Source organism: Enterobacter cloacae complex sp. 677-3DZ2D5B (assembly GCF_004136695.1).
GTDB classification, from domain to species: Bacteria; Pseudomonadota; Gammaproteobacteria; order Enterobacterales; family Enterobacteriaceae; genus Enterobacter; species Enterobacter hormaechei_C.
The window spans coordinates 516,657-573,234 of sequence record NZ_QFLS01000001.1 but is presented as its reverse complement, the minus strand read 5'-3'; the positions used below and the strand labels follow the sequence as shown (position 1 = coordinate 573,234).

Below are 56,578 nucleotides of genomic sequence, written 5' to 3'. Positions count from 1 at the left end.
CGCTTTAGGACATTTCTTTTCTGAAACCTTATTTCAGTTCATCCCGAAACATCTGTTTACAGCGTTAATCACAATGCGTATATTTCGCATTTGCATTTTCATGCGCATTTTTAACATAGAAAACGACGTCAGCCCGTGCTAGCGGGACTGTCGCGAAATACCTTCACCATTCACTAAGGGTTTGATGATGTCTTTCATTAATCACACCAGGGATGGGCAACGTCAGCCTGCCGCAACACCTTCGTTGCTGGCCGCCTGCATTGCTATGGCATTGACGCCAACCGCCGCTTTCGCTGCTTCAACCACCGAAGATACCGTTGTCGTTGACGGGGGTTTTGACAACACACAGGATCTTTCTGCCAGCCAGGATCAGGATTACAGCGTAAAAACCACCACCACCGGCACCAAACTGTTGTTGGTTCCCCGCGACATCCCACAGTCCGTCAGCGTTATCAGCCAGCAACGTATGGCTGACCAGAATCTGCAATCCATCGGACAGGTGCTGACGAACACCACGGGCATTACGGCCCAGGTGCAGGACAGCGACCGTACCGTGTTTTACTCACGAGGCTTTTTCGTCAGCAACTACGCCTATGACGACTTGCCAACCTCCATCAGTGAAGTGTGGAACTTTGGTGATACCGCCGCCGATACCGCGATTTATGACCGCATTGAAGTGGTTCGCGGCGCCACCGGCCTGATGTCCGGCACGGGGAACCCGGCGGCGTACGTTAATATGGTGCGTAAGCACGCGGACAGCCCGGAATTTAAAGGTAACGTCTCCGCCAGCTACGGCAGCTGGGACAAGCAGCGCTACGTGCTGGATCTCCAGGCGCCGCTGGTAGAGTCAGGTAAGGTACGGGGTCGTCTGATCACCGGTTATCAGGACAACGACAGCTTCGTGGATAACTACCACTACCGGAAGAAATTCCTCTACGGCGTGATGGACGCGGATGTCACCGACAGCACGACTCTCTCGGTAGGGTATGAGTATCAGGAAAGCCATACCGCCGACCCAACCTGGGGCGGACTGCCGACCTGGTACAGCGACGGAAGTACGACCCACTACAATCGCAGCCAGACCGTTGCGCCTGACTGGGCTTATTCAGATAAAGACAGCACCCGCATCTTCGCTAATCTGACTCAGCGTTTCGATAATGGCTGGGAAGCGCACATCAACGGTATGCACGCTGAAACCAACTTTGACTCTAAGCTGATGTATATGTCCGGCTATCCGGATAAAGAGACTGGTGCGGGTCTGGTGGGTTATGGCGGCTGGAACCGTGGAGAACGTAAACAGGATGCGGTTGACGCCTTCCTGCGCGGCGGCTTCGATCTCTTTGGCCGTCAGCACGAAATGATGTTCGGCGGCAGCTTCAGCCGTCAGCGTAACCATTACGACAACTCCATGCCGGATGCGGTATACGGCATGGTGGATGTCGGCAACTTTAAGAACTGGAACGGGAACATCGCCGATCCGCAGTGGACGCCGTGGAAACTCTACAGCAAGGATGATATTCGCCAGTCTTCAGCCTATTCTTCGGCTCGTTTCTCGCTGGCCGATCCGCTGCACCTGATCCTGGGCGCGCGCTACACCCAATACAATATTCGTTATAACCCGGCAGGATCGCCGAATACCCGTCTGGAAAGCACCAAAGATGATGTCACGCCGTACGCTGGCCTGGTGTATGACATCAATGAGGACTGGTCGACCTACGTCAGCTATACCTCTATCTTCCAGCCGCAGGATAAGCGCGATGCCAACGGACGTTATCTCGACCCTACCACGGGCAAAAGCTACGAAGCCGGGGTGAAGGCAGACTGGTTTAATACCCGCCTCACCACCTCACTGGCGATTTTCCGCATTGAGCAGGATAACGTCGCCAGCAATACCTACACCTACATGCCGAGCGGTGAGTCGATCTATGAATCGCTGGACGGGGTGGTCAGCAAAGGGGTCGAGTTCGAGCTTAACGGTGCCCTGACCGATAACTGGCAGCTGACCTTCGGCGCGACGCGTTACATCGCAGAAGATAAGAATGGCAACGCCGTCAGCTCCGATCAGCCGCGCACAACCATGAAGCTCTTCACCCGCTATCAGTTGCCAATGCTGCCGGAACTGACCGTGGGCGGTGGCGTAAACTGGCAGAACAAAGTGTGGACGGACGTGGAAGGCGGCCCGGCAGGACGTTCCCGCGCGGAGCAAGGCAGCTATGGGCTGGTGAACCTGTTCAGCCGTTATCAGGTCACCAAAGATTTTGCGGTACAGGCTAACGTCAACAACCTGTTCGACAAAGAGTATTACGACTACGTCGGATCGTATGCGGTGTATGGCGCGCCGCTGAACGTCTCGGTGAGCGCGAGCTACGATTTCTGAGTGACAGAAGCCCGGTGGCGCTGCGCTTACCGGGCCTACCCATCACATAGGCCAGGTAAGGCGCAGCCGCCACCCGGCACCACAAGCCGCAATAATAAAAAAGGCAGCCATTCGGCTGCCTTAGTCTCCCCAGGTCACAGCTTAGTTGTTGCGGATGTACTCATCCATTTCAGTTTTCAGGTTATCGGATTTAGTACCGAAGATTGCCTGAACACCAGAACCTGCAACAACGACGCCCGCTGCGCCCAGTTTTTTCAGACCCGGCTGGTCTACTTTCGCAACGTCGGCAACGCTCACACGCAGACGAGTGATACACGCGTCCAGGTTAGTGATGTTCTCTTTACCGCCGAAAGCAGCTACCAGAGCAGGCGCCATTTCGCTGGTCGCACCGGCTTTGCTGTCTTCCGTTGCATCTTCACGACCCGGCGTTTTCAGGTCCAGTGCTTTGATCAGCACGCGGAAGACGGTGTAGTACACCACTGCGTAGCCTGCACCCACGATTGGGAACAGCCACAGCTTGCTGCTGTTACCGGACAGAACGATGAAGTCGATCAGACCGTGAGAGAAGGACGTACCGTCACGCATACCCAGCAGGATACAGATTGGGAATGCCAGACCTGCCAGTACCGCGTGGATGATGTACAGGATCGGCGCAACGAACATGAAGGAGAACTCGATCGGCTCGGTGATACCGGTCAGGAACGAGGTCAGCGCTGCGGAGATCATGATACCGCCCACTTTTGCACGGTTCTCTGGTTTAGCAGAGTGCCAAATCGCAATTGCGGCAGCTGGCAGACCGTACATTTTGAACAGGAAGCCACCAGACAGTTTACCTGCCGTTGGGTCACCCGCCATGTAGCGTGGGATGTCGCCGTGGAACACCTGGCCTGCTGCGTTGGTGTATTCACCAATCTGCATCTGGAATGGAACGTTCCAGATGTGATGCAGACCAAATGGTACCAGGCAGCGCTCAATGAAGCCGTAGATACCGAACGCCACAACCGGGTTCTGGTAAGCCGCCCACTGAGAGAAGGTCTGGATTGCCGTACCGATTGGTGGCCAGATGAAGGACAGGACAACACCGGTGAAAATCGCGGCCAGACCAGAAATGATCGGCACAAAACGTTTACCCGCGAAGAAGCCCAGATACTCAGGCAGCTTGATGCGATAGAAGCGGTTAAACATGTACGCTGCAATCGCACCGGAGATGATACCACCGAGAACACCGGTGTCTGCCAGGTGCTTAGCGGCAATCTCTTCAGCAGGTAAATGCAGGACCAGCGGCGCAACCACAGCCATGGTTTTCACCATGATGCCGTAAGCAACAACGGACGCCAGAGCGGATACACCGTCGTTATTGGTGAAGCCCAGAGCAACACCGATAGCGAAGATCAGCGGCATGTTAGCAAAAACAGAACCGCCTGCTTCGGCCATCACGTGGGAAACTACGGCTGGCAGCCAGCTGAAGTTTGCAGAACCGACACCCAGCAGGATACCTGCGATAGGCAGTACGGATACTGGCAGCATCAGCGATTTACCGACCTTTTGCAGGTTAGCAAATGCATTCTTAAACATAATTGAGAGTGCTCCTGAGTATTTGTGCTTTTTTTACGTTTTCACGCATTGGCCCGGGGGGAGTACCGCGCCGTGGACAGGACATCTAAGCGCCCTTTATTTATTACACAGAGTAAAATAATTCCCTCTGAGTTTGTTTGACGGCTATCACGTTTCAGTTCAAGACGGCCAAAAAACTTGCAGATATTTACATAAAGCATGTCTGGATGTGTCTAAAAACGCCATCACCGCCCCAAATGAGGCGGTGAACTTTACTCGTTTTACTTATTAATTACGAGCCTAAAAATAACAGGTGTATCAGACAGATTGCAGGCGGGCGGGGTCGATATGGAACAGGCTGGCGAAGTTTTTCGTTGTCACGCGAGCCAGTTCTTCGATACTGACACCTTTCAGAACGGCCATATACTCAGCGACATCCCGGGTCATCGCTGGCTGATTCTCTTTGCCGCGATGAGGCACCGGCGCCAGGTACGGGGAATCGGTTTCCACCAGAATACGCTCCAGCGGAACATAGCGCGCCGCATCACGCAGTTGCTCAGCATTGCGGAACGTGACAATCCCCGAGAATGAAATATAAAAGCCTAAATCAAGCAGCTTACCCGCCGTTTCTCTGTCTTCTGTGAAACAGTGTAGTACGCCACCGCAATCCGTCACCTTTTCTTCCCGCAGGATCGCCAGCGTGTCGGCGCGCGCATCGCGGGTATGAACGATAACCGGCTTATTCAGCTCACGGCCAATACGGATGTGGTTGCGGAAGGATTCCTGCTGGCGAGGTTTTGTTTCGGGGGTGTAGAAATAGTCCAGACCGGTCTCGCCCATCGCCACTACGCCCTCTTCTGCGGCAAGACGGCGTAAATCCTCAACGTCGTAAGCTTCATCCTGATTCAGCGGATGCACGCCGCAGGAGAAGACGACATTATCGCGCTCGCCTACCAGTTCACGCATGGAGCGGTAACCCGGCAGCGTGGTCGCCACGGCCAGGCAAAATTTCACATCGCGCGCGGCGGCTTTCGCCAGCACGTCGTCCACATTTTTATGCAGGGATTGATAATCCAGGCCATCGAGATGGCAGTGTGAGTCGACTAAAAACATAATGTCTCTCTCAGAGGTGGGAAACCGGCGGTATGACACCCGGTTGCAGGTAGTGTTCGATACGCAGTAACTGGTCGGTCAGTAAAAGCTCGCGATTGAGACCGGTTACCGTCAAAAGTTGTTCACGACTCTGGCAGATATCATGAAGGATAGCGTGCAGCGACTGCCCTGACAGGCGATTCGCCAGTGTGGTGACCAACGCCCACACGTCAGGGTTAGTCAGAAGCGTAGCCCCCTGCTGGATTTTGAGCGCATCCAGCAGCAGTGCGGCCAGCCAGTGCAGCCGTTCCGGAGCCTGATCGCTGTTCAGCGCTGGCAGCATGCTCAGCCAGTCATGGCTGTCGAGGGCTGATTCAACCGCACGACACAGCGTTTCACGCTGGGACCACACCTCCGGCTGCAATAAGGCCAGCGCAGCCGCAGGCGCACCGCTGCACAGGCGCAACGCCGAGCGCGCCGCGTCTTGTGACACCGTCACTTCTCGCTCAAGCCAGGCGAGCGACCAGGATTCCTGAGGGACAGCGAGGTGGTGAAGACGGCAGCGACTGCGCAGCGTCGCCAGCAAGCGTTCCGGCTCGCGGCAGGAGAGGAAAAACCAGGTGTTCTCTGGCGGCTCTTCCAGGGTTTTTAACAGGGCGTTGGCTGCGGCTTCCGTGAGCAGCGCGGCGTCTTTCAGCCACACTACTTTCGCCCCGCCCAGACGCGCATATTCGTACAGTTTCTCACTGACCTCACGCACCGCGTCGATACCGAGCGTATTTTTGCCTTTCTCGGGTTCGAGGGTGTAATAGTCAGGATGCGTGCCCGCCTGCATGAGCTGGCAACCCCGGCACTTACCGCAGCTTTTATGTCCTTCCGGCTGTTGGCACATCAGAAAGCGGGTGATGGCGTAAATCAACGCATCATCACCCATTCCCGGAAGCGCCTGGATCAGTAACGCATGATGCCCCCGACCAACCTGAAAGCTGCCGATCAGCTGTTCAAAGTGTGGGCGCAACCATGGATACCATTTCATGCCTGCTGCTCCTGTAGCCACTGCGTAACAGTCTGCTGAATATCACGCGTAACGTCTTCAAGAGATTGCGTCGCATCGATGGTACGAATGGTCTTGTCCTGCCCGGCCAGTTCCAGATAACGCGCACGGGTGCGGTTAAAGAAATCAAAAGATTCCTGTTCAATGCGGTCCAGTTCGCCGCGGGCACGGGCGCGCTTCAGGCCCACCTCAGGGGTCACGTCCAGATACAGCGTCAGGTCAGGACGGAAATCGCCCAGAACCGCGTCGCGAAGCGTAGCCAGCATGGTCTGGTCGATACCCCGGCCACCGCCCTGATATGCCTGGGTTGAGAGATCGTGGCGATCGCCAATCACCCATTTCCCTTCTGCCAGAGCGGGTTTGATCACCGTCTCCACCAGCTGAACGCGCGCCGCATAGAACATCAGCACTTCCGCTTTGTCGGTAATAACTTCATCGCCAACGGATTTGATATCCAGAACCAGGCTGCGCAGTTTTTCCGCCAGCTGCGTACCGCCCGGCTCGCGGGTGAAGACCATGTCGGCAACGCCAAGCGACGTAAGCGTATCCACCACCACGTTACGGGCAGTTGTTTTGCCCGCCCCTTCGAGTCCCTCAATGACAATGTATTTACTGCGCATTTTTTTCCTTAAGTGCCTTCAGATAGTCCTGAACGGAGCGATTGTGGCTGGCCAGGTTGGTATTGAACGTGTGCCCCCCTTTTCCGTCAGCCACAAAATAGAGATACGGCGTTTTGGCCGGGTGCGCGGCGGCCTTCAACGATGCTTCACTCGGCGTCGCAATCGGTCCAGGCGGCAGGCCGCTAATCACGTAGGTATTATACGCCGTTGGCGTCTCCAGATCTTTTCTGGAAATCCTGCCGTTGTAGTTTTCGCCCATGCCGTAGATGACGGTAGGATCGGTTTGCAAACGCATGCCGATGCGCAGACGGTTAATAAACACCGAGGCAACCTGGTCACGTTCGGCAGCAACGGCCGTCTCTTTCTCGATGATCGAGGCCATCGTCATGAACTGGTTTTGATCTTTATAAGGCAGGCCTTCTGCTCGCCCTTCCCAGGCAGCGTCTACCGCCGCGACCATTTTGTTGTGCGCGCGCTTCAGAATGGCCACATCCGTCGTGCCTGCCGTATACATCCACGTATCGGGCCAGAACCAGCCTTCCACCCACTCGGGATGTTCGAATTTTAAGGCGTCTGCCACGGTCTGGTAGCGGTCATCTTTCAGCGTATGCTTGATGTACGGCGCGTCACGCAGCTGCCTGAGGTAATCGCTCAGACGCATACCTTCCACGAAACGCAGCGGGAATTGGGCTTCTTTACCACTTTCCAGCAGTTGCAGCATTTCGCGCACGGTCATGTCAGGGGTAAAGCGATAGGTACCGGCCTTGAAATGGGACAGGTCCGGTTCAATACGCAGCAGCCACTGGAATACGCGTGGGCGATTGATAATTTTGTCGTCATACAGCTGCTGACCAAGCGCCTGCCGCCCGGTCCCCGCTTTCAGGGTAAAAATCGTCTCGTCTTTTATCAGGATCTGACTCTCCGCCAGCTGACGGACTTTCCACACTCCCGCTCCGCCAGCGATACCTAACGCAACGATCAGAAGGAGGACAAAGCGTAACATTTTCTTCATGACTACCTGGTTTGCTCACATAACGGGGCCAGTAACTGGAACAGCTCGCGGGATGACCAGCATTTGCGGCCATAAGCGCGAACGGGGACAACGGGCATCAGCGCATTGCAGATAACGACTTCATCGGCAGCCAACAGCGCCTCTTCCTTAGCGTTGACTTCGACAACGCGAAAGCCTGCGCGTGCCAGCTGGTGCATACAAAACTGCCGCATAATGCCGTTGACGCCGGCCTGCTCCAGCGAAGGCGTGAACACGTCACTGCCCTTCCGCCAGAGTAAATTAGCCGCACAGCATTCCGTAATGTACCCTTCGCTGTCAAGAACCAGCGCCTCCCCGGCCTCCGTCTGCTCAAGATGAGTACGAATTAGCACCTGTTCAAGGCGGTTGAGGTGTTTTATGCCAGCGAGCATCGGGTTTCTTCCCAGACGTACCGGACTTAGCGCCAGGGCTACGCCCTCTTCACGCCAGTGCGCATAATGGGAAGGATAATCTGAAACGGAAAGGATCCGCGTAGGATGCAGACAGGCAGAACCGCTATAGCCCCGGCCACCGCTCCCGCGGCTGATAATGACTTTCAGGACGCCGCTTGCTTTTTCTGACGCCAGCCGACGCATCTCACTTTCAAGAATGTCCCACTGCGAGAAGGGGATCAGTAATGTTTCGCAGGCTTTTTGTAAACGAAGGATATGGGCCCCGAGCAGGCACACGTCACCGTCGAGAATACGCGCAGTCGTGAAACAGCCATCGCCAAACTGGGTCGCCCTGTCGCTTGCCGGCAGTGTGTCTTGCTCAAGGCCATTAATCAAAAACATAGTGGCTCCTTATGCGTGGAGGCTCAGTCTGGCAGGATGTGAACAGCCGGACAAGGGGATTTCGCCTAATAAAAAAGGCCCGGCAAGCGGACCTTTTTTATCGTCAGCGACCAACCAGACTCAGACCTTTTTGAAGATCAGAGAACCGTTAGTCCCACCGAAGCCGAAGGAGTTACACAGGGTATACTCCATACCGCTAACCTGGCGCGCTTCGTGAGGAACGAAGTCCAGATCGCAACCTTCATCCGGGTTATCCAGGTTGATGGTTGGTGGTACAGCCTGATCGCGCAGCGCGAGAATAGAGTAGATTGACTCTACTGCCCCCGCAGCGCCCAGCAGGTGACCGGTCATGGATTTCGTGGAGCTCACCAGCACACGGCTGGCAGATTCGCCGAAGATAGACTTAACAGCCTGCGCTTCTGCTTTATCGCCCGCAGGGGTAGACGTCCCATGCGCGTTAACGTAGCCAATCTGTGCCGGCGTAATGCCCGCATCACGGATGGCGTTTTCCATCGCCAGCGCAGCACCTGCGCCATTCTCTGGAGGAGACGTCATGTGATAAGCATCGCTGCTCATGCCAAAGCCAACAACTTCAGCATAAATTTTCGCGCCACGTTTTTTCGCGTGTTCGTACTCTTCCAGTACGATCATGCCTGCACCGTCACCCAGCACGAAACCATCACGGTCTTTATCCCACGGACGGCTCGCCGCCTGAGGATTATCGTTTCGGGTAGAGAGCGCACGCGCTGCACCGAAACCACCGACGCCCAGTGGGGTACTGGCTTTTTCAGCGCCGCCCGCAACCATAGCATCTGCATCGCCGTACGCAATGATACGCGCGGCCTGGCCGATGTTATGCACGCCAGACGTACAGGCTGTCGCGATTGAGATGCTTGGGCCACGCAGGCCGAACATAATGGTCAGGTGACCTGCCACCATGTTGACAATCGTAGACGGAACGAAGAACGGGCTGATTTTACGCGGGCCGCCATTCATCAGAGATGTATGGTTTTCTTCAATCAGACCAAGACCGCCAATCCCGGAGCCGATAGCGGCGCCGATACGGGTCGCGTTCTCTTCCGTAATCTCAAGGCCAGAATCCTGCATGGCCTGAACGCCAGCGACAATTCCATATTGAATGAAGGCATCCATCTTGCGCTGTTCTTTGCGCGAGATGATCTCTTCACAGTTAAAATCCTTTACTAAGCCAGCAAATTTCGTTGCATAGGCGCTAGTATCGAAATGGTCGATTAGGCTGATGCCGCTCTGACCGGCAAGGAGAGCTTTCCAGGTGGACTCTACGGTATTGCCGACAGGAGACAACATGCCAAGTCCGGTCACAACTACACGACGCTTAGACACGCTTGTCCTCCAGGGAGGGATAAAAAAAGAGATTCGTGGGACAACAAAAGATAAAACTCAGGCGGTCGAATGACCGCCTGGAGATGTTCACTTACGCCTGGTGACCGTTGATGTAATCAATGGCAGCCTGAACGGTGGTGATTTTCTCAGCTTCTTCGTCCGGAATCTCAGTATCAAACTCTTCTTCCAGAGCCATTACCAGCTCAACGGTGTCAAGAGAATCTGCGCCCAGGTCTTCAACAAAGGAAGCGGAGTTCACAACTTCTTCCTGCTTAACGCCCAGCTGTTCGCCGATAATTTTCTTAACGCGTTCTTCGATAGTGCTCATACTCTTAAATTTCCTATCAAAACTCGCTTTCGCGATGGTTTTCGTAGTGTATAAAATGTTGAAAAATTTGCAACTAAATCCCGGCAGGTCTTACCACGATTTTACGTTATTTTGAGGCCATTTGCCCAAATAACGCAAATATTTTCGATCGTGATTAAACCATGTACATCCCGCCGTTGACGTGGAGGGTTTCACCAGTGATGTAACCCGCTTCGTCAGAGGCTAAAAATGCAACCGCGCTGGCGATTTCTTTAGGGTCGCCAAGACGACCCGCTGGAACTGCCGCCAGCGTACCCGCACGCTGCTCATCAGTTAGCGCACGCGTCATGTCCGTTTCAATAAAGCCCGGAGCAACAACGTTTACAGTAATTCCGCGGGACGCGACTTCACGCGCCAGCGACTTACTGAAACCGATCAGACCTGCTTTCGCCGCAGCGTAGTTAGCCTGACCAGCATTTCCCATGGTACCAACCACAGAACCTACAGTGATAATACGACCATGACGCTTTTTCATCATAGCGCGCATTACCGCTTTTGACAGACGGAATACAGATGACAGGTTGGTTTCGATAATATCGTTCCACTCGTCGTCTTTCATTCGCATCAGCAGGTTGTCGCGAGTGATCCCGGCATTATTGACCAGAATATCCACTTCGCCAAACTCTGCGCGAATATTTTCCAGAACAGATTCGATAGATGCTGGTTCAGTCACATTCAGTACCAGACCTTTACCGTTCGCACCCAGATAGTCGCTGATGGCCTGTGCGCCATTCTCGCTGGTCGCAGTCCCGATCACCGTTGCGCCGCGCGCAACCAGTGTTTCAGCAATAGCGCGCCCAATACCGCGGCTTGCGCCGGTCACCAGGGCAATTTTTCCTTCAAAACTCATGGTATTCCTCTTTTATTGCGAGAGTGCCGCTTTCATGGCTTCCGGCTCGTTAATCGCCGAGGCAGTCAGGGTATCTACAATACGTTTTGTCAGACCGGTAAGTACTTTACCTGGACCGACTTCATACAGATGTTCCACGCCCTGAGACGCCATAAATTCAACAGTTTTAGTCCACTGAACCGGGCTGTAGAGCTGGCGAACCAGCGCGTTACGGATAGCCTCCGGCGCGGTTTCGCACTTCACATCGACGTTATTCACAACGGAAATCGTCGGTGCGTTAAAGGTCATTTTTTCCAGCTCAACCGCGAGCTTATCGGCTGCGGGCTTCATCAGCGCGCAGTGAGACGGCACGCTCACCGGCAGGGGCAGTGCACGTTTTGCGCCCGCAGCTTTACAGGCAGCGCCTGCACGCTCAACCGCTTCTTTATGACCCGCGATTACCACCTGGCCTGGCGAGTTAAAGTTTACCGGAGAAACGACCTGACCTTCAGCAGATTCTTCACAGGCTTTAGCGATAGAATCATCATCCAGACCAATGATGGCAGACATGCCGCCCGTGCCTTCTGGCACCGCTTCCTGCATGAATTTACCACGCAATTCAACCAGGCGTACCGCGTCAGCGAAGGCAATCACGCCAGCGCAGACCAGCGCAGAGTATTCACCGAGGCTATGACCCGCCATCAGAGTCGGCGCTTTGCCGTCCTGCTGCTGCCATACGCGCCACAATGCGACGGATGCCGCCAGCAGTGCCGGTTGAGTCTGCCAGGTTTTGTTCAGTTCTTCAGCGGGGCCCTGTTGGGTCAGCGCCCACAGATCATAACCCAGCGCGTCAGAAGCTTCACGGAAAGTCTCTTCAATAACCGGATAGTTTGCTGCCATTTCAGACAACATCCCAACAGTTTGCGAGCCCTGTCCCGGGAACACAAAAGCAAATTGCGTCATTTTTTAATCCTTATCCTAGAAACGAACCAGCGCGGAACCCCAGGTGAACCCGCCACCAAAGGCTTCAAGCAAGACCAGTTGGCCCCGTTTAATTCGTCCATCGCGTACCGCTTCGTCAAATGCGCACGGTACCGATGCCGCAGAGGTGTTGCCGTGGCGATCGAGCGTCACCACAACGTTATCCATAGACATGCCCAGCTTCTTCGCCGTCGCGCTGATAATACGCAGGTTAGCCTGATGCGGTACCAGCCAGTCGAGTGCGGCACGGTCCAGATTGTTCGCTTCTAGCGTCTCATCAACGATGTGAGCCAGTTCAGTCACGGCCACTTTAAACACTTCGTTACCTGCCATTGTCAGGTAAATTGAACTGTCCGGATTAACGCGATCGGCGTTAGGCAGCGTTAACAGCTCGCCGTAGCGGCCATCGGCATGCAGGTGCGTGGAGATGATGCCCGGCTCTTCGGACTGCCCCAGCAGCACCGCGCCCGCGCCATCGCCAAAAATAATGATCGTTCCGCGATCGGTTGGATCGCAGGTACGCGCCAGCACGTCAGCGCCGATCACCAGCGCATATTTTACGGCGCTCGATTTTACATACTGATCGGCGATGCTCAGTGCATAGGTGAAACCCGCGCATGCTGCTGCAACATCAAATGCCGGGCAGCCTTTGATGCCGAGCATGTTCTGCACCTGGCACGCTGCGCTTGGGAAGGCATGCGTGGCAGAGGTGGTCGCCACCACAATAAGCCCGATCTGTTCTTTATCAATGCCAGCCATCTCAAGCGCTCGCTGAGCGGCTTCGTAGCCCATGGTGGACACAGTTTCGTCTGGCGCGGCGATACGACGTTCACGGATACCTGTGCGCGTGACAATCCACTCGTCAGACGTATCTACCATTTTTTCAAGATCGGCGTTGGTACGCACTTGTTTTGGCAGGTAGCTGCCGGTACCTAAAATCTTCGTATACATGTACGCTCAGTCACTTTTAGCTAATACAGATCCCAGGCGAGCGGCAATCCTCTGAGGGACTTGACGCTGCACCGCCTGCACTGCCTGTTCAATCGCGACGGTAAATGCTCGCTGATTGGCGGCGCCATGACTCTTAATCACGATGCCGCGCAATCCTAACAGACAGGCGCCATTATACTGGTCGGGGTTGAGGTGACTGAATCGCCGCGTCAGGCTTTTTTGTAACCAACGCTTTAATATAATCAGCCACCAGGACCTTTTTTTACCGTCTCCCTGCGATTTCAGCAGAGAAAGGAACATTCGTACGACCCCTTCCATGGTCTTCAACGTCACGTTTCCGGTGAAGCCATCACACACTAATACATCCGTTTTGCCCGTCAGCAACTCATTGGCTTCGAGATAACCAATATAGTTGATGGAGGGGACCTGTTTGAGTATTTCCGCAGCGTCGCGGATACTGTCCAGACCTTTGGTCTCTTCTTCACCAATATTCAATAACGCAACGCGGGGATTGTTAATCCCGAGCACGTCTTCTGCCAGCACCGACCCCATAACGGCAAACTGAGCCAGCATTGTACTATCACAATCCACGTTAGCGCCCAGATCCAGCACCACCGTTTTGCCCTTCTGCTGATGCGGTAACACCGTCACCAGCGCCGGACGCTCAAGGCCCTCAATCGGCTTGAGCAATAATTTCGACAGCCCCATCAGCGCGCCAGTATTTCCCGCGCTGACGCAAGCCTGTGCTCGCCCTTCTTTCACCAGCTCCAGCGCCATTCGCATAGAGCTGCCGCGGCTATTACGAATAGCCTGCGATGGCCGGGCATCACTGGCAATAACTGACTGCGCAGGAATAATCTGCAGACGCGAACGTTGTTCAAAGTCAGCTTTTGCAAGTAATGGCGTGATTGTGTCGGGATTACCGACTAAAAGAAGTGTGAGTTGCGAATTAGAATTCAGTGCCTGCAATGCTGCAGGCACTGTCACGGTAGGGCCAAAATCTCCCCCCATGACATCTAACGCCAGGGTTAGACGTGTCAAGGTATCGTCGCAGCCTGGTTCGGTAAACTCCCCGTTTGCACGGGGAAGTTCCTCACTAAGCCTAATCACGCTGACGCGTGATTACTTAGTGATAACCTTGCGGCCGCGGTAGAAACCGTCAGCGGTGATGTGGTGACGCAGGTGTTTCTCACCAGAAGTCTTGTCTACAGACAGGCTGGTAACTGCGGTCAGCGCGTCATGGGAACGACGCATGCCACGTTTGGAACGGGTTGGTTTATTCTGTTGTACGGCCATGGACCTTACTCCTCAATTACTTACGCTTTAAGCTGGCTAATACGGCAAATGGGTTTGGTTTTTGCGCTTCATCAGGCAGTTCCCCAAAGACCATGTCCGCCTCGGACACTTCACAGTGTTCAGAATCATGCACCGGAACGACTGGCAGGGAGAGGATGACTTCATCTTCAACCAGCGCCAGAAGATCGATTTCACCGAATTCGTTAACCTCAATCGGCTCATACGCTTCCGGGAGTGCTTCAGCCTGTTCGTCAGAACGAACCGGACTAAAACAATACGTTGTGTGAACATGCTGTACAAACGGTTTCCCGCAACGCTGACATTCGAGCGTTACCGTCACCTTTGCATCACCGGTTAACACGGCGAGACGCTGGTTGTCGATAGCGAACGACATGGAGCATTCTACATCACTGTCCACACTGACTACAGATTCGGCAATACGCTCAGCCTGATCGGAAGAATAGATTCCTTCGTAATCGAGGCGTTTTTGAGCCGTACGAACCGGATCAAGAGTCAGGGGTAATTTTACCTTTTGCATAGGGCGCGCATATTAACTTTGTAACGTCATAGAGTCAAAGAAAAAGGCAACCAGAGCTGCCTTTTGCCAATTATTCGCACACATTGCGGCCTGTAGTTTAAAATGGCTGGCATCGATACGCTATATCTGGTGATAAAAATATGCCAAATCTCGTCCTTGCTTCCACTTCTCCTTATCGCCGAATGCTGCTGGAAAAGCTCGGGATCCCGTTTGAATGCGCTGCGCCGGAGGTGGATGAAACGCCACAGCCGGGCGAGTCACCGCGTCATCTGGTGACCCGTCTCGCGAAAGAGAAAGCACAGTCGCTGGCCGTACGTTACCCCGCTCATCTGATTATAGGCTCCGATCAGGTTTGTGTGCTGGACGGCGAAATCACCGGCAAACCGTATACGGAAGAAATCGCCTGCCAGCAGCTTTTGCGTGCGAGAGGCAGTATCGTGACCTTTTATACCGGCCTGGCGCTTTATAATTCTGCTTCCGGTCATCTGCAAACCGAGTGCGAGCCGTTTGATGTGCACTTCCGTCATCTTAGCGAACAGGAGATTATGGATTATGTGCGTCGGGAACGTCCGCTGAACTGTGCAGGGAGCTTTAAAAGTGAAGGACTAGGGATTGCGTTGTTCGACAAGCTCGATGGCCGCGATCCCAATACGCTGGTGGGGTTGCCGCTGATTGCGCTGTGCCAGATGTTAAGGCGAGAAGAGTGTAATCCGCTGACGATGTGACCGTTGCGGCCTGATGCCCCCACCCCGGCCCTCTCCCTGTGGGAGAGGGAGAAAAACATGTAGGCCGGGTAAGCGCAGCGCTACCCGGCACAAAATCAGCCGCGCAGAACTTTCAGACAGCGTTTGAGCTGCTCATCCAGCGGCGCTTCAATACGGATAACTTCACCGGTATTAGGATGGGTGAACTTCAGCGCTGCCGCATGCAGGAACAGACGCGATAGCCCCGTCCCCGCCAGCTGCTTATCAAATTCGCGATCGCCATAGCGGTCATCAAACGCAATCGGATGGCCCGCAAACTGGGTATGGACGCGAATCTGGTGAGTACGCCCCGTCACCGGACTACAGCGCACCAGCGTGGCGAATTCGTAGCGCTCTTCAACTTTAAAGCGCGTCTCAGACGGTTTCCCTTCCTGATTAACACGAACAATGCGCTCGCCGCTTTGCAGAATATTTTTCAGCAGCGGCGCCTGCACCACTTTCACGTGGGACTGCCACTGGCCGCGCACCAGCGCCAGATAATCTTTCTGCATCCCTTTTTCGCGCAGCTGTTCATGCAGTGAACGCAGCGCAGAACGTTTTTTCGCCACTAGCAGCACGCCAGAGGTATCACGGTCAAGACGGTGAACCAGTTCGAGGAAACGCGCTTCCGGGCGCAGCGCGCGTAACCCTTCAATCACGCCGAAGCTCAGGCCGCTCCCCCCGTGTACCGCCGTTCCGGACGGTTTATTCAGCACCAGAATGTGGTCGTCCTCATAAAGGATAACGTCGCTCAGGGCCGCGACTTTTTGCAGCTTCGGAGAAACGACCTCTTCTTCACGCTCTGCAACACGTACCGGTGGAATGCGGACTTCATCGCCCGCCTCGAGCTTATACTCTGGCTTCACGCGTTTTTTGTTCACCCGCACCTCGCCCTTACGCAAGATGCGATAAATCATGCTTTTTGGCACACCCTTCAGCTGGGTGCGCAAAAAATTATCGATACGTTGCCCCGCCTCGTCGTCGGCGATGGCAACCATTTTTACGGCTGGAGTCTCTGTTTTCATGGTTGGCGATTCTAAATAGCGTCAGGCATTAGCGCCACTCATTTTTCTATGCTTATATTTACTTTTATCCGGACCGCTCCCCTTTCGCGCAATCGATTTGGTGGTTATTAAACCAATCACCCCGTTGAAGTGAAGAAACTGTGAGTAACCGGGTGATAATTGGTAAAAGTCATCTTGCTATAACCCGGCGAGCAGTGGAATAATGAATCCGTTTTCCGCGTTAAATCCGGGTTTTGTAAGGATGTCGACGGAATGACCAATTTTGTCTGACCGATCATCCACGCAGCAATGGCGTAAGACGTATTGATCTTTCAGGCAGTTAGCGGGCTGCGGGTTGCAGTACTTCCCGGTATAAGGATTGTTCTCTGGAGAGTTTTCCCAGGCAATTCCCCTGATAATTGCGCTGTGTTTCCGTATGAAACACAGGCAACCGACACTCTGCGCCTCTTAAGCGAGCGACAACCGTGAGGTTGGCGACGTGAATAGACACGAGGCCATCGGTTCATACCCCGGAAAGCGTCACCTTGCCCGCAGCTTTGTCGTCAATGTAAGAATAACGAGTAAGTTACGATGAAAAGAATGTTAATCAACGCAACTCAGCAAGAAGAGTTGCGTGTCGCCCTTGTGGATGGGCAGCGCCTGTACGATCTGGATATCGAAAGTCCTGGACACGAACAGAAAAAAGCGAACATTTACAAAGGCAAAATCACCCGCATTGAACCAAGCCTTGAAGCTGCATTTGTCGATTACGGTGCTGAGCGTCACGGTTTCCTTCCTCTCAAAGAAATCGCCCGCGAATATTTTCCTGCAAACTACAACTCCCATGGCCGTCCGAACATTAAAGATGTTCTGCGTGAAGGTCAGGAAGTTATCGTCCAGATCGATAAAGAAGAGCGTGGCAACAAAGGTGCCGCACTGACCACCTTTATCAGTCTGGCAGGAAGCTATCTGGTGTTGATGCCAAACAACCCGCGTGCGGGTGGCATCTCTCGCCGTATCGAAGGTGATGACCGTACAGAGCTGAAAGAAGCGCTGGCAAGTCTTGAGCTGCCAGACGGCATGGGCCTTATCGTGCGCACCGCAGGCGTCGGCAAATCTGCCGAAGCATTGCAGTGGGACCTGAGCTTCCGTCTGAAGCACTGGGAAGCCATCAAGAAAGCGGCTGAAAGCCGTCCTGCTCCGTTCCTGATCCACCAGGAAAGCAACGTCATTGTGCGTGCCTTCCGTGATTATCTGCGTCAGGACATCGGTGAAATTCTGATTGATAACCCGAAAGTGCTTGAGCTGGCTCGCCAGCACATCGCCGCGCTGGGTCGCCCGGATTTCACCAGCAAAATTAAACTGTACACCGGTGAAATCCCGCTGTTCAGCCACTATCAGATTGAATCCCAGATCGAGTCTGCCTTCCAGCGTGAAGTGCGTCTGCCGTCCGGCGGTTCTATCGTTATCGATACCACCGAAGCGCTGACCGCTATCGACATCAACTCCGCGCGTGCAACCCGCGGCGGCGACATCGAAGAGACCGCCTTCAACACCAACCTAGAAGCCGCTGATGAAATCGCCCGCCAGCTCCGCCTGCGCGACCTGGGTGGTCTGATTGTTATCGACTTCATCGACATGACCCCGGTTCGCCACCAGCGTGCGGTTGAAAACCGTCTGCGTGAAGCGGTGCGCCAGGATCGCGCGCGTATCCAGATTAGCCATATCTCGCGCTTCGGCCTGCTGGAAATGTCCCGTCAGCGTCTGAGCCCGTCACTCGGCGAGTCCAGCCATCACGTCTGCCCGCGCTGTTCCGGGACAGGTACCGTGCGTGACAATGAATCGCTCTCCCTCTCTATTCTGCGTCTGATTGAAGAAGAAGCGCTGAAAGAGAACACCAAAGAGGTTCACGCCATTGTTCCGGTGCCGATTGCCTCCTACTTGCTGAACGAAAAACGTGCAGCGGTGAGCGCAATCGAAGCGCGTCAGGGCGGCGTTCGCTGCATCATCGTGCCAAACGACGAGATGCAAACCCCGCACTATCACGTGCTGCGCCTGCGTAAAGGTGAAGAGACAAGCACCCTCAGCTACCTGCTGCCGAAGCTTCATGAAGAAGAAATGGCGCTGCCATCGGATGAAGAGCCTGCCGAGCGTAAACTGCCTGAGCAGCCTGCATTAGCAACCTTCATCATGCCGGAAGCCCCGCCGGAAGCGACGCTGGAAAAACCAGCGGCAAAACCTGCCGTGCAAAAGGCGGCCCCTGCCGCGGCAAAAGCGCAGCCTGAGCAGCCGGGTCTCCTGAGCCGCATCTTCGGCGCGCTGAAAAAAATGTTTGCTGGCGAAGAAGTTCAGCCTGAGCAGCCGAAAGAAGCGCCAAAAGAAGCGAAACCAGAGCGTCAGCAGGACCGTCGTAAGCGTCAGAACAATCGTCGCGATCGTAATGACCGCAACGACCGTAGCGATCGTAACGAGCGCCGTGATAATCGTTCCGAGAACAACGAAGGTCGTGAACAACGCGAGGACAACCGTCGCAACCGTCGCGAGAAGCAACAGCAGAACGTTGAAGATCGTGAGATTCGCCAGCAGGCGGGCGATGAGTCCGAGAAGAGCAAACAGCGTGACGAGCAGCAACCTCGCCGCGAGCGTAACCGTCGTCGTAACGACGAGAAACGCCAGGCCCAGCAGGAAGTCAAAAACCTGAACCGCGAAGCGCCTGTTGAACAGCAGGACACGGAGCAGGAAGAGCGTACTCAGGTTATGCCGCGTCGTAAGCAGCGTCAGCTGACCCAGAAAGTGCGTGTGGGTGCTGTTCAGGCGGAAGAAAACGACGTTATCGCGGTTGAAGCAGCAGAAAGCACAACGGGTACACAGGTTGCGAAAGTTGACCTGCCAGCCGTAGTAGAAAATCAGGTTGAGCAGGACGAAAGCAGCGAAAACCGTGACAACGCAGGTATGCCGCGTCGCTCCCGTCGTTCTCCGCGTCATCTGCGCGTGAGCGGTCAGCGTCGTCGTCGTTACCGTGACGAGCGTTACCCAACTCAGTCGCCAATGCCATTGACCGTGGCGTGTGCGTCACCAGAGATGGCATCCGGTAAAGTCTGGATCCGTTATCCGGTTGCTCGCCCGGAGCAGGCTATTGAAGAACAGGCTGTGACCCAAGAGGTGATTGCACCGGTAGCAGCGGTGGAAGACGTCGTGACTGAAGCGGCAACCGTGGTTGAACCGCAGGTTGTTGACACGGCGGCACCGCAGGCTGTGGAAGTGGAAACGACTCATCCTGAAGTCATTGCTGCGCCGGTTGATGCCGCTCCGCAGATCATTGCCGAAGAAGATACCGTGGTGGCTGAAGAAGTCGCGGAAGACGCTGAGCCAGTCTCCGCAGCAGAAGAGACCGCAGACGTTGCCGTCGAAACGGTGACTGAAGAGGTTGTTCAGGACGTCGAGATTCAGGTTGAACCTGTTGTCGAAGAGGTCAAAGCGCCTGAAGTGAAATCAGAGCCGATTGAGGTCGTTGCAGCTGTAGCGCCTGCTCACGTTGCTACCGCGCCGATGACTCGCGCCCCGGCACCTGAGTATGTGCCTGAAGCGCCACGCCATAGCGACTGGGTTCGTCCGGCATTCAACTTCGAAGGCAAAGGTGCTGCCGGTGGTCACAGTGCAACGCACATGGCTACTGCGCCAGCTACTCGTCCTCAGCCTGTTGAATAACGCACGCTAATACTGAAAGCCGACCTTCGGGTCGGCTTTTTTATGGCTGTTGCAGGGGCTTTCTCATTCCGGTGACCTCCGGCATTATCTGCCGCATCAGCTCCAGAAAACGCCGCAAGCGCGCCGGATAATAACGAGACCAGGGGTAAACCAGATGTACCGGTAGCGCTGCCGGCTGCCACTCTGGCAGTAGATGCACCAGTCGTCCTTCCTGAATATCATCCTGTACTGTCCAGCTGGATACCACCGCAACGCCTAGCCCGGTGAGTGCCGTATTGCGCGCCACATACAGGCTGTCGGTACTCAGGCGTGGCGTAATGGTAACCCGCGTCGGGGCAGATGATGCATCGTGGAAAAGCTCCACATGGCGTTGATAAAAAGAGCTGATGGCAATCCAGGGAAGCTGTTGCAAATCTTCCGGCGTTTTAACCGCGGGATAACGGGCCAGTAATTCCGGTGAAGCCACCACCGAGCGCGGCACTTCAGCCAGCAGCACGGACACGGTTGCCGGATCGACTTCCACACCCACCCGAATAGCACAGTCAAGGTTGTCGCCGAGGAAATCAACCGAGCGATCGTTGAGCATCCACTCAACAGAAAGCTGGGGATAGCGCTGCAAAAATTCGGTTAACGGTTTAAGAAGCTGATCCTGGCCAAACGCGTGCGGGGCGCGCACCCTCAGCACCCCAACCGGTTCATCTTCCGTCTGCCCTACCTCGTCTTCCAGCGCCAGCCAGCTGTCAATCACCCGTCGGGCATGCTGATAGCAGCGTTCGCCGTCATCGGTCAGCCGGGTCGTATGGGTTGTGCGCAGCATCAGGCGTACTCCCAGTATGGTCTCAAGCGACTGCAACCGTCGGCTCACCGTTGCCTGGGTTGTTGCCAGCTGACGTGCTGCCGCAGAAAGAGACCCCGCCTCCACAATGCGAACAAACGTTCGCATCAGTTCTACCCGATCTATACGCTCAGGCCTTTTCATACCATTTCCATCCATACGCTACACGTATAAGCGTTTTACCACCGCGCCCGCTACCGTCGCAAGGCGTACTGATAAAAAATAGCCGCACACGACGAATGAGGAACATCTTATGAACACAACTACCACCCGGGCCGTAAGCCGCTGGGTAATCTTAATGCTGGCACTCGGTGCGGGCTTTAGCGTGGCATCCATCTATTATGCCCAGCCTCTGCTGCCGCTGATGGGCTCAGACCTGAACCTGAGTATCGAAGGCATGGGCATGGTCCCGACGCTTACCCAGGCGGGTTATGCCTTAGGTATCCTGTTTCTGCTCCCGCTCGGCGATCGTCATGATCGCAGAACGCTGATCCTGATAAAAAGTGCGGCTCTGGCGCTGTTCCTGCTGGGTTGTAGCCTGACCGGACAACTGCACTCCCTGCTGCTCACCAGCCTGCTGATTGGCATGGCCGCCACCATGGCGCAGGATATTGTCCCGGCCGCAGCGATCCTCGCGCCGGAAGGCAAACAGGGAAAAACGGTCGGCACGGTGATGACCGGCCTGCTGCTGGGGATTTTGCTCTCCAGAACCGTGAGCGGCGTGGTGGGTGAGGCCTTTGGCTGGCGGGTGATGTATCAGCTGGCCGCCGCAAGTATTGCCTTTGTCGGCGTGGTCATGTGGGCCGTGCTTCCCCGCTTCGCCGTTCACTCCACGCTGAGCTACCCGGCGCTGATGCGCTCCATGGAACACCTCTGGCGCCGCTACCCGGCGCTGCGTCGGGCCGCGCTGGCCCAGGGTTTTCTGTCGATTGCCTTTAGCGCATTCTGGTCAACGCTGGCGGTCATGCTGCTGGAACGGTATCACCTTGGCAGCGCCGTGGCGGGTGGATTTGGTATTGCCGGAGTCGCTGGCGCGCTGGCCGCACCGCTGGCAGGTGGTCTGGCAGATAAGCTGGGCGCCGGTAAAGTCACGCAACTGGGTGCCGCGCTGGTGACCCTCTCGTTTGCCCTGATGTTCCTGATGCCGGCACTGGGTATACACGGTCAGTTGATCCTGATTGCCCTCTCCGCGGTCGGTTTCGATCTCGGCTTGCAGTCCAGCCTCGTGGCCCACCAGAATCTGGTCTACAGCCTTGAGCCGCAGGCCCGTGGACGCCTGAACGCTCTGCTGTTTACCGTCATTTTCATCGGAATGGCGCTGGGTTCGGCATTAGGCAGCAATATCTACACGCTGGCAGGCTGGTCTGGCGTGGTGGCTCTGGCAACCCTGTGTGGTGCCATTGCGCTGGCTATCAGAGTGATTGAAAGCGCCCGGGTGCTGTCCGCACAGGCAGAAAGTGTGTAAAAAAAATGCCCAACCCGGACGGGTTGGGCAGTCAAAACATGCCCAGTTTCAAGACATGTTAAACAGGTCAGAGTCTTATCTGTTCATCTGGAACAAAGACATACCCTGCATATCGCTAAAGGCTTTATACGAGGCCTGCAACGCCGCCTGCTGCATGGTGTAGGACGAAATCACCGAGTTCCAGTCCACGTCAACCAGGTTACTCATCTGCTGGGTCTGACCCAGCGCACGGTCTTCACCCAGAGCGTCCAGCTTGCCCAGCTCATCCAGCTTGATGCCGAGGTCGGCGCGCACGGTCAGCACGTTGTTGAGGGAGTTGCTCAGGCCACGGTTGGCTTTATCAATAGCCGCCGTAAACGCCTCGGCTTTCGTTTCATCCTCCCCAATCGGCGTATTCAGCGCTTCAATTGCGGAGTCGAGGATCTTGAACAAATTCGTTTCCGGTTTACTACCATCTGGCTCTGGCTTCGCATTGCTGGTGAAGCTATCGAAAACTTCAGTGCCCGTATGGCTGATTTGCATCGTGCGCGCGGAGTCAACCTGCTGGCTGATTGGCGTTCCGCCGCCCTTATAATCACCCGTAGTCTGGTCGAAAGCCGCCGCTTCGGTCTTGTAACCGGAAAAAATATAGCGGCCGTTACCGTCCGTGCTGTTAGCCAGGTTCATGAGCTGATCGCGAATACCTTGCAGGTTCGTGGCCAGCGAAGCGCGGTCATCGTCACTTAACGTACCGTTGCCCGCATTGACAATCTTTTCCTGAGCAGCCTGGATAGCGGTTGTCACTTGCGATAACACGTTCTCTTCCAGCGAGACTTTCGTCGTAGCGAAGGAGCGCGCCAGCGCATACTGGCTGTTTTGCGTTTGTGCCTGAGAGAGCACAACGGCCTGCGAAGCGGCAATCGGATCGTCAGATGGACGATTGATGCGCTTCCCCGTAGACATCTGCTCGCCGTAGCTGAGCCAGAGACTTTGGGAGTTCGTCACGCCGCGCATGCTTTGCTCATACATCATTTGAGTACTAATACGCATTTTTTATGCCTCAGCCTTAGCGGATATTGATCAATGCATCAAACAGCGTGCTCGCCGTTTGCAGCACCTGCGCATTCGCCAGATAGTACTGCTGATAGCGTTGCAGGTTGCCATACTCTTCATCCAGGTTAACCCCGGAGATTGACTGCTGTTGTTTGGTCAGCTGCGTCACCACGTTAACTTTGGTTTCGCTGCTGGTTTTCAGCGACGCCGTGGTGCTGCCCACCGTACTGACCAGCGCGGCATAAGCATCGTTAAAGGTTTTGTTCCCCCCCACCAGCTTAGCGCTCTGCAAATCCAGCAGCTTCTGGCCATTGGTATTGTCGCTTTCGCCGCTTCCTTGCGCGGAGGCCATCGCCAGTTTGGATTCGTCGCTGATCGCAACGTCCATATTCACAATGACGTCATTCACCGGTTTGACGATGAAACTGTCTTTATTATTGGCTGAGCCGCTAATCTTAATGTTAAGACCATCAAACGACAGATTACCGCTGGCGTCAGGCTTGGCCGTGAAGCTGGTGTTGTCCGACAGACGCGTGATTGTCCAGTCAGTACCGTTGTACTCAACTTTGTAGTTTGTCGCCTGGACCTTGGTACTGTCCGTCATCGTTGCCGTAACGGACGCGCTTCCGGTGTTTTTGCCGTTACTCAGCACTGCCGGGGAGCCAAAATCAAACAGCTTGCCGCCTTTATCTCCGTTGGCGTCAAAGCCCGCCTGGTGCTGGGTATTCATGGCATCCGCAAACGCCAGCGCCATCTGGTTGAGGGTATTTCGCGCCTGATCCAGATCCTGAGAACGGAACGTTAACAGCCCTCCAAGCGACCCCGTGGTGATCTGTTTTTCTGAGATCTCCACGTTGCCTGCTGCGGCATCCACATACGCAATCGTCGTACGCGCTGGGTCCGCACTGGATTTCACCGCCGCCAGCTGACTTGCGTTGCTGCCCTGTACCAGGGTGTAACCGTTGGCGATAGAGATGTTATACGTGCCGCTGTCCTGTACGGTAACGTCCACACCGACAATCTTGTTCAGTTCACTCACCAGCTGATCGCGCTGATCGAGCAGTTCGTTCGGGGATGCGCCCGCCCCTACGCCAGTCAGCCGGGAGATCTGATCGTTAAGGTTAGCAATCTGCTTCGCATAGTTATTGATCTGATCAACGCTGGTAGAAATCGCCGTATTGACCTGCGCATCCTGATCGCGGAGATATTGATCGTTGGTTTTAAACTGGTTTACCAGACCATCCGCCTTACCGAGCACCGTCTGGCGTGCAGCCGGATCTTCTGCGTTACTCACCAGCGTTTGCAGGCTTTTAAAGAAATCCTGGAGGTTGGCAGAAAGCGAGTTCGTGGTATCCGACAGCACGTCGTCAATTTTTGACATCTGCTGGTAGCGCGTGGTCAGCCCACTGCTCTGGTTCTGCGCCGCACGCAGCTGGTTGGTGATAAACGCATCATATTCACGCTGAACGCCGGAGACATAGACCCCGTTACCCACCCAACCACCACCGGTCAGGGTGCTGTTTGATGCCCCCAGAATGGTGGTCTGGCGGGTATAACCTGCCACGTTGTAGCTTGAAATATTATTACTGACGGTATTGAGTGCCGACTGCGCAGCACTGAGGCCACTCATGGCGCTGTTAATCAAACTGGACATGGGGGTTCCTTTTATACGTTCAGACACGAGTCCTGATGAAGGTTATCGGCAACCTCCTCCGGGACTTGAGAACTTTCAGAACAGATTTTCGAGATCTGTGCTATATGCTTTGCTGACCTTCTCAGACATAGATTTCAGCTGCTGGATCATGCTGGTCAGCTTGCGTGCATAGTTTGGATCGGTTGCGTAGCCGGCATTCTGCAATGCCTGAGCGCCCTGCTCTGGCGTGGCGGCCTGGGTCACCGCGGTGTAGCGCGGATTCCGGCTCAACAGCCCGACATAATCCGACAACGCTTCCAGATACGAGCTGTAGACGCGGAATTTGGCTTTCACCTTCACTGCCGCACCGTTCTCATATTCGGTGGTGGTGATTTCCGTGGTCGGCCCTTTCCAGCTGGAGGTGGCCTTCACGCCAAAGATGTTGAAGCTCGGCTCGCCGTTCTCCCTGCGGATCTGACGTTGCCCCCAGCCCGACTCCAGCGCCGCCTGCGCCAGAATCAGATGGTGCGGCACGCCGCTCTCTTCACTGGCAAGACGCGCCGGCAGGGAGAGCTGCGCCAGGAAGTCTTTGCTGTCGCCGGAGAGCGGCTCGTCACGCGTTTCTGCCGGCTTCGGCATCGCCTTACGCACCATCTGCGTTAGCGCCTGATTTTGATAACTGGTCACCTTTTCCAGATCAAACTTCAGCGGCACCTGCGGCGGAGCCTCTTCAGGCGGGAGTACCTGAGCGGCTGCGGTCTGCTTCACGATCATGTCCGCCAGGCCGAGCCCCTTTCCGGCGGTCATTTGCTGGGCAATCTGCTGATCGTACATGCTGGTGTAAAGCCGCGTGGAATCACTGCTGAACATGCCGTCTTTCGGCAGAGTTTCACGCATGCTTTTCAACATCATCTGCACGAACATGCCTTCCACCTGACGGGCAACCGGGCGGATATTCGCCGCCGGATCCTTGCCCGCTTTGGTTTTCAGCTCGTTGAGCGACTGGGCATCCCAGGCGGCACTGGTCAACAGTTTGCTATCGGTCAGCATTTAGATGATTTCCAGTTTAGCGCGCAGGCAGCCTGCACTTTGCATGGATTGCAGAATGGACATCAGATCCATTGGCGTTGCACCCAGCGCATTCAAGGCACGCACCACGCTGTTCAGGTTGGCGCTGGAGCGCACGCTCTGCAACGAACCGCCGCTCTGTCGTAAATCAATCTGCGTTTGCGGGGTCACTACCGTCTGACCGCCACCAAACGGGGTATCCGGCTGGCTGACGTTGGCCGAGCGGTTAACCGTGACGGAGAGATTGCCCTGCGCCACGGCGCAGCTGTCCAGCGTCACTTCGCGGTTCATCACCACCGAGCCGGTACGGGAGTTGATAATGACTTTCGCATCCTGAACCGGCACGTTCACTTCCATATTCTGGATATCGGCCAGCATCCGCACCTGGTTGCTGCTGCCGGTTGACGTGCGGATCTGCACGGTGCGGGCATCCAGCGCGGTGGCGCTGCCGTAGCCCCGGCTGCGGTTGATGGTGTCAGCGATCTGCTGCGCCATCGTAAAGTCTTCGTTATTCAGTTGCAGGTTAATGGTGTTGCCGGTGCCGAACTGGGTCGGCAGCTCACGTTCGATGATCGCGCCGTTGGTAATACGTCCCCCGTTCAGCTGGTTCACCTGCACGCTGCTGCCGCCCGCCGACGCACCTGCTCCGCCAACCAGAATGTTGCCCTGCGCCAGAGCATACACCTGGCTGTCGACGCCTTTCAGCGGCGTCATCAGCAACGTACCGCCACGCAGGCTTTTGGCATTACCCATCGACGAGACAACCACGTCGATGGTCTGCCCCTGACGCGCAAAGGCCGGATAAGACGCGGTCACCATCACGGCCGCCACGTTTTTCAGCTGCATGTTGGTCCCGGCCGGTACGGTAATACCGAGCTGCGAGAGCATGTTGTTCAGGCTCTGGGTGGTGAACGGCGTCTGGGTCGTCTGGTCACCCGTCCCATCCAGCCCCACCACCAGGCCATAGCCAATCAGGGAGTTTTCGCGCACGCCCTGCACGCTGGTGAGATCGCGTATGCGATCGGCCTGCGCAACGGTAGCGACCAACGACAGCGCCACGGCGAAGAGAAATTTATACATAGGTCACCTCGCTTACATCGGCGATAGGTTAAGGAAGAAGCGTTGCAGCCAGCCCATATTTTGCGCTTCGTTGATGTAGCCGTTGCCGACGTACTCAATGCGCGCATCCGCCACCTGGGTGGACGGTACGGTGTTGGTGCCGCTGATAGTGCGAGGGTTAACCACACCGGAGAAACGAATGAATTCCGTACCCTGGTTAATGGCGATCTGTTTTTCGCCCACCACGTGCAGGTTGCCGTTTACCAGAACCTGGTCAACCGTTACCGTCAGCGTTCCGCTGAAGGTATTGCTGGCGTTCGCGCCACCTTTACCGTTAAAGGTGTTGCCGCCGGAGGCTTCCACATCCGCACGGGCGTTGCCGAACAGCCCTTGCAGATAGCGCGGTACGGTGTCGAAGCCAAAATTGGTTTTGCCGTCGCGGCTGGCGTTCGCCGACGAGCTCTTGCTCGCGCTGACGTTTTCCTGCAACACAATGGTCAGCGTATCGCCGACGTTACGCGGACGACGGTCTTCAAACAGCGGCTGATAACCGTAGTTAATCGGCTGCGCGGTCTGGAAAATAGAACCGTTCACCACCGGCGCGGGGCCGGGAACGGGTTGGGCGGTAGTCGCACCCTGTACCAATGGTTTAGACGGGATCCAGGCACACCCGCTGAGGGTGACGGCCAGAACAGTCAGGATCGGATAACGAAACGCCGCGTTTTTTTGCATTGCCTTCATCTTCGAAAACAGGGAGCCGGTGCGACGTTTACCGCACCGGGCTACACCTTAGAGTTGCGTCAGTTTTTGCAGCATCTGGTCGGTCGTCGACACTGCTTTACTGTTAATTTCATAGGCGCGCTGGACCTGGATCATATTCACCAGCTCTTCCGCCACGTTAACGTTCGAGGTTTCCACATACCCCTGATACAGCAGCCCCGCCCCGTTCAGGCCCGGGGTACTTTCATTTGGCGTGCCGGAAGACTGCGTTTCGGTGTAGAGGTTCTCACCGATGCTTTCCAGTCCGGTATCGTTCATGAAGGTCGTCAGATTGAGCTGTCCAACCTGGACCGGCGCGGCCTGACCTTGCTGAGTGACGCTGACGATACCGTCACGACCAATGGTGATACTCAGCGCGTTCGCCGGGATGGTGATCGCAGGCTGAACCTGGAAGCCGCCCGCTGTCACCAGCTGACCATTCTGATCCACCTGGAACGAACCATCGCGGGTATAGGCGGAGGTCCCGTCAGGCAGCTGCACCTGGAAGAAACCCTGACCTTTGATGGCAACGTCTTTACTGTTGTTGGTCTGGGACAGGTTGCCCTGGCTGTGCAGACGCTCGGTGGCAACCGGGCGCACGCCGGTACCAATTTGCAGACCGGACGGCAGCGTGGTTTGCTCAGAAGACTGCGCCCCTGGCTGACGAATCGTTTGATAAAGCAAATCTTCGAAAACCGCACGCTGGCGCTTGAAACCATTGGTGCTGACGTTTGCCAGGTTGTTGGCAATCACATCCATATTGGTTTGCTGTGCGTCCAGACCGGTTTTCGCGATCCATAAAGAACTGATCATAGGAAGTCCTGTTAACTCATAGCCAGAAGTTGGTTAGCCTTGCCTGCGTTTTCATCGACGCTGCTGATAATTTTCATCTGCATTTCGAAGCGGCGGGCGCTGGCGATCATGTCGGTCATGGCTTCTACCGGTTTGACGTTACTGCCTTCCAGCACGCCGGACATCACGCGGATGGTCGGGTCGGCCTGTAACGTGGCGCCACGCGTAGCCTGCGCCGCCTGGGTCAGACGGAACATCCCGTCATCGCCACGCTGCACTTCGTTGCCTTCCGCTTTCACCAGCTTCAGACGACCGACAGGCGCAACGGTGTTAGCCGGGTCGCCCGGGTTTAACGCCGAAATCGTCCCGTCTGCCGCAATGGTCAGCTCTGACCCTTCCGGCACCGTCAACGGACCGGCTTCGCCCATCACCGGATGCCCCTGAATCGTCAGCTGCCCGGTGGAGCTCACCTGGATATTACCGTTGCGGGTATACCCTTCCCCGCCGTCAGCCGTTTGCACCGCCAGCCAGCCGTCCTGCTGAAGGGCAACGTCCAGCGGACGCGCGGTGTAATCCATCTGGCCTGGCGTCATGTCGGCGCCCGGCGTGGAAGCGGTGACCAGCGTACGCGTGGGCAATGACAGCCCTTCTACCGGCACCGCACGCAGCGCGTTGAGCTGCGCACGAAAACCTGGCGTGGAGGCGTTCGCCAGGTTGCTGGCGGTAACAGCCTGCTGGTTGAGCGTCTGGCTTGCTGCGCCCATCGCTGTATATATTGCGTGATCCATTGCGCTTTCCCGTCAGCTGCTTAACGCAGGTTAACCAGCGTGTTAAGGATCTGATCCTGGGTTTTGATGGTCTGCGCGTTGGACTGGTAGTTACGTTGCGCGACGATCATGTTCACCAGCTCTTTACTCAGATCGACGTTAGAGGCTTCCAGCGCGCCGTTGGTCAGCGTGCCGAAGTTACCGGAACCCGCAGTACCCAGCAGGGCAACACCGGAAGACTGCGTGGCAGACCAGACGTTGTCCCCTTCGGATTTCAGGCCTTCGTTGTTGGCGAAGTTTGCCAGCACGATCTGGCCCAGCACCTGGGTCTGTTCGTTCGAATAGTTACCGACAACGGTACCGTCATCGTTGATCTGGTAGCTCACCAGATCGCCCGGCTTATAACCGTTCTGGCTCGTCGCCACGATGTTGTTCGCACCGGTATTCTGTTGCATGGAGTTGGCGAAACTCATGTCAAACGTGGCTGGCGTCGCGCCCGGAACGGTGCCCGTTGTGATCTTGATATCATCGCCACCCGTCAGCACGCCGCTCGCGTTAAAGGTCAGCGTGGTTGCCAGTTTCGCGGCATCTCCTGCTACGCTGCCGTCCTGGGAATACACCTTCCAGGAGTTAGCTGGCGTCGCGTTTTTGACATAGAACAGGTTCATGTTGTGCGCATTACCCTGGCTGTCAAACACCGTCACGGTGCCTTTCTTGTTGTAAGAGTCAGGGTTGGCCGGGTCGAAGGCGACGGTTGGTGCAGTATCGGTGGAGTTCAGGTTGATCTGCTGAGAGGCCGTGGTGGTGGACTTCGCCGCCATCAGCGTCGTTGGGATGGAGATCGCCTGCGGATTCGCACCGGTTTGCACCGTAGGCGGCGTGCCGGCAACCGGATAACCGGTTAACTGAAGCCCCTGCATGTTCACCAGGTTACGGTTTTCATCCAGCTTGAACTGGCCGTTGCGGCTGTAGAATACGGAACCGTTGGCATCCACCATACGGAAGAAACCGTTCTGGCTGATGGCGACGTCCAGACCGCGACCGGTGTTGGTGGTCGTCCCGTCGGTGAAGTCCTGGGTGATACCCGCCACCTTCACGCCCAGGCCCACTTTAGAGCCTGCAAACATATCTGCAAAAGACGCAGAACCGGATTTAAAACCATAGGTCGCGGAGTTGGCGATGTTGTTGCCAATGACGTCCAGGTTGGTGGCCGCAGCATTCAGGCCGCTGACCGCTTGAGAAAAGGCCATGACTTACTCCTGATAAGTATGAAGGCTTAGATAATCTGCCGAACTTCGTCGAGTGTGGTGGTACCGGAGGTACCCAAATCCAGTTTGTTACCATCGCTACCTTTGATGACGCCCTGAACCAGGGCAAACTGTAGCGGCTGAGCCACCAGCTGAGTGGTGCCGTTGCTGGCGCTAATCGCAACCTGATACGAGCCGTTAGGCGCTTTAGTGCCGTCGGTCAGGCTGCCATCCCAGGTAAAGGTATGAACGCCCGCTTTAAGCTCGCCAATCTCAATCGTGCGCACCACGTTGCCGCTGGCGTCTTTGATGGTGGCGGTGACTTTGTCGGCCGGCTGCTGCAACTCAACGCCAAACGGCGTCGTGGTGGTGGTGGACGTGGCATCGGTGGTGCTGGTGCCCGCCAGAATCGTGGTCCCCGGGATCATCACCCCGTGCCCGATCAGGTTGGCGGCCTGCAAGGACTGGCTATTATCGATTTGACCGGAGACCGAGCCGAGCGTGGTGTTCAGTTTCTCAATGCCGCTGACGGTACTGATCTGCGCAAGCTGCGTGGTCAGTTCGTTGTTCTGCATCGGATTGGTCGGGTCCTGATTTTTCAGCTGCGCCACCAGCAGGGTCAGGAAGCTGCTCTGTAAATCGGAGGCATTGCTCCCGGTGAGAGAGCTGGAACCGGTCGCACTGCTGGTGCTATTGACGCCGGTATTTGTCGGGTCATTCACGTTTACGGCGATGGACATGCGTGTCTCCTTTACTGGCCGAGAGTGAGTGTTTTGAGCACCATGCTCTTCACGGTATTAAGCACTTCGACGTTTGCCTGGTAGCTGCGCGACGCGGACATGGAGTTCACCATTTCCCCGACCACATCCACGTTCGGCATTTTCACGTAGCCGCTGGCATCCGCGAGCGGGTTGCCTGGCTCGTAAACCAGCTTGTCGGGTGCCTGGCTCTCAACCACGTCCGCCACTTTTACGCCGCCCGTTGCCGCACCCGGTGCAGCATCAACCTGGAAGACAACCTGTTTAGCGCGATACGGTTGCCCGTCAGGGCCGGTCACGCTGTCGGCGTTGGCCAGGTTACTGGCGGCCACGTTCAGTCGTTTAGACTGCGCCGTTAATGCCGAACCGGCGATATCAAAAATATTCAGCAAGGCCATTTACTAATTGCCCCCCTGTAGGACGGTCATCATGCCTTTAATTTGCCCGCCGAGTAGCGTCAGGCCTGTCTGGTATTGCAGGCTGTTATCGGCAAACTGTGTGCGCTCCCTGTCCATGTCGACGGTGTTACCATCAAGCGAGGGCTGATCGGGAATACGGTAAAGCAGGTCGGTCGTTGGCGCGGTCATCGCCTGAGCGGGAATATGACGTGAGGATGTCAGGGCCAGTGAGACACCCGTTCCTTCGGCACGTCCACGCTCCATCACTTTTTTGAGTTCACTGGAAAAATCAATATCGCGCGCCTGATACCCGGGGGTATCCGCGTTGGCGATATTGGCGGCTAAAATCTCCTGCCGCTGGGCGCGTAAATTGAGCGCTTCCTGCTGAAAACGTAACGCGGCGTCGAGTTTATCGAGCATGTCTCCTCCGCTGATGAGAAAATTTCAGTTCACAGCTTAAATCTCAAGGCGTCTCCCTTATCGACGGAATAAGCGCAAAATGCGTCGCTATTTGTTGCGTTGATGGAAAACCACTGCGGGTAGAATTTGCTTAATTCTGGACATGGTGGAACGTGCGATGCGGACTTTTAAACGTGGCCTGGCGGCGACCCTACTGCTTTTGAGCCCTCTGGTGCAGGCTGAGGGGTTAGAGGACCAGCTCAATGCATTCTTTGCGCAGAAGCTGGCCGGTTTCAGCGATGACGTACGCGTGACCGTGCGCACCCCGCCTAACCTTTACCCTTCCTGCGAAGCCCCGTCATTTAGCGTGACCGGCAGCACAAAGTTATGGGGTAACGTGAACGTGCTGGCGCGTTGCGCCAATGAAAAACGGTATTTACAGGTTGCGGTACAGGCGACGGGCAATTATGTTGTCGCCGCCGTTCCGATTCCGCGAGGCAGCCTGCTGCAACCTGACAGCGTAACGCTGAAGCGAGGCCGTCTGGATCAGCTTCCACCGCGGACGATGCTGGACATTAACCAGGCTCAGGAGGCGGTCAGCCTGCGCGATGTCGCCCCTGGACAGGCGATACAGCTATCCATGCTGCGCCAGGCATGGCGGGTGAAAGCGGGACAACAGGTGATGGTGGTCGCCAATGGCGAAGGCTTTAGTATCAACAGCGAAGGAAAAGCGCTGAATAATGCCGCAGTGGCGCAAAATGCCCGGGTCAGAATGTCCTCAGGCCAGGTGGTCAGCGGCACGGTCGGTCCTGATGGGAATATTCTGATTAACCTGTAATCTTTTTAAAGATTTCGCGGCGACTGCCGATAAATATTCAACAAATGATGATGTCAGGCGCAAACGCCGCGAACCCTCGATGAGGACAACACTATGAGCATTGATCGTACATCAGCCCTGAAGCCGGTTAGCACTGTACAACCTCGCGAAACGAATGAGGCTGCCCCGCAAAAAACGCGTCTGGAAAAAACGTCGACGGCTAACAGCACCAGCGTCACGCTGAGCGATGCGCAGTCGAAGCTGATGCAGCCAGGCAGCAGCGATATCAACATGGAACGTGTTGAAGCGCTGAAAACGGCTATCCGTAACGGCGAACTGAAAATGGATACCAGCAAAATCGCTGATGCGCTGATTCAGGACGCACAGAGTTTCCTCCAGAGTAACTAACCGTATGAGTCGACTGTCAGAAATACTGGATCAGATGACGGTGGTCCTGAACGACCTGAAAACGGTGATGGATGCCGAACAGCACCACCTCTCTTCTGGTCAAATCAACGGCAGCGCGTTGCAACGCATAACTGAAGATAAAAGCTCGCTGCTGGCGACCCTGGATTATCTGGAAAAACAGCGACGCGCTGAGCAAGACGCGAAACGCAGCGCCAATGATGAGATCAACGAACGCTGGCAGACCATTACAGAAAAAACCCAGCATCTTCGCGATCTCAACCAGCATAACGGCTGGCTGCTGGAAGGTCAGATTATCCGTAATCAGCAGGCGCTTGAGGTGTTAAAGCCCTATAAAGAGCCGGGGCTGTACGGTGCGGATGGTCAGACGGCCACGGCACGTATCACGGGCGGGAAAAAGATTTCGATTTGACGCAGTAGCGGCACGTCATGAAGCGGGGAGCACCTTCTGGTGAACTCCCCTTTTGACGTTTATACCGTGCGGCGGGCGAATTCTTTCACCTTGAAGCCAAGCACCGCCAGCGTGGCAAAGTACGCCACCACCCCGACCGCCACCACGGCCATCAGACGCATCAGGCGGTAAGGCATGGTGCCCTGCGCCCATTCAGGCATGACATACAACATGCCAACCAGCGCAGCCGCCATCACCACTACCGCGATCGCCAGACGCAGCAGGAAGCTTGCCCAGCCCGGCTGCGGTGTGAAGATATCCTGCTTGCGCAGCTGCCAGTACAGCAGCCCGGCGTTTAGACAGGCCGCCAGACCAATCGACAATGACAGCCCCGCGTGTTTCAGCGGTCCAATAAAAGCGAGGTTCATCAGCTGCGTCATAATCAGCGTCACAATGGCAATCTTAACCGGCGTTTTGATGTCCTGACGTGAATAGAAACCGGGCGCAAGCACCTTCACGACGATCAGCCCCATCAGCCCCACCGAGTAGGCTACCAGTGCACGCTGGGTCATGGCGGCATCAAAGGCGGTGAATTTTCCATACTGGAACAACGACACCGTCAGCGGTTTTGCCAGGATCCCCAGCGCCACCGCGCTTGGCAATGCCAGCAGAAAACAGAGACGCAGTCCCCAGTCCATCAGGCGGCAGTATTCATCGTGGTTGCCGCTGGCGAAACTTTTCGACAGCGACGGCAGCAGAATAGTCCCCAGCGCCACGCCCAGCACCCCTGATGGAAACTCCATCAGACGATCGGCGTAGTACATCCAGGACACCGAGCCCGACACCAGGAAAGAGGCGAAGATGGTATTGATGATCAGTGAGATCTGGCTGACGGACACGCCGAGTATCGCCGGTCCCATCTGTTTAATAACGCGCATTGCACCCGCATCTTTGAAACTAATGCGCGGCAGAACCAGCATGCCGATCTTTTTCAGGTGCGGAAGCTGGTAAGCAAGCTGTAACACCCCGCCGACGGTCACGGCCCAGGCCAGCGCCAGCACCGGTGGGTTAAAATGCGGCGCGGCGAACAGCGCAAAGCCAATCATGCTGACATTAAGGAACGTGGGGGCAAAGGCCGGCACGGAGAAGCGGTTCCAGGTATTCAGGATGGCACCCACCAGCGACGCCAGCGAAATCAGCAGAATATAGGGGAAGGTTATCCGCAGCAGTTGCGTCGTCAGGGCAAATTTATCCGCCGTGTCGGCAAAGCCCGGTGCCGTTACCATGATTACCCAGGGCGCTGCCAGCATGCCCAGGACGGTCACGATCGCCAGCGCCAGCGTCAGTAAACCGGAAACGTAAGCCACAAAGACGCGGGTGGCATCTTCGCCCTGCTTGCTTTTATATTCCGCAAGGATCGGGACAAATGCCTGTGAGAAAGCCCCTTCGGCAAAAATACGGCGCAGCAGGTTCGGCAGCTTGAACGCAACGAAAAAGGCGTCAGTCGCCATCCCTGCGCCAAAAACCCTTGCCACAATGGCATCGCGCGCAAAGCCAAGCACGCGGGAAAACATGGTCATCGAGCTGACGGCCGCCAGCGATTTTAATAAGTTCATTAACGTGAAGTTCCACAACCCTACGGATTTCCAGGACGGATAAGCGAAAGCGCCACCCGGCAAAGCCAACAAGCGGCGCTTAGTCTAACCGGATTTCAACGAATTACTATCGGCAGATGTTACAGCGAGTTATTCCGACATGGCTTCGCGCCAGAGTCGTTCCACGATGCGCTGCGCCAGAATGGCCTGCTCCCCGGACGTTTCAGGAACCGTCTGATTCTGCACGCAGGTGATGAAGTGACGCGCGCAGCCCACAAAGCCACGCTGTTCCAGGGTGCTCTGCCAGCCGGGAACGGGTAACGCAACCACGCCATTGCCCTTCTCTTCCCGCCACTCTCGCATATCGGTGACGTCATACAGCGCGCCATCCGTAACGGCCTGCACGGACTCGCGCTGGCTGCCCGCCCGACGATGCATGCTGGTCGTCACCTGCAAATGCTCAACGGCAAAATGATGTTCGGCGTAAACCATCTCACCCTGCTCGCTGGTCAACAGCGTGCCGCTTTGCAGCTGGGCTTTTCCGTTACTCAGCCACAGGGCCGTATCCACGACGTGGAGATAATCATCCAGCAGCGTGAAGCGCAGATCGTTCGGCCCCACGCTGTCGGTACGGTGCTTATCCATACGCAGAGAGGCGAACGAGCCGGACTGCGCTTTAAGCTGCTGATAGAGGGGCGCAAAACGGCGGTTGAAGCCGACCATCAGCGTCAGCTTTTTACGCGCGGCCAGCTCAATCAGTCGCTCAGCATCCTGTACATTTTCCGCCAGGGGTTTATCCACGCAGACGTGAACGCCTGCATTCAGCAACTCGCTCACCACCTGGTAGTGCGTCGCGGTTGAGGTATGCACAAATACCGCATCACATTCACGGGCTAAATCCTGTAGCGAACCGGCATAAGGGATGCGCCAGGTTTTGCAGATGCGCTCTGCTTTCTCGCGGGTGGGCGACCACGCCCCTTGCAGCGTCCAGTCTGACGCGGCGCCTAAAACGGGCAGCCAGGCTTTTTGCGCAATCCCTCCCAGCCCCACAACACCAATGCGTAAGGTTGTCACGATTAATCTCCCAGATGTGCGAGTAACGCATCCAGACGCTGCTTCAGCCCGGCAACCTCGTCTTCCAGGGCTGCCACGCGCGCGGTCAGGCTTTCGTTTGATGCTGGCGTGTCGGATACGACGGCCAGCGCAGAGGGCTCCACGTCGCCGCTAAACAGGTGCATGTAGCGGCTTTCACGCTTGCCCGGTTCGCGGGGCAGACGCACCACGTAGGGACCGTCCTCGCGTGAGGCTAATCTCTCCAGCGTCTGTTCAACGTCCTGCATATCCTGAAACTCATGCATGCGGGAGGCGCGTGTGCGCAGTTCCCCCGGCGTCTGCGCCCCGCGCAGCAGCAACGTGGTGATAACGGCCACTTCCGCAGCGCTGAGTTTTAAATCGCCAAATTCAGAATTACAAAAGCGCTGTTCATATTTAGTGACGCGGTTACCGAAGCCGCTGACGGTGCGCAGGTAGTGGCGCTTCACCAGCTCATCAAGGATATCCTGCACCTCGTGCTCGCCAAGGTTCATCACCGGCTCACGGTTCGTCTTCTGGTTGCAGGCCATCGTGACGGCATTCACGGACAGAGGATACTGTTCCGGCGTGGTGACCTGCTTTTCCAGAAGGCAGCCGATCACGCGCGCTTCGGCGCCATTTAACTGATATTTCATCTTTTCTCCTTAACGACCCGCGGTCCACTCCTGCGTGGTGAGCGCGGTGAGCACATGGTCCCGCCACTCGCCGTCAATCAGCAGATAATCTTTGGCATAGCCTTCTTTCTCAAACCCCAGGCGGGCCAGCAGATCGCCGCTGCGCTTATTGTGCGGCATGTAGTTAGCCATAATGCGATGGATATGTTGCGTGCGCTGCATGTAGCGAATCGCCGCCGTCAGCGCCTCAAACATGAGCCCCTGTCCCTGCCATTTCTGGCCGATGGAATACCCGAGATAGCAGGCGTGAAACGACCCGCGTACCACGTTTGAAAAATTGGCAATGCCAACGATCTCTTTCTCTTCCGGATCGAGAAGCGCGAAATAAAACGCACTTCCCTGTTTATGAAATTCCGCAATCATACTGAGGCGCGCCTGCCAGCCAGAGGGGTAGCAGTGGCTCTCGTCCCGAACGGGTTCCCAGGGTTTTAAAAACTGGCGATTCTCGGCGTAATAATCCGCCAGACGCCAGGCATCACGCTCATGCACCAGACGAACGACCAGCCTGTCCGTCGTCAGACGCACTTTTGGCACATTACTGCGATAGCCAAACATCGTTACCACTCCTTCCCGTCGCTTCTGCTCTGCCTGTTAGCTTTACTATACCTGTGCCTGCGCCTTCTGTGAAAACAGTGACATACCATTTTGATCGCTTTTCACATTTTTCGATGAGAACTCTCTATCAAAGCACCTTTTTGATAAAAAAATATTGTCGCCAGCGGGTATGGGAAAAAGCGCGGCGACACCGCAGAATGTTAGCGTGCTCACCTTTTATTTTCCCTGGAGGGAAAATGTCCCGCGTATCACAGGCCAGGAGCCTGGGTAAATATTTCCTGCTCGTCGATAACATGCTGGTCGTGCTCGGCTTTTTTGTCGTTTTTCCGCTTATATCAATTCGTTTTGTCGATCAAATGGGCTGGGCGGCATTGATGGTCGGGATCGCGCTGGGTCTACGCCAGTTTGTACAACAGGGTCTGGGCGTGTTTGGCGGCGCAATAGCTGACCGCTTCGGTGCAAAACCGATGATCGTCACCGGCATGCTGTTACGTGCGGCGGGATTCGCCACCATGGCAATCGCTCATGAACCCTGGCTGCTGTGGTTCTCCTGTTTCCTTTCCGGGATTGGCGGCACCCTTTTCGACCCACCGCGTACCGCGCTGGTGGTTAAGCTTATCCGTCCGCAACATCGGGGGCGCTTCTTCTCGATTTTGATGATGCAGGACAGCGCAGGCGCGGTGGTGGGCGCCCTGCTGGGAAGCTGGCTGCTGCAATACGATTTCCGCCTGGTTTGCGCCACCGGTGCGGTGTTGTTTATTCTCTGCGCGCTGTTTAACGGTCTGTTTCTGCCCGCATGGAAGCTGTCGACGGTGAAAGCGCCTGTGCGGGAAGGGCTTGACCGTGTGCTAAGCGATAAACGCTTCGTCACCTATGTGTTAACCCTGACCGGCTACTACATGCTCGCCGTGCAGGTCATGCTGATGCTGCCCATTATGGTTAACGATATTGCCGGCACGCCGGCAGCGGTGAAATGGATGTATGCCATTGAGGCCTGCCTCTCACTGACTCTGCTCTATCCAATTGCCCGCTGGAGCGAGCGCCGTTTCCGGCTTGAGCACCGTCTGATGGCCGGGCTGTTGCTGATGACGCTGAGCATGATGCCCATCGGTCTGGTAAGTTCGCTTCAGCAACTGTTTATGCTGATCTGCACCTTCTATATTGGCTCAATCATTGCCGAGCCAGCCCGTGAAACGCTGAGCGCGTCACTTGCCGACGCCCGGGCCCGGGGCAGCTACATGGGCTTCAGCCGTCTCGGGCTGGCGCTTGGCGGCGCGCTGGGTTACACCGGTGGCGGCTGGCTGTTTGATGCCGGAAAAGCGCTCCATCAGCCGGAGCTGCCGTGGGTCATGCTCGGCATGGTCGGCTTTATGACGCTGATTGCCCTCTGGTGGCAGTTCAGTGATAAACGCAGCACCCGCGGGATGCTGGAGCCTGGCGCCTGACCTCTTACATTATCAGTTTTTTCTGCTGGTTTCTGTAGGATCACCCTGACATACTGGCGTATCAGGACAGATGCGCCGATTTTATGTTGAGGAACGCCATGAAAAAGATCGTTATTGCCGCTGCGTTAATTGTCAGTGGTCTGCTGGTGGGATGTAACCAGCTTACGCAGTACACCGTCAGTGAGCAGGAAATTAATCAGGCGCTGGAAAAACATAATAACTTTTCAAAAGATATCGGCGTGCCCGGCCTTGCGGATGCGCATATCGTCCTGACGAATCTCGCCAGCCAGATTGGTCGCGAGGAGCCTAACAAAGTCACCCTTTCCGGCGATGCCAGCCTCGATATGACCTCGCTCTTCGGCAATCAGAAAGCGGATATCAAGCTGAAGCTCAAGGCGCTGCCGGTCTTTAATAAAGAGAAAGGGGCAATTTTCCTGCAAGAGATGGAAATCGTCGATGCGGTTGTAACGCCGGATAAAATGAAACCGGTGCTGCAAACGCTGATGCCGTATCTCAACCAGTCGTTGCAGAACTACTTTAACCAACAACCTGCCTATGTTCTGAGCGAAGACAAAAGCAAAGGTGAATCTCTGGCGAAAAAATATGCCAAAGGGATAGAGGTGAAACCGGGTGAAATCATCATCCCTTTCACCGACTAAATACTCCGGGCGCTCAGGCGCCCGTTTTTTTTAACGGAATAGTGTGCAAACGAAAACGTTTCCGCTTATGATTTGTGTCCGGCAAAAACAGCCATCTTATGACTGATCTCTTTCAAGCCGGAGCTTCCATGACTGTACAATCCCAGGTTCTCAAAATCCGCCGCCCAGACGACTGGCATATCCATCTTCGTGATGGCGACATGCTGAAAACCGTCGTGCCGTATACCAGCGAAATTTATGGCCGTGCGATTGTTATGCCTAACCTGGTTCCGCCAGTCACTACCGTCGAGGCCGCGATTGCCTATCGCCAGCGTATCCTTGACGCCGTTCCGGCCGGGCACGATTTTACCCCGTTGATGACCTGCTACCTGACGGACTCGCTGGATCCCAATGAGGTTGAGCGCGGGTTTAACGAAGGTGTGTTCACCGCCGCGAAGCTCTACCCGGCGAATGCCACCACCAACTCCAGCCATGGGGTGACCAGTATCGACGCCATCATGCCCGTTCTGGAGCGTATGCAAAAACTGGGCATGCCGCTGCTGGTGCACGGGGAAGTGACCCACGCTGACATTGATATTTTCGATCGCGAAGCACGTTTTATCGAAACGGTCATGGAGCCGCTGCGCCAGCGTCTTCCGGGGCTGAAAGTGGTGTTTGAACACATTACGACTAAAGATGCCGCAGAGTATGTCCGGGATGGAAACGAGCTGATTGCCGCCACCATCACCCCGCAGCACCTGATGTTTAACCGTAACCACATGCTGGTGGGCGGCGTTCGCCCACATCTGTATTGTCTGCCGATCCTCAAGCGCAACATCCACCAGCAGGCGCTACGTGAGCTGGTCGCTAGCGGCTTCCCGCGCGCGTTCCTCGGCACGGATTCCGCCCCGCATGCCCGTCACCGTAAAGAGGCGAGTTGCGGCTGTGCAGGCTGCTTTAACGCCCCGACCGCCCTGGCAAGTTACGCAACCGTGTTTGAAGAGATGAATGCGTTAGACCATTTCGAAGCCTTCTGCTCCCTTAACGGCCCGCGTTTCTACGGTCTGCCGATCAATGACACGTTCATTGAGCTGGAGCGCAAAGAAAGCCAGGTTGAAGCGTCGATTGCGCTCACCGACGATACGCTGATCCCCTTCCTGGCCGGTGAAACCGTAAACTGGACGGTAAAACGCTAAAAAACTGTCGCCCCCTGTTGTCAAACCGACAATATAACTGTATAAATAAACAGTATATTACACAGGGGGCATTTATGCGTATTGAAGTCACCATTGCCAAATCCACCGTCCTGCCTGCTGGCGCACTCGACGCTCTGGCGGGTGAACTATCCCGACGTATTAACAGCACTTTTCCTGAAAACGATGGCGCCGTAACGGTACGTTATGCGACAGCAAACCATCTTTCCGTCATCGGCGGTGCGAAAGAAGACAAAGAACGCATCAGCGAAATTTTGCAGGAAACATGGGAAAGCGCCGACGACTGGTTCATCACTGATTAAAATTTGCTCCCTCATTGTGTTTTTTGCCGGGTCGCCCCGGCTTTTTTTCGTTTCGTCTCCTGAAAGTTCAAAATATTTCAGCATCTTCTTAGAAAATCGTGAACAAGATGGCGTTTTATTGTTCGAACAATCCTAAAAAGCAGAAAAATGTGTTGCTACCCGTTTATTTTTTCCTGCTGAACCCTTATTAATTGATATACTGAAATTGCTTTCAGAAAAACATGCATTGAACCTCAAAGTCGTTGTCTTCTAACACGCATTAAGGGGGTTATAATGGAAAAGAATAGTGAAGTGATCCAGACCCATCCGCTTGTTGGCTGGGATATCAGCACCGTAGACAGCTACGATGCGCTGATGCTGCGTTTGCACTACCAGACCCCAAATCAGCTAAACCGTGATGAAGCGGAAGTTGGACAGACGCTGTGGCTTACAACAGACGTCGCCCGTCAGTTTATCTCTATTTTGGAAGCAGGCATCGCAAAAATAGAATCTGGCGACTACCAGGAAAATGAGTATAAACGGCATTAATCTTACGCCTCTTCACTCAACAGGCACCCTCGCGGTGCCTTATTTATTTCGTTCTTGTATAAGCCTACATAGTTAATTACTCTGCTAACAAAGCGTTAGTAAAGAGAAGCCTATGAAATACGATTTGATCATTATCGGAAGCGGCTCCGTAGGATCTGCCGCCGGTTATTACGCCACGCAGGCGGGTCTGAATGTGCTGATGATTGACGCCCATCGTCCTCCCCACTCTGAAGGAAGCCATCACGGCGATACCCGTCTGATCCGTCACGCTTATGGCGAAGGTGAGCGCTATGTACCGCTGGTGCTTCGGGCTCAGACGCTGTGGGATGAGCTGGCCGCCCTCACCGAAGAACGCATTTTTGAGCGCACCGGGGTCGTTAACCTGGGGCCAGCCAGCTCCACGTTTCTGGCGACCGTCGAGGAGAGCGCGAAAGCCTACCGCCTGGACGTCGAGCGTCTGGATGCGAACGGCATCATGGCGCGCTGGCCGGAAATTTCTGTCCCTGAAGACTACATTGGGTTGTTTGAAGCCAACTCTGGCGTACTGCACAGCGAAACGGCCATTAAGACCTGGATTGATCTCGCCGCCAAAGCGGGCTGCGCGCAGTTGTTCAACTGTCCGGTCACGGGCATCACCCACCATGCAGAGGGTTCAACCGTCACCACCTCTGAAGGTGAATATACCGCCACGCGTCTGCTGGTGAGTGCGGGAACGTGGGTGACGAAACTGCTGCCGGACCTGCCCATCCAGCCGGTGCGCAAAGTCTTCTCCTGGTTCCAGTCTGACGGGCGTTACAGCAGTCAGAACAAATTCCCGGCGTTTACAGGCGAGTTACCTAATGGCGACCAGTTCTACGGTTTCCCCTCGGAAAAAGACGCGCTCAAGATTGGCAAACATAACGGCGGGCAGGTAATTTCCTCTGCGGAAGAACGCAAACCGTACGGCGCTTATCCGCAGGATGGTTCCGAAGCCTTCACGTTTCTGCGTAATATCCTGCCGGGTGTAGGCGGGTTGCTTTACGGCGCAGCGTGCACCTACGACAACACCCCGGATGAAGACTTTATCATCGACACCCTGCCGGGGCACGACAACACCCTGCTCGTAACCGGGCTCAGCGGTCACGGGTTTAAATTTGCCTCTGTGTTAGGTGAAATCGCCGCCCAGTTTGCTCAGGGGATAGCGCCTTCGTTTGATCTCAAGCCCTTCGCGCTCTCGCGCTTTGATCGATAATACCTCTTCAGGCTCCGAGTAACCGGGGCCTGTTTAGCGAGAGGGGCATGATGCGCAGACTGGTGAATTACCTTATCAATAACATCCGCGAGCATTTCATGCTCTACATTGTTCTTTGGTCGCTACTGGCGATCATTGACGTTATCTATATTGTATTCTTCTGAACGTTCTCGCTGACGTTTATTGACACTCCTTTAAATTTATTTAACTTATATTTTTAAAAAACGTCGCCTCAAATTTATTGAACGAAGCGATTGAAATACATTGCGGAAACACATTCAAATTCGCTGAAATAAATTAAATAAAATACATTATTCATTTTTTTCAGTTGCATTATTTATTTAACCCGTCCATTTTTATTGCTCAGTCATTTGAGAACGGAAATTCATATGCTATGGCGTAACTCCTCCCGTCGCTACGGAATAATATCCATGTGTTTACACTGGCTATTTGCAATTGCCGTCTATGCCATGTTTGGTCTCGGCCTCTGGATGGTGACATTAAGCTATTATGACGGTTGGTATCATCAGGCCCCCGAATTGCACAAAAGCATTGGGGTTCTGCTGATGATGGGTCTGGTTTTTCGCGTGATCTGGCGACATATCTCTCCGCCCCCTCCTGCGCCCAAAAGCCATGGCCGACTTACCCGCATAAGCGCTGTTGGCGCGCATATCGCACTCTATGCCCTGCTGTTCGCCATTCTGATCAGCGGCTATCTCATTTCGACCGCAGACGGCAAACCGATCAGCGTATTTGGGCTTTTTGATGTCCCAGCCACGCTGGCTGACGCCGGTTCACAGGCTGACACCGCAGGTGTGGTTCATTTGTGGCTGGCATGGAGCGTAGTGATCCTGTCTGTCCTGCATGGCCTTGCGGCCCTGAAACACCACTTTATTGATAAAGACGATACGCTGAAGCGCATGCTTGGCCGTTCGTCAGTTGACTCTGGAGCATAAAATGAAAAAACGCCTGTTGGGTATCGCATTAGGTTCGCTGTTATTTACTACCGGTTCGGCCCTGGCCGCCGACTATAAAATTGATAAAGAGGGCCAGCATGCCTTCGTCAATTTCCGTATTCAGCATCTGGGTTACAGCTGGTTATATGGCACGTTCAATGATTTCGATGGCACATTTACTTTCGACGAGAAAAACCCTGCTGCCGATAAAGTGAACGTCACCATTAATACCAACAGCGTCGACACTAATCACGCCGAGCGTGATAAACATCTGCGCAGCGCTGAATTCCTGAACGTGGGCAAATTCCCGCAAGCTACTTTCGCGTCGACAGAGGTGAAGAAAGACGGTGATAAACTCGCTATTACCGGTAATCTCACGCTGAACGGCGTAACAAAACCTGTCACACTGGATGCCAAATTAATTGGACAGGGTGACGATCCATGGGGCGGAAAACGTGCTGGCTTTGAAGCCGCAGGCAAAATTCATCTGAAAGATTTTAATATCACCACGGATTTAGGCCCGGCATCGCAGGATGTAGAGCTGATTATTTCGGTGGAAGGCGTTCAGCAGAAGTCATAAAACAGGCCCGGCAGGCTTGTGAGCCGCCGGGCAGTGTTTTACTCCGGGTCCGGAATACCCAGTTTGGTATTCAGTCGGCCCCGGGATTTATTAAAGATCTTATTCCCGTTCTCGCGTCCGGCACGGCGACGACGTTGCTCTTCTTCAGGCAACATACTCTCTTCGCTGCACAGCTCGCTACAGCAGCCATTAAACTTCTCGGCGCATGCAGGGCACTGAATAAACAGCAGATGACACCCGTCGTTTTTGCAGTTGGTATGCGTATCGCACGGTGTTCCGCACTGGTGACAGTGCGCGATCACGTCCTCTGAAATTCGCTCGCCCATACGCTCATCAAACACAAAGTTCTTACCGATAAAACGCACCGGTAAACCCTGCTCACGGGCGCGGCGGGCATACTCGATAATCCCACCCTCAATGTGCCAGACTTTATTAAACCCGTTGTGCTTCATCCAGGCGCTGGCTTTTTCACAGCGGATCCCCCCGGTACAGTACATCACGATCTTTTTGTCTTTATGCTCCTGCATCATCTCAACCGCTTTCGGCAGTTGCTCGCGGAAGGTGTCGGCAGGAATTTCCATCGCATTTTCGAAGTGCCCCACTTCATATTCGTAGTGGTTACGCATATCGATGAACACCGCATCCGGATCGTCGAGCATCGCGTTCACTTCAGCGGCCTTCAGGTATTCCCCCACATTAGCAGCATTGAAGCTCGGATCGTCAATGCCATCCGCCACAATACGCTCGCGCACCTTCATGCGCAGCACCCAGAATGATTTACCGTCATCATCCAACGCAATATTCAGGCGTAAGCCGTTAAGCGCCGGATCAAACCCGTAAAGGAGATCGCGGAAGGCGCTGACCTTGCTTTCCGGCACGCTGATCTGCGCGTTAATCCCCTCACGCGCCAGATAGACGCGACCAAACACGTTCAGGGCGGTGAAAGCCTGGTAAAGCGCATCGCGGGTCGCCTGTGGATCGTCGATGGTGAAATACTTATAGAAAGAGATCGTTGTGCGCGGTTCGGTTTCGGCCAACATACGCGCTTTCAACATCTCATTCGAAACGCGGTTGTGTAACACTGGCATGGTGTACAAGTCCTGCAATCGTTGAGAAATAAAAATCGGTCGGCATGATATAGCAAACAAAGACAATTTACATCCACACAATTTACGCTACATTTCAGTCAATCTGATTAATCAGACTTAACATTTGCATATTCTTTCATGTTTCGATGACAGACATTTTGGCTATGCCTTAAAAAATGAGACAATAGCCTTTCAGGACGTTAGAACACAGGACAGACATGACCCAGTTACCGAAATTTACTGCCGCGCTTTTGCATCCCCGCTATTGGTTAACATGGTCAGGCATTGGCTTGTTGTGGCTAATTGTACAGCTGCCTTATCCCGTCATTTTCCGCATGGGTAAAGGGCTGGGTCGCATTGCTCAGCAGTTTATGAAGCGTCGCGCCAGGATCGCGTATCGCAACCTTGAGCTTTGCTTTCCTCAGATGAGTGAATCTGAGCGCCACGACATGGTGGTTAAAAACTTCGAATCTGTCGGCATGGGGCTGATGGAGACCGGTATGGCCTGGTTCTGGTCGGATAAGCGCATGGCGCGCTGGACGGAAGTGGCTGGGACCGGCATGGAGCCAGTGCATACTCTTCAGGCCAACCAGACTGGCGTCCTGCTGATTGGCGTTCATTTTCTGACGCTCGAAATTGGCGCACGCATGTTCGGCATGCAGGCGCCCGGTATTGGCGTTTATCGTCCTAACGATAATCCGGTGATCGATTTGATCCAGACCAACGGACGCATGCGCTCCAATAAAAGCATGATCGACCGAAAAGACCTGAAAGGGATGATCCGCGCCCTGAAATCAGGTGAGGTGGTCTGGTACGCCCCGGATCATGACTATGGCCCGCAATCCAGCGTGTTTGTTCCGTTCTTTGCGGTGGAAGATGCAGCGACGACCACCGGGACCTGGATGCTGGCGCGAATGTCCAAAGCGGCTATCGTGCCGTTTGTACCGCGCCGTAAACCAGACGGTTCAGGCTATCAGCTCATCATGCTGGAGCCGGAGCTCGCGCCACCGCTGATTGATGCGGAAACCACCGCCCGCTGGATGAACGGCGTTGTCGAGAAATGCATTATGCTTGCCCCGGAGCAGTACATGTGGCTGCATCGCCGCTTTAAAACCCGGCCTCAGGGCGTCCCTTCACGTTATTAACCTGCATGCGGCCATCCGGGCCGCATGTTGTTTTAGCTTTAAAAGCTCCCCGTCATTGCGGCAATCATACCCCGGGCGCATAATTAGCAGGCTTATTACCTCACTGGTCACGGTGCCCTGCACCTCATTATGCGGATAGTTATGTCCCCCACAGATGCTCCCATAAACTGGAAACGTAACCTGACGGTTGCGTGGCTGGGTTGTTTTCTTACTGGCGCCGCCTTTAGCCTGGTGATGCCTTTCCTGCCCCTCTACGTTGAGCAGCTCGGCGTCACCGGACATAGCGCCCTGAATATGTGGTCCGGCCTGGTGTTCAGCATTACGTTCCTGTTCTCCGCCATTGCGTCGCCTTTCTGGGGTGGGCTGGCGGATCGCAAAGGCCGCAAAATTATGCTGCTGCGCTCCGCGCTCGGCATGGCGATCATTATGCTGCTGATGGGGATGGCGCAGAACGTCTGGCAGTTCCTGATATTACGCGCACTCCTGGGTCTGCTCGGGGGATTTATCCCTAACGCCAACGCCCTGATCGCCACCCAAATCCCGCGCCAGAAAAGCGGCTGGGCGTTGGGCACGCTCTCCACTGGCGGCGTAAGTGGCGCACTGCTGGGCCCGCTGGCGGGCGGGCTGCTGGCCGACCACTACGGACTGCGGCCGGTATTCTTCATTACCGCCAGCGTGCTGTTCCTCTGCTTCCTGGTGACGCTTATCTGTATCCGGGAGAATTTCACGCCGGTAGCCAAAAAAGAGATGCTGCACGCCCGGGATGTGCTGGCCTCGCTGAAAAACCCAAAGCTGGTGCTGAGTCTGTTTGTGACTACCATGATTATCCAGGTGGCCACCGGTTCAATCGCGCCTATTCTGACGCTCTATGTCCGCGATCTGGCGGGAAACGTCAGCAATATCGCCTTTATCAGCGGCCTGATCGCCTCTGTTCCCGGCGTGGCGGCGCTACTGAGCGCGCCGCGGCTCGGCAAGCTGGGAGACCGTATCGGCCCGGAAAAGATCCTGATCTGCGCCCTGATCGTCTCCGTCCTGCTGCTGATCCCCATGGCGATGGTGCAGTCTCCCTGGCAGCTCGGCGTCCTGCGCTTCCTGCTGGGGGCTGCCGATGGCGCACTGCTCCCGGCCGTGCAGACGCTGCTGGTCTATAATTCCACCAACCAGATAGCCGGTCGTATTTTCAGCTATAACCAGTCGTTTCGCGATCTGGGTAACGTCACCGGGCCGCTGGTCGGTGCGGGGATTTCAGCCAGTTTCGGTTTCCGGGCGGTCTTTATCGTGACGGCAGGCGTCGTGCTGTTCAACGCCGTTTATTCGTGGCTCAGCTTATTCCGGGCGCTACGCCCGGGGCGAATAAGACAACATCGTGACGGCTAATTTTCGCATTCATACTTGCAAAATCACATAATCAGCTATTCTTTCCCTGAATACCTTCACGAAAAACAGGGAGACACCAATGACCATGTACGCCACGCTGGAAGAAGCAATTGATGCCGCTCGCGAAGAGTTCCTCGCCGATAATCCCGGCATTGAGGAAGAAGATGCTGACGTGCAACAACTCAATATCCAAAAATACGTCCTACAGGACGGCGATATTATGTGGCAGGCCGAATTCTTTGCTGATGAAGGTGAAGATGGTGAATGTCTGCCGATACTGAGTGGTGAAGGTGCACAGGCGGTATTCGACGGCGACTATGACGAAATTGAGTTACGTCAGGAGTGGCTGGAAGAAAATACGCTGCACGAATGGGACGAAGGCGAGTTTCAGCTCGAACCGCCGCTGGATACCGAAGAGGGTCAGGCCGCAGCGGACGAATGGGACGAGCGATGAGCTCCCGTTACTCGTAAGGGCCGTGACTGGCATCAATGGGCAGCAGCAGCGTGTCGAAAATCAGCGAAAACGGCAGATCGAGTACGGTGAGATAGCGCCATGCAGAATCGCGAACGTCCCACTGTACGCCGGGGTAGTATTGATTCCCGTGGCCCTGCCCGGGGATGGTGCGGCTGATAATGCTGCCGCAGCCGCTGAGCAGGCATGCCATCATGACGACAATGATTACTTTCATGTCTGACCTCTAAAAAATACCGGCGATTAAGCCGGTATTTCATTTGGCGGGTGGCGCTTCGCTTACCCGCCCTACTTAACAACTTACTTCGCCTTCAGTGCCAGCGGATTCAGCTTAACGTCCTTATAGTAGTTCACCCACGAAGAGTATCTCTCCGGCGCGGACCACACGCGGTAGTGAAGCCGTGCCATCGTCACCGGATCGCTCAACAGCACCAGACGACGGTCGCGGTTAAGCTTTTCTGGCGTCTCGTTCAGCGCCTGCTCAACGTGGCGATCGCGGGCGATCTCCAGCACCTGGCTGGCGCGGTGACGCGCCGTCGCCATCGCGGTTGCCAGCGCGTTGAATGACGGGTTAAACACGGCGTGCATAAAGCCATCATCCAGCGTGCGTTTGCGGTTCTGCTCCAGATAGGTATCGGTATCCACCAGCACCTGCGGCGGAGAATACTCTTCCGGGATCAGGAACAGCTTCCAGCGTTTGGTACGCAGGCCAACCGTGGAACGGCTGGAGATCACCGACACAAACGGCGACAGGATCAGCGAGAAGACGATTGGCGCCAGCCAGAACAGGAAACGCAGATCCAGCCAGGCCATACCAACGGCCCACACCAGGCCCAGCAGCAGCTGAGAGCCGTGGCGCATAAAGGCCTCACTCCACGGCGTAGAGTCATCGTCACGCTGCGGTGAATTCCACACCACTTCCCATCCCAGGAACGCGCTCACCACAAACACCGTATGGAACAGCATACGCACCGGCGCCAGCAGGACCGAGAACAGCACTTCCAGCAGCAGTGAAAGGGTCACGCGGCAGAAACCACCGTACTCCTTCGAACCTTTGCACCAGATCAGAATGATACTGAGCAGCTTAGGCAGGAACAGCAGCACCATGGTCGACGCGAACAGCGCAATCGCCAGCTCCGGACGCCACTGCGGCCACACCGGGAACAGCTGGCGCGGTTGCAGGAAGTATTGCGGCTCCGTCAGAGCATGCACAACCTGCAACGCGGTCGAGAGTGCCAGGAACATAAACCACAGCGGCGCAGACAGATAGGACATAACGCCCGTCAGGAACACCGCACGGTGAACAGGGTGCATCCCTTTCACCAGGAACAGGCGGAAGTTCATCAGGTTACCGTGACACCAGCGGCGGTCGCGTTTGAGCTCATCCAGCAGGTTCGGCGGCAGCTCTTCATACGAGCCAGGCAGATCGTAGGCAATCCAGACGCCCCACCCTGCACGACGCATCAGAGCAGCTTCCACAAAGTCATGCGACAGAATGGACCCGGCAAACGACCCTTCACCCGGCAGCGGCGCCAGGGCACAGTGCTCGATGAATGGCTTCACGCGGATAATGGCGTTGTGGCCCCAGTAGTGAGATTCACCCAGCTGCCAGAAGTGCAGACCGGCAGTAAACAGCGGCCCGTAGACGCGGGTCGCAAACTGCTGGCAGCGCGCATACAGCGTGTCCATACCTGACGCTTTTGGCGAGGACTGAATAATACCCGCGTTCGGGTTGGCTTCCATCAGACGGACCAGCCCGCTCAGGCAGTCGCCGCTCATCACGGAGTCCGCATCCAGAACCACCATGTAGCTGTACTGGTTACCCCAGCGACGACAGAAGTCATCAATGTTCCCGCTCTTACGCTTAACACGACGACGACGACGGCGGTAGAAGATCTGCCCTTCCCCCTGCACCTCGGCAATCAGCTCCATCCAGGCTTTTTGCTCTGCCACGCAAATATCCGGGTTGTAGCTGTCGCTCAGGATATAGACGTCGAAATGCGCCGCGTTACCGGTCGCCTTCACGGACTCCCAGGTGGCACGCAGCCCGGCGAATACGCGGTCAACGTCTTCGTTACAGATAGGCATGATCAGCGCGGTACGGTGCTCAGGATTGAGGGGTTCATCCCCGACCGTCGACGCGGAAATGCTGTATTTGTCACGCCCCATCAGCAGTTGCAGGAAGCCCATCAGCGCCGTCCAGAACCCGGCGGAGACCCAACAGAACAGCACGGCGAACAGCAGAAGAATGCCGCTCTGTAAAATATACGGCAGCAGCTGCATGAAGGAGACCCAGATATCCTGGCCAATCATGTCAGCAGGGTTAATCAACGCCCAGCCCTGGTACGGCAGAATGGTTTTCATGTACCAGGTGGCGACAACCGTCTGCGCCAGCGTCAGCAGCAGCAGAATGTAACGACGAATCGTTCCTACGGTACGCCATTTCTGCTCGGAGGCCTGCTGTTCTTTGGTCAGACGTGACAGATAGCGCGGTGTCACGTCACGCCCACGCAGACGATCCCAGAAGCGGCCCACCGGGTTGGTGCGCCACGGATCGGGGAACATGGAGGAACGCGTGGCCTTCGGCATCGCCTGTAGCTGGTCACGCCCTTCGTCATCCTTGATTAACTGCCCTTCTGCCAGCGAGTCCGGCCATGCCTGCTCCAGACGTGCCTTCACTGACCCCAGCGGCGTATCATCATCACGGGAAAAATGACGATGTTCACCATCAAGCGCGGTGTGAACCGCGCGGATGTCGCTCGCAGGGAGCGCCGCTTTTTCAATGTCCGTCAGCGGCATGGCATCAATATATTCAGATGTATTATTCATTGGCAGGTAGCTGATAGCTCCAGGTTTCACTCAGCGGCTTATCGTTACTGACCAGCGCGGCGCGCATTTCAGTGGTCTGTTTCGGATCCTTCACCTTCACGCGCAGGGTCAAACGCCACCCTTTGGTGACCGGGTTGTACCGCACGGCGTTTTCAACGATTTCACCGTTATCGCCAATGCTGGCCTGTGCCGTCACGGCAGTATCCGGCGCCAGTTTTTTCATATCCTGCCCGGCGAAGTCCACGATAAATGCCAGCGTGCCATCCGGCTGACGAATCAGGTTGGACTGCTTCACATCACCCGTTGAACGACGCGTCTGCATCACATACGCGTTATCCGGTGCGTGCAGCTTGTCTTCGTCACGGCTGAAGGTAATCGCATACTTGAAGTTCATCTCTTTACCGGCTTCAGGCAGCTGATCCGGTGTCCAGTACGCCACGATGTTATCGTTGGTTTCATCGTTGGTTGGAATTTCAACCAGCTCAACCTTACCTTTACCCCAGTCGCCTTTCGGCGTAACCCAGGCGCTTGGGCGCAGATCGTAGCGGTCATCCAGATCTTCAAAGCGGGAGAACTGACGGCCACGTTGCAGCAGACCAAAGCCCTGCGGGTTTTCCATCGCAAAGCTGCTGACCGCGAGGTGTTTCGGGTTGTTCAGCGGACGCCAGATCCACTCGCCGTTACCGGCATGGATGGAGAGGCCATTGGAATCATGCAGTTCAGGACGGAAATTGGTCGCCGGAGATGGCTGGTTCGGCCCAAACAGGAACATACTGGTCAGCGGTGCGACGCCCAGTTTGCCCACTTTATCGCGCAGGTAAACTTTAGACTGCACGTCAACCACCGTGTCACGCCCTGGCATGATCACGAAGCGATAAGCGCCGGTCGCACGAGGGGAGTCCAGCAGCGCATAAATTGTCAGACGTTTGTCGGTTGGTTTTGGACGTTCGATCCAGAACTCGCGAAAACGTGGAAATTCTTCACCTGATGGCAGCGCGGTATCAATTGCCAGACCGCGCGCAGAAAGCCCGTACACCTGCCCCGCGCCAATCACGCGGAAGTAGCTGGCGCCAAGCATGCTGACGATTTCATCGTTTTTATCTTTGCTGTTAATCGGATAAAGCACCTTGAAGCCTGCGAAGCCGAGGTCTTTCACCGTGTCTTTATCGTGTTGCACATCGCCAAAATTGAAGTAATCCGGGCTGTACTTGATTTTGCGTACCGCGGTCGCCGTCACTTCATTGATGGCAACTGGCGTGTCGAAGTACATACCCTGGTGGTAAAATTCAAGCTTGAACGGGGTTTTAATATTGTTCCAGTACGCTTTATCGTGATTGAACTGGATCTGCTGATAGTCCGCGTATTTCATGTCGCGGAAAACGGAGGGCAGGTTACTTTTTGGCGCTTCGTAGCTCTTGCCCGCCATCGATTTTGCCTGTTTTGCGACATCATCGATGTTAAAGGCCAGTGCAGATGAGGTATACAGTGACAACAGCACTGCTACACCCAACCAACGCATTTTCATCATTTGTGGTTTATGTTTCATAATAAGTAAGCACTTCCCCCTTTGTGTGCTTATATCGATCCGATCCATTTTAATGGAAACTCAGGCAATCCGACAACATTATCACTGCTTTGTTCAGCTCGCTGGCTCATGGATTAAGCAAATGAAAGAACCCGCTTTTCACTTTGCGTGCTTATCCTGGAGACAGGGTGTCGGTCTTGGTGTAGGGTTGGCTCCGAATGTAACCATTATGAGCCTTAGGGATAAGGCGAAAAGTCTGAGAATGCGCAAAGTTATATGAGCACAACCCCTGTACAACGTGAATATTTCCTCGACTCGATCCGCGCATGGCTCATGCTATTGGGGATCCCTTTTCATATTTCACTGATCTATTCCAGCCACACCTGGCACGTGAACAGCCAGATGCCCTCCTGGTGGCTGACGCTGTTTAATGATTTTATCCATGCCTTCCGCATGCAGGTGTTTTTTGTTATTTCCGGTTATTTCTCTTACATGCTCTTCTTGCGCTATCCCCTCAAGCGATGGTGGAAAGTGCGCGTGGAGCGCGTGGGCATACCGATGTTGACGGCCATTCCGCTGCTGACGCTGCCGCAGTTCATCATGTTGCAGCATGTTAAAGGCAAGGCGGAAAACTGGCCGAATCTCTCCTTCTATGAGAAATACAACACCCTGGTCTGGGAGCTTATTTCCCACCTCTGGTTCCTGCTGGTACTGGTGGTGCTAACCACGGTGAGTTTGCTGATCTTCAGCCAGCTGCGTCAGCGCGCGAGCACCACATCCTCGACCTTCTTCGCCAACATCACCCTGGGCAAGCTGTCGCTGCTGTTTCTTGCGCTGGGGGTCGCGTATGCCGCCATCAGGCGTACCCTGCTCATTGTCTACCCTCCCATTCTGAGCGATGGGCTGTTTAATTTCGTGGTGATGCAGACCCTGTTCTACATTCCCTTCTTCCTGATTGGGGCGCTGGCATTTATTCATCCCCGGCTTAAAGCGCTGTTTACCACCCCCTCCCCCTGGTGTGCGGTGGGTGCTGCGCTGGCCTTTGCCGCCTATCTTCTCAATCAGCGCTATGGCAGCGGGGACGCGTGGATGTATGAAACAGAGAGCGTTATAACGATGCTGATGGGCCTGTGGATGGTGAACGTGGTGTTCGCCCTTGGCCATCGTCTGCTGAATTTTAAATCCAGTCGCGTCACCTATTTCGTTAATGCTTCGCTGTTTATCTACCTGGTTCACCATCCGCTGACGCTGTTTTTCGGGGCGTACATTACGCCGCATATCGCCTCGAATGCGCTGGGCTTCTTCACCGGCCTGGTCTTTGTGGTTGGCATTGCCATCGTGTTGTATGAAATCCACCTGCGGATCCCGCTTTTGCGTTTCCTGTTCTCAGGCAAACCTCAGGTTAAAGCGGGATAACAAAACGGCGCCTCCAGGGCGCCGTTTTTGCACTTCAGACATCAAAATGCCTGGCTGCGCGCGGTCAAAATCCGCTGATACAGGTCGGCGGTGTGCTCATCGAAACAGACAAAAATGACTTTTTCCGGCATGGGTTTGAGGGAAAGGTAGTGATAAACGGTATTCACGGCGATCGTAGCTGCCGCTTCCTTTGGATAGCCGAACACCCCGGTGCTAATGGCGGGGAACGCCATGGTCTTATACCCGTTATCCGCCGCAAGCCGCAGGCAGTTACGATACGCCTGCTCCAGAATCTCAGCCTCATGGCGGTCGCCACCGTGCCAGACGGGTCCAACGGTATGGATCACCGCTTTGGCCGGGAGATCGCCCGCAAGCGTAATAACAGCATGCCCCGGCGGGCACTCTCCCTGCTGCTGACGCACGGTTTTGCATGCTTCAAGGAGCTGAGGGCCTGCGGCCCGGTGAATGGCACCGTCCACCCCGCCCCCCCCCATCAGGGAGGAATTGGCTGCGTTGACGATCACGTCAACGCGCACCGTCGTGATATCGCCATGAATAACGTCGATTTGCGGTCTCATAAACACCCTCTGCAACCCGCCTTTTTCACCAGTGTATCGCAGAGGGAGAAGGAGAAAAACTGCCGCGAAAAAAACGTCGGTTAGCGGTAATCCACCTGAACGACCGCAAGCGTTTTCTGTTCATTCAGGTATTTCATGCTGACAGCGGCCAGAGCTGAATGAGGATGATGGCCCCGGAGCGCCTCGTCATAACTGATGGTATGCGTTTTCATACGGTTATTTTCCGGACAGGAGATCGCAAACTGCTGATGCCGGGGCGTGACTTCGCACGGGTCAGCGACCACCGCGCCACGAAAATGAATCACCCCACCATTTTCTATAGTTGCTGAATAAGCCGGAGAAAAAAAAGAGGACAGGATCAGTCCCAGACCAGAAATAATACACGCTGCGGATTTGAACATTATTTGTACTCCTCAATGAAATTCGTCCTTGAGGGGTAAAAACGCTCCGTTATGAAGTATCAATTTAAGCAACCCGATGACTGGGTTCTTGATATCAGCATAGCTTACCTGTGCAGCGCCGCCACTTTATTAAATCATTGATTTCATGAATTATTAAAGCGCACTTACCGGTGCGTTCCACTGCTGTGATAAATGAAGCGATTTTCCATCGGAAACGGTGACGATTATTTTTACCGCATCCCCTGAGCGAATATTTAAACTGATTCGCGTTAAATCAATCGGCTGATTAGCGGGTATAAAAAGAGTATTTTTCTGCCGCGATGTACTTTGTCCCCCCTGCCCCTGTCGGACAGATAACACCTCAACCTGACATTCGCAAGCGTCTGCCAGCGTGACCTGAGGAATAATGGTTGTCATATTTGCCTGCTGTGAGGTGCTGAACGTTATCTGGCTGGCAAGCGCGGCAAGGAGAATGAAGGTGCTCATGAGATCCTCCCGAAAAAAAACAGGGCGCATGCCCTGTTTTTTGGTACAGAAATGAATCAGTACTGGTGTGCGGTCGCGTTGTTGCCAAAGCCAACCTGGTGCACAGTCACCGTTGAGCCGGACGCTGTCTGGTCTACCGCCGCGCCGTTGCCGCCGCCGAACTGTTTCACGTTGATAACAGAGTCTTTGCTATTCCACTGGTCGATGGTGGCGCTGTTACCAAAGCCTTTTTGCAGCAGATCGATAGAACTGTCATCAGAGCCCTGGCCAACATCTGCGCCGTTACCACCACCATGCTGGGTAAT

59 protein-coding genes (1 of these 59 running past the window's edge) are annotated in these 56,578 nt (G+C 55.2%); 20 read left to right on the top strand and 39 right to left on the bottom strand.

Annotated features, from left to right (window positions below; translation table 11 throughout):
- Positions 1-187 precede the first annotated feature (187 nt).
- Complete coding sequence (fhuE, locus tag DD597_RS02835) at positions 188-2,377, top strand: ferric-rhodotorulic acid/ferric-coprogen receptor FhuE (RefSeq protein WP_032634489.1); 2,190 nt, start codon at positions 188-190, stop codon at positions 2,375-2,377.
- Between the two features lie 141 nt (positions 2,378-2,518).
- On the opposite strand, the gene ptsG is transcribed toward fhuE, so the two are convergent.
- The 14 genes from ptsG to yceD form a co-directional block, all read right to left on the bottom strand.
- Positions 2,519-3,952, bottom strand: a complete 1,434-nt coding sequence (gene ptsG / locus DD597_RS02830) for a PTS glucose transporter subunit IIBC (RefSeq protein WP_003857942.1) — start codon at positions 3,950-3,952, stop codon at positions 2,519-2,521.
- 297 nt (positions 3,953-4,249) lie between these two features.
- Complete coding sequence (locus tag DD597_RS02825; protein ID WP_129255937.1) at positions 4,250-5,044, bottom strand: metal-dependent hydrolase; 795 nt, start codon at positions 5,042-5,044, stop codon at positions 4,250-4,252.
- A 10-nt stretch (positions 5,045-5,054) separates the two neighbouring features.
- Complete coding sequence (gene holB / locus DD597_RS02820) at positions 5,055-6,059, bottom strand: DNA polymerase III subunit delta' (RefSeq protein WP_129255936.1); 1,005 nt, start codon at positions 6,057-6,059, stop codon at positions 5,055-5,057.
- Positions 6,056-6,697: a dTMP kinase gene (gene tmk, locus DD597_RS02815; protein WP_003857946.1), complete on the bottom strand. Its 642-nt coding sequence runs from the start codon at positions 6,695-6,697 to the stop codon at positions 6,056-6,058. The genes holB and tmk overlap by 4 nt, the downstream gene beginning before the upstream one ends.
- A complete protein-coding gene (gene yceG / locus DD597_RS02810; protein WP_129255935.1) occupies positions 6,687-7,709 on the bottom strand; it encodes a cell division protein YceG in 1,023 nt (340 codons plus the stop codon). The genes tmk and yceG overlap by 11 nt, the downstream gene beginning before the upstream one ends.
- Positions 7,710-7,711: 2 nt before the next feature.
- Entirely contained in the window at positions 7,712-8,521 is an 810-nt protein-coding gene (gene pabC / locus DD597_RS02805; RefSeq protein ID WP_023315813.1) for an aminodeoxychorismate lyase, read from the bottom strand.
- Positions 8,522-8,641: 120 nt separating this feature from the next.
- Complete coding sequence (fabF, locus tag DD597_RS02800) at positions 8,642-9,883, bottom strand: beta-ketoacyl-ACP synthase II (protein ID WP_003857950.1); 1,242 nt, start codon at positions 9,881-9,883, stop codon at positions 8,642-8,644.
- Between the two features lie 91 nt (positions 9,884-9,974).
- Positions 9,975-10,211, bottom strand: a complete 237-nt coding sequence (acpP, locus tag DD597_RS02795; protein WP_003857954.1) for an acyl carrier protein — start codon at positions 10,209-10,211, stop codon at positions 9,975-9,977.
- 154 nt (positions 10,212-10,365) lie between these two features.
- Complete coding sequence (fabG, locus tag DD597_RS02790; RefSeq protein ID WP_003857956.1) at positions 10,366-11,100, bottom strand: 3-oxoacyl-ACP reductase FabG; 735 nt, start codon at positions 11,098-11,100, stop codon at positions 10,366-10,368.
- A gap of 12 nt (positions 11,101-11,112) precedes the next feature.
- Complete coding sequence (fabD, locus tag DD597_RS02785) at positions 11,113-12,042, bottom strand: ACP S-malonyltransferase (RefSeq protein WP_045345714.1); 930 nt, start codon at positions 12,040-12,042, stop codon at positions 11,113-11,115.
- 15 nt (positions 12,043-12,057) lie between these two features.
- Positions 12,058-13,011, bottom strand: coding sequence for a beta-ketoacyl-ACP synthase III (locus DD597_RS02780; RefSeq protein ID WP_129255934.1), 954 nt, complete (start codon positions 13,009-13,011; stop codon positions 12,058-12,060).
- A 6-nt stretch (positions 13,012-13,017) separates the two neighbouring features.
- Positions 13,018-14,052, bottom strand: a complete 1,035-nt coding sequence (plsX, locus tag DD597_RS02775; protein ID WP_219822829.1) for a phosphate acyltransferase PlsX — start codon at positions 14,050-14,052, stop codon at positions 13,018-13,020.
- An 81-nt stretch (positions 14,053-14,133) separates the two neighbouring features.
- On the bottom strand, positions 14,134-14,307 hold the full coding sequence (gene rpmF / locus DD597_RS02770) for a 50S ribosomal protein L32 (RefSeq protein WP_003857964.1): 174 nt from the start codon (positions 14,305-14,307) through the stop codon (positions 14,134-14,136).
- Between the two features lie 16 nt (positions 14,308-14,323).
- Positions 14,324-14,845, bottom strand: coding sequence for a 23S rRNA accumulation protein YceD (yceD, locus tag DD597_RS02765; protein WP_003857966.1), 522 nt, complete (start codon positions 14,843-14,845; stop codon positions 14,324-14,326).
- 140 nt (positions 14,846-14,985) lie between these two features.
- Here yceD and DD597_RS02760 point away from each other — a divergent pair, with 140 nt between their 5' ends.
- Positions 14,986-15,570, top strand: a complete 585-nt coding sequence (locus DD597_RS02760; protein ID WP_032628189.1) for a nucleoside triphosphate pyrophosphatase — start codon at positions 14,986-14,988, stop codon at positions 15,568-15,570.
- Positions 15,571-15,665: 95 nt separating this feature from the next.
- Here the strand turns inward: DD597_RS02760 and rluC are convergent, their stop codons facing one another.
- Positions 15,666-16,613 (bottom strand): 23S rRNA pseudouridine(955/2504/2580) synthase RluC, encoded by a 948-nt coding sequence (gene rluC / locus DD597_RS02755; RefSeq protein ID WP_003857970.1) that lies wholly within the window; start codon positions 16,611-16,613, stop codon positions 15,666-15,668.
- Between the two features lie 570 nt (positions 16,614-17,183).
- Between rluC and rne the strand changes: the two genes are divergently transcribed.
- A complete protein-coding gene (gene rne, locus DD597_RS02745) occupies positions 17,184-20,300 on the top strand; it encodes a ribonuclease E (protein WP_129255932.1) in 3,117 nt (1,038 codons plus the stop codon).
- 40 nt (positions 20,301-20,340) lie between these two features.
- Here the strand turns inward: rne and DD597_RS02740 are convergent, their stop codons facing one another.
- On the bottom strand, positions 20,341-21,279 hold the full coding sequence (locus DD597_RS02740; RefSeq protein ID WP_003857974.1) for a LysR family transcriptional regulator: 939 nt from the start codon (positions 21,277-21,279) through the stop codon (positions 20,341-20,343).
- Between the two features lie 109 nt (positions 21,280-21,388).
- Here DD597_RS02740 and DD597_RS02735 point away from each other — a divergent pair, with 109 nt between their 5' ends.
- Positions 21,389-22,600 (top strand): MFS transporter, encoded by a 1,212-nt coding sequence (locus tag DD597_RS02735; protein ID WP_129255930.1) that lies wholly within the window; start codon positions 21,389-21,391, stop codon positions 22,598-22,600.
- Between the two features lie 75 nt (positions 22,601-22,675).
- On the opposite strand, the gene flgL is transcribed toward DD597_RS02735, so the two are convergent.
- The 11 genes from flgL to flgB all read right to left on the bottom strand — a co-directional run bounded on the left by flgL (position 22,676) and on the right by flgB (position 32,533).
- Entirely contained in the window at positions 22,676-23,629 is a 954-nt protein-coding gene (gene flgL, locus DD597_RS02730) for a flagellar hook-associated protein FlgL (RefSeq protein ID WP_003857977.1), read from the bottom strand.
- Positions 23,630-23,645: 16 nt separating this feature from the next.
- A complete protein-coding gene (gene flgK / locus DD597_RS02725; protein WP_129255929.1) occupies positions 23,646-25,286 on the bottom strand; it encodes a flagellar hook-associated protein FlgK in 1,641 nt (546 codons plus the stop codon).
- Positions 25,287-25,361: 75 nt separating this feature from the next.
- Entirely contained in the window at positions 25,362-26,315 is a 954-nt protein-coding gene (gene flgJ / locus DD597_RS02720) for a flagellar assembly peptidoglycan hydrolase FlgJ (RefSeq protein ID WP_100154702.1), read from the bottom strand.
- Positions 26,316-27,413: a flagellar basal body P-ring protein FlgI gene (locus DD597_RS02715; protein WP_003857984.1), complete on the bottom strand. Its 1,098-nt coding sequence runs from the start codon at positions 27,411-27,413 to the stop codon at positions 26,316-26,318. It lies immediately after the preceding gene.
- 12 nt (positions 27,414-27,425) lie between these two features.
- Positions 27,426-28,124, bottom strand: a complete 699-nt coding sequence (gene flgH, locus DD597_RS02710) for a flagellar basal body L-ring protein FlgH (protein WP_003857987.1) — start codon at positions 28,122-28,124, stop codon at positions 27,426-27,428.
- Positions 28,125-28,181: 57 nt separating this feature from the next.
- Positions 28,182-28,964: a flagellar basal-body rod protein FlgG gene (flgG, locus tag DD597_RS02705; protein ID WP_000625853.1), complete on the bottom strand. Its 783-nt coding sequence runs from the start codon at positions 28,962-28,964 to the stop codon at positions 28,182-28,184.
- 11 nt (positions 28,965-28,975) lie between these two features.
- Positions 28,976-29,731: a flagellar basal body rod protein FlgF gene (locus DD597_RS02700; RefSeq protein WP_058656911.1), complete on the bottom strand. Its 756-nt coding sequence runs from the start codon at positions 29,729-29,731 to the stop codon at positions 28,976-28,978.
- A gap of 20 nt (positions 29,732-29,751) precedes the next feature.
- Complete coding sequence (flgE, locus tag DD597_RS02695; protein WP_003857992.1) at positions 29,752-30,960, bottom strand: flagellar hook protein FlgE; 1,209 nt, start codon at positions 30,958-30,960, stop codon at positions 29,752-29,754.
- Between the two features lie 26 nt (positions 30,961-30,986).
- Positions 30,987-31,697: a flagellar hook assembly protein FlgD gene (gene flgD / locus DD597_RS02690; RefSeq protein ID WP_129255928.1), complete on the bottom strand. Its 711-nt coding sequence runs from the start codon at positions 31,695-31,697 to the stop codon at positions 30,987-30,989.
- Between the two features lie 11 nt (positions 31,698-31,708).
- Positions 31,709-32,113 carry a flagellar basal body rod protein FlgC gene (flgC, locus tag DD597_RS02685; protein WP_129255927.1) on the bottom strand — a complete coding sequence of 135 codons (405 nt, stop codon included), beginning with the start codon at positions 32,111-32,113 and terminating at the stop codon, positions 31,709-31,711.
- Positions 32,114-32,116: 3 nt separating this feature from the next.
- Positions 32,117-32,533, bottom strand: coding sequence for a flagellar basal body rod protein FlgB (flgB, locus tag DD597_RS02680; protein ID WP_003857999.1), 417 nt, complete (start codon positions 32,531-32,533; stop codon positions 32,117-32,119).
- 157 nt (positions 32,534-32,690) lie between these two features.
- Here flgB and flgA point away from each other — a divergent pair, with 157 nt between their 5' ends.
- From flgA to flgN, 3 genes are all read left to right on the top strand, one after another.
- Positions 32,691-33,350 carry a flagellar basal body P-ring formation chaperone FlgA gene (gene flgA / locus DD597_RS02675; protein WP_003858001.1) on the top strand — a complete coding sequence of 220 codons (660 nt, stop codon included), beginning with the start codon at positions 32,691-32,693 and terminating at the stop codon, positions 33,348-33,350.
- A gap of 93 nt (positions 33,351-33,443) precedes the next feature.
- The gene (flgM, locus tag DD597_RS02670; RefSeq protein ID WP_003858002.1) at positions 33,444-33,737 is read left to right on the top strand and encodes a flagellar biosynthesis anti-sigma factor FlgM; all 294 of its coding nucleotides are present in this window, start codon (positions 33,444-33,446) and stop codon (positions 33,735-33,737) included.
- Positions 33,738-33,741: 4 nt separating this feature from the next.
- Positions 33,742-34,167: a flagella biosynthesis chaperone FlgN gene (gene flgN / locus DD597_RS02665; RefSeq protein ID WP_003858003.1), complete on the top strand. Its 426-nt coding sequence runs from the start codon at positions 33,742-33,744 to the stop codon at positions 34,165-34,167.
- 59 nt (positions 34,168-34,226) lie between these two features.
- Here flgN and murJ read toward each other — a convergent pair whose 3' ends face one another.
- From murJ to rimJ, 4 genes are all read right to left on the bottom strand, one after another.
- Positions 34,227-35,762, bottom strand: a complete 1,536-nt coding sequence (gene murJ / locus DD597_RS02660; protein ID WP_023324447.1) for a murein biosynthesis integral membrane protein MurJ — start codon at positions 35,760-35,762, stop codon at positions 34,227-34,229.
- Between the two features lie 129 nt (positions 35,763-35,891).
- On the bottom strand, positions 35,892-36,815 hold the full coding sequence (locus tag DD597_RS02655; protein ID WP_023315806.1) for a Gfo/Idh/MocA family protein: 924 nt from the start codon (positions 36,813-36,815) through the stop codon (positions 35,892-35,894).
- Positions 36,816-36,817: 2 nt separating this feature from the next.
- On the bottom strand, positions 36,818-37,468 hold the full coding sequence (locus DD597_RS02650; protein WP_129255926.1) for a YceH family protein: 651 nt from the start codon (positions 37,466-37,468) through the stop codon (positions 36,818-36,820).
- Between the two features lie 9 nt (positions 37,469-37,477).
- Positions 37,478-38,062: a ribosomal protein S5-alanine N-acetyltransferase gene (rimJ, locus tag DD597_RS02645; protein ID WP_003858007.1), complete on the bottom strand. Its 585-nt coding sequence runs from the start codon at positions 38,060-38,062 to the stop codon at positions 37,478-37,480.
- 236 nt (positions 38,063-38,298) lie between these two features.
- On the opposite strand from rimJ, the gene mdtH reads away from it, so the two are divergent.
- The 9 genes from mdtH (at position 38,299) to DD597_RS02600 (ending at position 44,956) form a co-directional block, all read left to right on the top strand.
- Positions 38,299-39,507 carry a multidrug efflux MFS transporter MdtH gene (mdtH, locus tag DD597_RS02640; RefSeq protein ID WP_003858008.1) on the top strand — a complete coding sequence of 403 codons (1,209 nt, stop codon included), beginning with the start codon at positions 38,299-38,301 and terminating at the stop codon, positions 39,505-39,507.
- 98 nt (positions 39,508-39,605) lie between these two features.
- Positions 39,606-40,166, top strand: a complete 561-nt coding sequence (locus DD597_RS02635) for a lipoprotein (RefSeq protein ID WP_023305855.1) — start codon at positions 39,606-39,608, stop codon at positions 40,164-40,166.
- A gap of 128 nt (positions 40,167-40,294) precedes the next feature.
- Complete coding sequence (gene pyrC, locus DD597_RS02630) at positions 40,295-41,341, top strand: dihydroorotase (RefSeq protein ID WP_023315804.1); 1,047 nt, start codon at positions 40,295-40,297, stop codon at positions 41,339-41,341.
- A gap of 74 nt (positions 41,342-41,415) precedes the next feature.
- On the top strand, positions 41,416-41,661 hold the full coding sequence (dinI, locus tag DD597_RS02625; protein WP_003858011.1) for a DNA damage-inducible protein I: 246 nt from the start codon (positions 41,416-41,418) through the stop codon (positions 41,659-41,661).
- Between the two features lie 273 nt (positions 41,662-41,934).
- Positions 41,935-42,189, top strand: a complete 255-nt coding sequence (gene bssS / locus DD597_RS02620) for a biofilm formation regulator BssS (RefSeq protein WP_003858012.1) — start codon at positions 41,935-41,937, stop codon at positions 42,187-42,189.
- A 112-nt stretch (positions 42,190-42,301) separates the two neighbouring features.
- Positions 42,302-43,420 (top strand): N-methyl-L-tryptophan oxidase, encoded by a 1,119-nt coding sequence (solA, locus tag DD597_RS02615; protein ID WP_003858013.1) that lies wholly within the window; start codon positions 42,302-42,304, stop codon positions 43,418-43,420.
- A 50-nt stretch (positions 43,421-43,470) separates the two neighbouring features.
- On the top strand, positions 43,471-43,584 hold the full coding sequence (locus DD597_RS02610; RefSeq protein ID WP_003858014.1) for a YceO family protein: 114 nt from the start codon (positions 43,471-43,473) through the stop codon (positions 43,582-43,584).
- Positions 43,585-43,809: 225 nt separating this feature from the next.
- Complete coding sequence (locus DD597_RS02605) at positions 43,810-44,376, top strand: cytochrome b (RefSeq protein WP_129255925.1); 567 nt, start codon at positions 43,810-43,812, stop codon at positions 44,374-44,376.
- Between the two features lies 1 nt (position 44,377).
- Positions 44,378-44,956, top strand: coding sequence for a YceI family protein (locus tag DD597_RS02600; protein WP_022650779.1), 579 nt, complete (start codon positions 44,378-44,380; stop codon positions 44,954-44,956).
- Between the two features lie 38 nt (positions 44,957-44,994).
- Here the strand turns inward: DD597_RS02600 and DD597_RS02595 are convergent, their stop codons facing one another.
- On the bottom strand, positions 44,995-46,044 hold the full coding sequence (locus DD597_RS02595; RefSeq protein WP_003858018.1) for a rhodanese-related sulfurtransferase: 1,050 nt from the start codon (positions 46,042-46,044) through the stop codon (positions 44,995-44,997).
- A gap of 218 nt (positions 46,045-46,262) precedes the next feature.
- Here DD597_RS02595 and DD597_RS02590 point away from each other — a divergent pair, with 218 nt between their 5' ends.
- The 3 genes from DD597_RS02590 (at position 46,263) to DD597_RS02580 (ending at position 49,020) form a co-directional block, all read left to right on the top strand.
- On the top strand, positions 46,263-47,189 hold the full coding sequence (locus DD597_RS02590; RefSeq protein WP_003858019.1) for a Kdo(2)-lipid IV(A) acyltransferase: 927 nt from the start codon (positions 46,263-46,265) through the stop codon (positions 47,187-47,189).
- Between the two features lie 141 nt (positions 47,190-47,330).
- Positions 47,331-48,566 (top strand): multidrug efflux MFS transporter MdtG, encoded by a 1,236-nt coding sequence (gene mdtG, locus DD597_RS02585; protein ID WP_129255924.1) that lies wholly within the window; start codon positions 47,331-47,333, stop codon positions 48,564-48,566.
- 79 nt (positions 48,567-48,645) lie between these two features.
- A complete protein-coding gene (locus DD597_RS02580) occupies positions 48,646-49,020 on the top strand; it encodes a MysB family protein (RefSeq protein WP_003858026.1) in 375 nt (124 codons plus the stop codon).
- A 7-nt stretch (positions 49,021-49,027) separates the two neighbouring features.
- On the opposite strand, the gene DD597_RS02575 is transcribed toward DD597_RS02580, so the two are convergent.
- The 3 genes from DD597_RS02575 to mdoG form a co-directional block, all read right to left on the bottom strand.
- Positions 49,028-49,255, bottom strand: coding sequence for a YceK/YidQ family lipoprotein (locus tag DD597_RS02575; RefSeq protein ID WP_003858030.1), 228 nt, complete (start codon positions 49,253-49,255; stop codon positions 49,028-49,030).
- An 83-nt stretch (positions 49,256-49,338) separates the two neighbouring features.
- Positions 49,339-51,867 (bottom strand): glucans biosynthesis glucosyltransferase MdoH, encoded by a 2,529-nt coding sequence (mdoH, locus tag DD597_RS02570; protein ID WP_015570846.1) that lies wholly within the window; start codon positions 51,865-51,867, stop codon positions 49,339-49,341.
- The gene (mdoG, locus tag DD597_RS02565; protein WP_032608994.1) at positions 51,860-53,413 is read right to left on the bottom strand and encodes a glucans biosynthesis protein MdoG; all 1,554 of its coding nucleotides are present in this window, start codon (positions 53,411-53,413) and stop codon (positions 51,860-51,862) included. Before mdoG ends, mdoH begins: the two co-directional genes overlap by 8 nt.
- Positions 53,414-53,668: 255 nt before the next feature.
- Between mdoG and mdoC the strand changes: the two genes are divergently transcribed.
- Positions 53,669-54,808, top strand: coding sequence for a glucans biosynthesis protein MdoC (gene mdoC, locus DD597_RS02555; protein WP_023315799.1), 1,140 nt, complete (start codon positions 53,669-53,671; stop codon positions 54,806-54,808).
- Positions 54,809-54,849: 41 nt separating this feature from the next.
- On the opposite strand, the gene ymdB is transcribed toward mdoC, so the two are convergent.
- The 4 genes from ymdB to csgA form a co-directional block, all read right to left on the bottom strand.
- Positions 54,850-55,386, bottom strand: coding sequence for an O-acetyl-ADP-ribose deacetylase (gene ymdB, locus DD597_RS02550; RefSeq protein ID WP_023324442.1), 537 nt, complete (start codon positions 55,384-55,386; stop codon positions 54,850-54,852).
- Between the two features lie 80 nt (positions 55,387-55,466).
- On the bottom strand, positions 55,467-55,787 hold the full coding sequence (locus DD597_RS02545; protein ID WP_003858038.1) for a type 1 fimbrial protein: 321 nt from the start codon (positions 55,785-55,787) through the stop codon (positions 55,467-55,469).
- Positions 55,788-55,940: 153 nt separating this feature from the next.
- Positions 55,941-56,273, bottom strand: a complete 333-nt coding sequence (csgC, locus tag DD597_RS02540) for a curli assembly chaperone CsgC (protein WP_003858040.1) — start codon at positions 56,271-56,273, stop codon at positions 55,941-55,943.
- A 56-nt stretch (positions 56,274-56,329) separates the two neighbouring features.
- Positions 56,330-56,578 carry the 3' portion of a curli major subunit CsgA gene (csgA, locus tag DD597_RS02535; RefSeq protein ID WP_003858043.1) on the bottom strand. It continues 207 nt past the right edge of the window, so only the last 249 of its 456 coding nucleotides appear in the window; the start codon falls outside the window, past its right edge — the gene reads right to left on this strand; it ends in the stop codon at positions 56,330-56,332.

Coding starts and splice junctions, on each gene's coding strand:
- fhuE (WP_032634489.1), top strand. CDS start 188: ATGTCTTTCATTAATCACACCAGGGATGGGCAACGTCAGCCTGCCGCA.
- ptsG (WP_003857942.1), bottom strand. CDS start 3,952: ATGTTTAAGAATGCATTTGCTAACCTGCAAAAGGTCGGTAAATCGCTG.
- DD597_RS02825 (WP_129255937.1), bottom strand. CDS start 5,044: ATGTTTTTAGTCGACTCACACTGCCATCTCGATGGCCTGGATTATCAA.
- holB (WP_129255936.1), bottom strand. CDS start 6,059: ATGAAATGGTATCCATGGTTGCGCCCACACTTTGAACAGCTGATCGGC.
- tmk (WP_003857946.1), bottom strand. CDS start 6,697: ATGCGCAGTAAATACATTGTCATTGAGGGACTCGAAGGGGCGGGCAAA.
- yceG (WP_129255935.1), bottom strand. CDS start 7,709: ATGAAGAAAATGTTACGCTTTGTCCTCCTTCTGATCGTTGCGTTAGGT.
- pabC (WP_023315813.1), bottom strand. CDS start 8,521: ATGTTTTTGATTAATGGCCTTGAGCAAGACACACTGCCGGCAAGCGAC.
- acpP (WP_003857954.1), bottom strand. CDS start 10,211: ATGAGCACTATCGAAGAACGCGTTAAGAAAATTATCGGCGAACAGCTG.
- fabG (WP_003857956.1), bottom strand. CDS start 11,100: ATGAGTTTTGAAGGAAAAATTGCCCTGGTGACCGGCGCAAGCCGCGGT.
- fabD (WP_045345714.1), bottom strand. CDS start 12,042: ATGACGCAATTTGCTTTTGTGTTCCCGGGACAGGGCTCGCAAACTGTT.
- DD597_RS02780 (WP_129255934.1), bottom strand. CDS start 13,011: ATGTATACGAAGATTTTAGGTACCGGCAGCTACCTGCCAAAACAAGTG.
- rpmF (WP_003857964.1), bottom strand. CDS start 14,307: ATGGCCGTACAACAGAATAAACCAACCCGTTCCAAACGTGGCATGCGT.
- yceD (WP_003857966.1), bottom strand. CDS start 14,845: ATGCAAAAGGTAAAATTACCCCTGACTCTTGATCCGGTTCGTACGGCT.
- DD597_RS02760 (WP_032628189.1), top strand. CDS start 14,986: ATGCCAAATCTCGTCCTTGCTTCCACTTCTCCTTATCGCCGAATGCTG.
- rluC (WP_003857970.1), bottom strand. CDS start 16,613: ATGAAAACAGAGACTCCAGCCGTAAAAATGGTTGCCATCGCCGACGAC.
- rne (WP_129255932.1), top strand. CDS start 17,184: ATGAAAAGAATGTTAATCAACGCAACTCAGCAAGAAGAGTTGCGTGTC.
- DD597_RS02740 (WP_003857974.1), bottom strand. CDS start 21,279: ATGAAAAGGCCTGAGCGTATAGATCGGGTAGAACTGATGCGAACGTTT.
- DD597_RS02735 (WP_129255930.1), top strand. CDS start 21,389: ATGAACACAACTACCACCCGGGCCGTAAGCCGCTGGGTAATCTTAATG.
- flgL (WP_003857977.1), bottom strand. CDS start 23,629: ATGCGTATTAGTACTCAAATGATGTATGAGCAAAGCATGCGCGGCGTG.
- flgK (WP_129255929.1), bottom strand. CDS start 25,286: ATGTCCAGTTTGATTAACAGCGCCATGAGTGGCCTCAGTGCTGCGCAG.
- flgJ (WP_100154702.1), bottom strand. CDS start 26,315: ATGCTGACCGATAGCAAACTGTTGACCAGTGCCGCCTGGGATGCCCAG.
- DD597_RS02715 (WP_003857984.1), bottom strand. CDS start 27,413: ATGTATAAATTTCTCTTCGCCGTGGCGCTGTCGTTGGTCGCTACCGTT.
- flgH (WP_003857987.1), bottom strand. CDS start 28,124: ATGCAAAAAAACGCGGCGTTTCGTTATCCGATCCTGACTGTTCTGGCC.
- flgG (WP_000625853.1), bottom strand. CDS start 28,964: ATGATCAGTTCTTTATGGATCGCGAAAACCGGTCTGGACGCACAGCAA.
- DD597_RS02700 (WP_058656911.1), bottom strand. CDS start 29,731: ATGGATCACGCAATATATACAGCGATGGGCGCAGCAAGCCAGACGCTC.
- flgE (WP_003857992.1), bottom strand. CDS start 30,960: ATGGCCTTTTCTCAAGCGGTCAGCGGCCTGAATGCTGCGGCCACCAAC.
- flgD (WP_129255928.1), bottom strand. CDS start 31,697: ATGTCCATCGCCGTAAACGTGAATGACCCGACAAATACCGGCGTCAAT.
- flgC (WP_129255927.1), bottom strand. CDS start 32,113: ATGGCCTTGCTGAATATTTTTGATATCGCCGGTTCGGCATTAACGGCG.
- flgB (WP_003857999.1), bottom strand. CDS start 32,533: ATGCTCGATAAACTCGACGCCGCGTTACGTTTTCAGCAGGAAGCGCTC.
- flgA (WP_003858001.1), top strand. CDS start 32,691: ATGCGGACTTTTAAACGTGGCCTGGCGGCGACCCTACTGCTTTTGAGC.
- flgM (WP_003858002.1), top strand. CDS start 33,444: ATGAGCATTGATCGTACATCAGCCCTGAAGCCGGTTAGCACTGTACAA.
- flgN (WP_003858003.1), top strand. CDS start 33,742: ATGAGTCGACTGTCAGAAATACTGGATCAGATGACGGTGGTCCTGAAC.
- murJ (WP_023324447.1), bottom strand. CDS start 35,762: ATGAACTTATTAAAATCGCTGGCGGCCGTCAGCTCGATGACCATGTTT.
- DD597_RS02650 (WP_129255926.1), bottom strand. CDS start 37,468: ATGAAATATCAGTTAAATGGCGCCGAAGCGCGCGTGATCGGCTGCCTT.
- rimJ (WP_003858007.1), bottom strand. CDS start 38,062: ATGTTTGGCTATCGCAGTAATGTGCCAAAAGTGCGTCTGACGACGGAC.
- mdtH (WP_003858008.1), top strand. CDS start 38,299: ATGTCCCGCGTATCACAGGCCAGGAGCCTGGGTAAATATTTCCTGCTC.
- DD597_RS02635 (WP_023305855.1), top strand. CDS start 39,606: ATGAAAAAGATCGTTATTGCCGCTGCGTTAATTGTCAGTGGTCTGCTG.
- pyrC (WP_023315804.1), top strand. CDS start 40,295: ATGACTGTACAATCCCAGGTTCTCAAAATCCGCCGCCCAGACGACTGG.
- dinI (WP_003858011.1), top strand. CDS start 41,416: ATGCGTATTGAAGTCACCATTGCCAAATCCACCGTCCTGCCTGCTGGC.
- bssS (WP_003858012.1), top strand. CDS start 41,935: ATGGAAAAGAATAGTGAAGTGATCCAGACCCATCCGCTTGTTGGCTGG.
- solA (WP_003858013.1), top strand. CDS start 42,302: ATGAAATACGATTTGATCATTATCGGAAGCGGCTCCGTAGGATCTGCC.
- DD597_RS02610 (WP_003858014.1), top strand. CDS start 43,471: ATGCGCAGACTGGTGAATTACCTTATCAATAACATCCGCGAGCATTTC.
- DD597_RS02605 (WP_129255925.1), top strand. CDS start 43,810: ATGCTATGGCGTAACTCCTCCCGTCGCTACGGAATAATATCCATGTGT.
- DD597_RS02600 (WP_022650779.1), top strand. CDS start 44,378: ATGAAAAAACGCCTGTTGGGTATCGCATTAGGTTCGCTGTTATTTACT.
- DD597_RS02595 (WP_003858018.1), bottom strand. CDS start 46,044: ATGCCAGTGTTACACAACCGCGTTTCGAATGAGATGTTGAAAGCGCGT.
- DD597_RS02590 (WP_003858019.1), top strand. CDS start 46,263: ATGACCCAGTTACCGAAATTTACTGCCGCGCTTTTGCATCCCCGCTAT.
- mdtG (WP_129255924.1), top strand. CDS start 47,331: ATGTCCCCCACAGATGCTCCCATAAACTGGAAACGTAACCTGACGGTT.
- DD597_RS02580 (WP_003858026.1), top strand. CDS start 48,646: ATGACCATGTACGCCACGCTGGAAGAAGCAATTGATGCCGCTCGCGAA.
- DD597_RS02575 (WP_003858030.1), bottom strand. CDS start 49,255: ATGAAAGTAATCATTGTCGTCATGATGGCATGCCTGCTCAGCGGCTGC.
- mdoH (WP_015570846.1), bottom strand. CDS start 51,867: ATGAATAATACATCTGAATATATTGATGCCATGCCGCTGACGGACATT.
- mdoG (WP_032608994.1), bottom strand. CDS start 53,413: ATGAAACATAAACCACAAATGATGAAAATGCGTTGGTTGGGTGTAGCA.
- mdoC (WP_023315799.1), top strand. CDS start 53,669: ATGAGCACAACCCCTGTACAACGTGAATATTTCCTCGACTCGATCCGC.
- ymdB (WP_023324442.1), bottom strand. CDS start 55,386: ATGAGACCGCAAATCGACGTTATTCATGGCGATATCACGACGGTGCGC.
- DD597_RS02545 (WP_003858038.1), bottom strand. CDS start 55,787: ATGTTCAAATCCGCAGCGTGTATTATTTCTGGTCTGGGACTGATCCTG.
- csgC (WP_003858040.1), bottom strand. CDS start 56,273: ATGAGCACCTTCATTCTCCTTGCCGCGCTTGCCAGCCAGATAACGTTC.